At 68.7% G+C, this 56,064-nt stretch carries 52 protein-coding genes and 1 riboswitch (2 of these 53 running past the window's edge); of the genes, 39 read left to right on the top strand and 13 right to left on the bottom strand.

The window, feature by feature from the left end:
* Positions 1-903: the 5' portion of a sigma-54 interaction domain-containing protein gene (locus tag J5T34_RS01005; RefSeq protein WP_244258620.1), read on the bottom strand. The gene continues 807 nt to the left of window position 1, outside the view; the window shows 903 of its 1,710 coding nt (coding positions 1-903); the start codon lies at positions 901-903; the stop codon falls past the left edge of the window.
* 295 nt (positions 904-1,198) lie between these two features.
* Between J5T34_RS01005 and J5T34_RS01000 the strand changes: the two genes are divergently transcribed.
* From J5T34_RS01000 to J5T34_RS00975, 6 genes are all read left to right on the top strand, one after another.
* On the top strand, positions 1,199-2,746 hold the full coding sequence (locus tag J5T34_RS01000; RefSeq protein WP_174107662.1) for a carboxyl transferase domain-containing protein: 1,548 nt from the start codon (positions 1,199-1,201) through the stop codon (positions 2,744-2,746).
* 83 nt (positions 2,747-2,829) lie between these two features.
* The gene (locus tag J5T34_RS00995; RefSeq protein WP_208577649.1) at positions 2,830-3,843 is read left to right on the top strand and encodes a Bug family tripartite tricarboxylate transporter substrate binding protein; all 1,014 of its coding nucleotides are present in this window, start codon (positions 2,830-2,832) and stop codon (positions 3,841-3,843) included.
* 4 nt (positions 3,844-3,847) lie between these two features.
* Entirely contained in the window at positions 3,848-6,010 is a 2,163-nt protein-coding gene (locus J5T34_RS00990; protein WP_208577647.1) for an acetate--CoA ligase family protein, read from the top strand.
* The gene (locus J5T34_RS00985; protein ID WP_208577645.1) at positions 6,007-7,425 is read left to right on the top strand and encodes an acetyl-CoA carboxylase biotin carboxylase subunit; all 1,419 of its coding nucleotides are present in this window, start codon (positions 6,007-6,009) and stop codon (positions 7,423-7,425) included. Before J5T34_RS00990 ends, J5T34_RS00985 begins: the two co-directional genes overlap by 4 nt.
* A gap of 15 nt (positions 7,426-7,440) precedes the next feature.
* Positions 7,441-7,653 (top strand): acetyl-CoA carboxylase biotin carboxyl carrier protein subunit, encoded by a 213-nt coding sequence (locus tag J5T34_RS00980; protein WP_006580124.1) that lies wholly within the window; start codon positions 7,441-7,443, stop codon positions 7,651-7,653.
* A 28-nt stretch (positions 7,654-7,681) separates the two neighbouring features.
* The gene (locus J5T34_RS00975) at positions 7,682-8,122 is read left to right on the top strand and encodes a PaaI family thioesterase (protein WP_432207618.1); all 441 of its coding nucleotides are present in this window, start codon (positions 7,682-7,684) and stop codon (positions 8,120-8,122) included.
* 198 nt (positions 8,123-8,320) lie between these two features.
* Here the strand turns inward: J5T34_RS00975 and thiD are convergent, their stop codons facing one another.
* Positions 8,321-9,145: a bifunctional hydroxymethylpyrimidine kinase/phosphomethylpyrimidine kinase gene (gene thiD, locus J5T34_RS00970; protein ID WP_208577641.1), complete on the bottom strand. Its 825-nt coding sequence runs from the start codon at positions 9,143-9,145 to the stop codon at positions 8,321-8,323.
* 119 nt (positions 9,146-9,264) lie between these two features.
* A riboswitch (S-adenosyl-L-homocysteine riboswitch) is annotated at positions 9,265-9,359 on the top strand.
* A 123-nt stretch (positions 9,360-9,482) separates the two neighbouring features.
* Between thiD and ahcY the strand changes: the two genes are divergently transcribed.
* The 4 genes from ahcY (at position 9,483) to J5T34_RS00950 (ending at position 13,218) form a co-directional block, all read left to right on the top strand.
* Positions 9,483-10,901 (top strand): adenosylhomocysteinase, encoded by a 1,419-nt coding sequence (gene ahcY / locus J5T34_RS00965; protein ID WP_208577639.1) that lies wholly within the window; start codon positions 9,483-9,485, stop codon positions 10,899-10,901.
* A gap of 211 nt (positions 10,902-11,112) precedes the next feature.
* Complete coding sequence (locus tag J5T34_RS00960; RefSeq protein WP_174107668.1) at positions 11,113-11,466, top strand: phage holin family protein; 354 nt, start codon at positions 11,113-11,115, stop codon at positions 11,464-11,466.
* 50 nt (positions 11,467-11,516) lie between these two features.
* Positions 11,517-12,347 (top strand): methylenetetrahydrofolate reductase [NAD(P)H], encoded by an 831-nt coding sequence (metF, locus tag J5T34_RS00955; protein ID WP_208577637.1) that lies wholly within the window; start codon positions 11,517-11,519, stop codon positions 12,345-12,347.
* Positions 12,348-12,429: 82 nt separating this feature from the next.
* A complete protein-coding gene (locus J5T34_RS00950) occupies positions 12,430-13,218 on the top strand; it encodes a Mut7-C ubiquitin/RNAse domain-containing protein (RefSeq protein ID WP_208577635.1) in 789 nt (262 codons plus the stop codon).
* Here the strand turns inward: J5T34_RS00950 and J5T34_RS00945 are convergent.
* On the bottom strand, positions 13,215-13,835 hold the full coding sequence (locus tag J5T34_RS00945; RefSeq protein ID WP_208577633.1) for a 5-formyltetrahydrofolate cyclo-ligase: 621 nt from the start codon (positions 13,833-13,835) through the stop codon (positions 13,215-13,217). The genes J5T34_RS00950 and J5T34_RS00945 overlap by 4 nt on opposite strands.
* Positions 13,836-13,984: 149 nt before the next feature.
* On the opposite strand from J5T34_RS00945, the gene J5T34_RS00940 reads away from it, so the two are divergent.
* The 5 genes from J5T34_RS00940 (at position 13,985) to J5T34_RS00920 (ending at position 21,945) form a co-directional block, all read left to right on the top strand.
* Complete coding sequence (locus J5T34_RS00940) at positions 13,985-15,955, top strand: lytic transglycosylase domain-containing protein (protein WP_208577631.1); 1,971 nt, start codon at positions 13,985-13,987, stop codon at positions 15,953-15,955.
* A gap of 199 nt (positions 15,956-16,154) precedes the next feature.
* A complete protein-coding gene (locus J5T34_RS00935; RefSeq protein ID WP_208577629.1) occupies positions 16,155-17,174 on the top strand; it encodes a complex I NDUFA9 subunit family protein in 1,020 nt (339 codons plus the stop codon).
* A 354-nt stretch (positions 17,175-17,528) separates the two neighbouring features.
* Positions 17,529-18,218 carry a glutathione S-transferase family protein gene (locus J5T34_RS00930; RefSeq protein WP_208577627.1) on the top strand — a complete coding sequence of 230 codons (690 nt, stop codon included), beginning with the start codon at positions 17,529-17,531 and terminating at the stop codon, positions 18,216-18,218.
* A 10-nt stretch (positions 18,219-18,228) separates the two neighbouring features.
* A complete protein-coding gene (locus tag J5T34_RS00925) occupies positions 18,229-19,473 on the top strand; it encodes a multifunctional CCA addition/repair protein (protein WP_208577625.1) in 1,245 nt (414 codons plus the stop codon).
* A gap of 213 nt (positions 19,474-19,686) precedes the next feature.
* On the top strand, positions 19,687-21,945 hold the full coding sequence (locus J5T34_RS00920) for a hypothetical protein (RefSeq protein WP_208577617.1): 2,259 nt from the start codon (positions 19,687-19,689) through the stop codon (positions 21,943-21,945).
* 36 nt (positions 21,946-21,981) lie between these two features.
* Here the strand turns inward: J5T34_RS00920 and J5T34_RS00915 are convergent, their stop codons facing one another.
* A complete protein-coding gene (locus J5T34_RS00915; protein ID WP_006579486.1) occupies positions 21,982-22,176 on the bottom strand; it encodes a DUF2905 domain-containing protein in 195 nt (64 codons plus the stop codon).
* A 14-nt stretch (positions 22,177-22,190) separates the two neighbouring features.
* Entirely contained in the window at positions 22,191-23,387 is a 1,197-nt protein-coding gene (locus tag J5T34_RS00910; RefSeq protein ID WP_208577615.1) for a class I SAM-dependent methyltransferase, read from the bottom strand.
* Positions 23,388-23,402: 15 nt separating this feature from the next.
* Here J5T34_RS00910 and J5T34_RS00905 point away from each other — a divergent pair, with 15 nt between their 5' ends.
* The 5 genes from J5T34_RS00905 to ttcA all read left to right on the top strand — a co-directional run bounded on the left by J5T34_RS00905 (position 23,403) and on the right by ttcA (position 26,663).
* A complete protein-coding gene (locus J5T34_RS00905) occupies positions 23,403-24,281 on the top strand; it encodes an SDR family oxidoreductase (RefSeq protein WP_208577606.1) in 879 nt (292 codons plus the stop codon).
* A gap of 85 nt (positions 24,282-24,366) precedes the next feature.
* Positions 24,367-24,762, top strand: a complete 396-nt coding sequence (locus J5T34_RS00900) for a dihydroneopterin aldolase (RefSeq protein ID WP_208577604.1) — start codon at positions 24,367-24,369, stop codon at positions 24,760-24,762.
* A 120-nt stretch (positions 24,763-24,882) separates the two neighbouring features.
* The gene (locus tag J5T34_RS00895) at positions 24,883-25,173 is read left to right on the top strand and encodes a nucleotidyltransferase family protein (RefSeq protein ID WP_208577602.1); all 291 of its coding nucleotides are present in this window, start codon (positions 24,883-24,885) and stop codon (positions 25,171-25,173) included.
* The gene (locus J5T34_RS00890; RefSeq protein ID WP_208577600.1) at positions 25,170-25,556 is read left to right on the top strand and encodes a HepT-like ribonuclease domain-containing protein; all 387 of its coding nucleotides are present in this window, start codon (positions 25,170-25,172) and stop codon (positions 25,554-25,556) included. The genes J5T34_RS00895 and J5T34_RS00890 overlap by 4 nt, the downstream gene beginning before the upstream one ends.
* A 126-nt stretch (positions 25,557-25,682) precedes the next feature.
* Positions 25,683-26,663: a tRNA 2-thiocytidine(32) synthetase TtcA gene (ttcA, locus tag J5T34_RS00885; protein ID WP_208577598.1), complete on the top strand. Its 981-nt coding sequence runs from the start codon at positions 25,683-25,685 to the stop codon at positions 26,661-26,663.
* Between the two features lie 37 nt (positions 26,664-26,700).
* On the opposite strand, the gene J5T34_RS00880 is transcribed toward ttcA, so the two are convergent.
* The gene (locus tag J5T34_RS00880; protein WP_244258618.1) at positions 26,701-27,642 is read right to left on the bottom strand and encodes a DUF6279 family lipoprotein; all 942 of its coding nucleotides are present in this window, start codon (positions 27,640-27,642) and stop codon (positions 26,701-26,703) included.
* A 245-nt stretch (positions 27,643-27,887) separates the two neighbouring features.
* On the opposite strand from J5T34_RS00880, the gene glmU reads away from it, so the two are divergent.
* Entirely contained in the window at positions 27,888-29,261 is a 1,374-nt protein-coding gene (glmU, locus tag J5T34_RS00875; RefSeq protein ID WP_208577595.1) for a bifunctional UDP-N-acetylglucosamine diphosphorylase/glucosamine-1-phosphate N-acetyltransferase GlmU, read from the top strand.
* A 123-nt stretch (positions 29,262-29,384) separates the two neighbouring features.
* Positions 29,385-31,223 (top strand): glutamine--fructose-6-phosphate transaminase (isomerizing), encoded by a 1,839-nt coding sequence (gene glmS / locus J5T34_RS00870; RefSeq protein ID WP_208577593.1) that lies wholly within the window; start codon positions 29,385-29,387, stop codon positions 31,221-31,223.
* 90 nt (positions 31,224-31,313) lie between these two features.
* Here glmS and J5T34_RS00865 read toward each other — a convergent pair whose 3' ends face one another.
* Both J5T34_RS00865 and J5T34_RS00860 read right to left on the bottom strand, forming a co-directional pair.
* Positions 31,314-32,690, bottom strand: coding sequence for a heavy metal sensor histidine kinase (locus tag J5T34_RS00865; protein WP_208577591.1), 1,377 nt, complete (start codon positions 32,688-32,690; stop codon positions 31,314-31,316).
* Positions 32,690-33,376 (bottom strand): heavy metal response regulator transcription factor, encoded by a 687-nt coding sequence (locus J5T34_RS00860; protein ID WP_208577589.1) that lies wholly within the window; start codon positions 33,374-33,376, stop codon positions 32,690-32,692. Before J5T34_RS00860 ends, J5T34_RS00865 begins: the two co-directional genes overlap by 1 nt.
* A 207-nt stretch (positions 33,377-33,583) precedes the next feature.
* Between J5T34_RS00860 and J5T34_RS00855 the strand changes: the two genes are divergently transcribed.
* The 5 genes from J5T34_RS00855 (at position 33,584) to J5T34_RS24030 (ending at position 38,228) form a co-directional block, all read left to right on the top strand.
* Positions 33,584-35,458 carry a copper resistance system multicopper oxidase gene (locus tag J5T34_RS00855; RefSeq protein ID WP_208577577.1) on the top strand — a complete coding sequence of 625 codons (1,875 nt, stop codon included), beginning with the start codon at positions 33,584-33,586 and terminating at the stop codon, positions 35,456-35,458.
* 47 nt (positions 35,459-35,505) lie between these two features.
* Complete coding sequence (locus J5T34_RS00850; protein WP_208577564.1) at positions 35,506-36,525, top strand: copper resistance protein B; 1,020 nt, start codon at positions 35,506-35,508, stop codon at positions 36,523-36,525.
* Positions 36,526-36,565: 40 nt separating this feature from the next.
* The gene (copC, locus tag J5T34_RS00845; protein ID WP_208577561.1) at positions 36,566-36,952 is read left to right on the top strand and encodes a copper homeostasis periplasmic binding protein CopC; all 387 of its coding nucleotides are present in this window, start codon (positions 36,566-36,568) and stop codon (positions 36,950-36,952) included.
* A gap of 4 nt (positions 36,953-36,956) precedes the next feature.
* A complete protein-coding gene (gene copD / locus J5T34_RS00840) occupies positions 36,957-37,886 on the top strand; it encodes a copper homeostasis membrane protein CopD (RefSeq protein WP_208577553.1) in 930 nt (309 codons plus the stop codon).
* A gap of 210 nt (positions 37,887-38,096) precedes the next feature.
* Entirely contained in the window at positions 38,097-38,228 is a 132-nt protein-coding gene (locus tag J5T34_RS24030; RefSeq protein WP_279633720.1) for a hypothetical protein, read from the top strand.
* A 504-nt stretch (positions 38,229-38,732) separates the two neighbouring features.
* On the opposite strand, the gene J5T34_RS00835 is transcribed toward J5T34_RS24030, so the two are convergent.
* From J5T34_RS00835 to J5T34_RS00825, 3 genes are all read right to left on the bottom strand, one after another.
* Positions 38,733-39,479: a dienelactone hydrolase family protein gene (locus J5T34_RS00835; protein WP_208577551.1), complete on the bottom strand. Its 747-nt coding sequence runs from the start codon at positions 39,477-39,479 to the stop codon at positions 38,733-38,735.
* Between the two features lie 79 nt (positions 39,480-39,558).
* On the bottom strand, positions 39,559-40,371 hold the full coding sequence (locus J5T34_RS00830; RefSeq protein WP_208577549.1) for a helix-turn-helix domain-containing protein: 813 nt from the start codon (positions 40,369-40,371) through the stop codon (positions 39,559-39,561).
* A 132-nt stretch (positions 40,372-40,503) separates the two neighbouring features.
* Complete coding sequence (locus J5T34_RS00825) at positions 40,504-41,241, bottom strand: GDSL-type esterase/lipase family protein (RefSeq protein ID WP_208577547.1); 738 nt, start codon at positions 41,239-41,241, stop codon at positions 40,504-40,506.
* Positions 41,242-41,557: 316 nt separating this feature from the next.
* Here J5T34_RS00825 and J5T34_RS00820 point away from each other — a divergent pair, with 316 nt between their 5' ends.
* From J5T34_RS00820 to J5T34_RS00795, 6 genes are all read left to right on the top strand, one after another.
* Complete coding sequence (locus J5T34_RS00820; protein ID WP_006575911.1) at positions 41,558-41,839, top strand: UxaA family hydrolase; 282 nt, start codon at positions 41,558-41,560, stop codon at positions 41,837-41,839.
* Between the two features lie 128 nt (positions 41,840-41,967).
* Positions 41,968-43,143: a UxaA family hydrolase gene (locus tag J5T34_RS00815; protein ID WP_208577545.1), complete on the top strand. Its 1,176-nt coding sequence runs from the start codon at positions 41,968-41,970 to the stop codon at positions 43,141-43,143.
* Positions 43,143-44,081 carry a hydroxyacid dehydrogenase gene (locus tag J5T34_RS00810; RefSeq protein ID WP_208577543.1) on the top strand — a complete coding sequence of 313 codons (939 nt, stop codon included), beginning with the start codon at positions 43,143-43,145 and terminating at the stop codon, positions 44,079-44,081. The genes J5T34_RS00815 and J5T34_RS00810 overlap by 1 nt, the downstream gene beginning before the upstream one ends.
* Complete coding sequence (locus tag J5T34_RS00805; RefSeq protein WP_208577541.1) at positions 44,078-45,136, top strand: Ldh family oxidoreductase; 1,059 nt, start codon at positions 44,078-44,080, stop codon at positions 45,134-45,136. The genes J5T34_RS00810 and J5T34_RS00805 overlap by 4 nt, the downstream gene beginning before the upstream one ends.
* Before the next feature lie 101 nt (positions 45,137-45,237).
* Complete coding sequence (locus J5T34_RS00800; RefSeq protein ID WP_174107697.1) at positions 45,238-46,242, top strand: Bug family tripartite tricarboxylate transporter substrate binding protein; 1,005 nt, start codon at positions 45,238-45,240, stop codon at positions 46,240-46,242.
* 172 nt (positions 46,243-46,414) lie between these two features.
* The gene (locus tag J5T34_RS00795) at positions 46,415-47,155 is read left to right on the top strand and encodes a GntR family transcriptional regulator (RefSeq protein WP_208577533.1); all 741 of its coding nucleotides are present in this window, start codon (positions 46,415-46,417) and stop codon (positions 47,153-47,155) included.
* A 32-nt stretch (positions 47,156-47,187) separates the two neighbouring features.
* On the opposite strand, the gene J5T34_RS00790 is transcribed toward J5T34_RS00795, so the two are convergent.
* Positions 47,188-47,598 carry a Fur family transcriptional regulator gene (locus J5T34_RS00790; protein ID WP_208577531.1) on the bottom strand — a complete coding sequence of 137 codons (411 nt, stop codon included), beginning with the start codon at positions 47,596-47,598 and terminating at the stop codon, positions 47,188-47,190.
* A 248-nt stretch (positions 47,599-47,846) separates the two neighbouring features.
* On the opposite strand from J5T34_RS00790, the gene J5T34_RS00785 reads away from it, so the two are divergent.
* The 5 genes from J5T34_RS00785 to J5T34_RS00765 all read left to right on the top strand — a co-directional run bounded on the left by J5T34_RS00785 (position 47,847) and on the right by J5T34_RS00765 (position 54,894).
* Complete coding sequence (locus tag J5T34_RS00785) at positions 47,847-49,916, top strand: TonB-dependent siderophore receptor (RefSeq protein WP_244258616.1); 2,070 nt, start codon at positions 47,847-47,849, stop codon at positions 49,914-49,916.
* Between the two features lie 22 nt (positions 49,917-49,938).
* The gene (locus tag J5T34_RS00780; protein ID WP_244258615.1) at positions 49,939-51,525 is read left to right on the top strand and encodes an ABC transporter substrate-binding protein; all 1,587 of its coding nucleotides are present in this window, start codon (positions 49,939-49,941) and stop codon (positions 51,523-51,525) included.
* A gap of 197 nt (positions 51,526-51,722) precedes the next feature.
* A complete protein-coding gene (locus J5T34_RS00775; RefSeq protein ID WP_432207617.1) occupies positions 51,723-52,592 on the top strand; it encodes an ABC transporter permease in 870 nt (289 codons plus the stop codon).
* Positions 52,589-53,425, top strand: coding sequence for an ABC transporter permease (locus J5T34_RS00770; RefSeq protein WP_208577527.1), 837 nt, complete (start codon positions 52,589-52,591; stop codon positions 53,423-53,425). The genes J5T34_RS00775 and J5T34_RS00770 overlap by 4 nt, the downstream gene beginning before the upstream one ends.
* Positions 53,422-54,894: an ABC transporter ATP-binding protein gene (locus J5T34_RS00765; protein ID WP_208577525.1), complete on the top strand. Its 1,473-nt coding sequence runs from the start codon at positions 53,422-53,424 to the stop codon at positions 54,892-54,894. The genes J5T34_RS00770 and J5T34_RS00765 overlap by 4 nt, the downstream gene beginning before the upstream one ends.
* A gap of 96 nt (positions 54,895-54,990) precedes the next feature.
* On the opposite strand, the gene J5T34_RS00760 is transcribed toward J5T34_RS00765, so the two are convergent.
* Positions 54,991-55,293, bottom strand: a complete 303-nt coding sequence (locus J5T34_RS00760) for a zf-TFIIB domain-containing protein (RefSeq protein ID WP_208577523.1) — start codon at positions 55,291-55,293, stop codon at positions 54,991-54,993.
* Between the two features lie 268 nt (positions 55,294-55,561).
* Between J5T34_RS00760 and J5T34_RS00755 the strand changes: the two genes are divergently transcribed.
* On the top strand, positions 55,562-56,064 hold the start of the coding sequence (locus tag J5T34_RS00755) for a hypothetical protein (protein WP_208577521.1). The gene runs 2,506 nt beyond the window's last position; 503 of the gene's 3,009 nt are visible here — the first part of the coding sequence; its start codon is at positions 55,562-55,564; the stop codon falls past the right edge of the window.

Raw genomic sequence — 56,064 nt, 5'->3', positions numbered from 1 at the left:
GGCGTGGCCGAACAGTTCGGATTCGATCAGCGTGGCCGGCAACGCGGCCAGGTTCAGGCTGACCAGCGGCTTGCCGTCCCGCGTGTCGCCGCCGTCGCGCTGGCTGGCCTCATGGATCGCGCGTGCGACCAGCTCTTTGCCGGTGCCGCTCTCGCCCAGAATGAGCACCGGCACGTCGAGTCGCGCGACCGTTTCGATCTCGCGCCGCAGCCGCTGCATCGGCGCGCTGTCGCCGATCAGCCGGCCTGGACCGCCGCGCAGATCGTCCAGCGCCCGCCGGTAGTGCGCGACCTGCGAGCGCAGTTCGCTGACCTCCTTGTGCATGCGGGCAATCGCCTCGGGTTCCTTGAACAGGACCTGGCCGATCGCGCCGACCACCTCGCCGTGCTGCACGATGGGAATGCGGTTGACCACGCGGGTGACGCCATTCATCCGCTGCAACTGGCCGATCTCGGCCTTGCCGGTGGCCGCCACCTGCGGCAGCCGCGAGTTGGGAATCACGCGCTCGGCCGGCTGGCCGATGCCCTCGCCGGTGCGCAGCCCGAGAAAGCGCTCGTGCACCGGGCTGATATAGCGCATGCGGCCGTCGCGGTCGGCCACGGTGATTGCCTGGTACGGGTTGGTGATGAAGTGTTCGAGGATGGCCCCGGCGAAGGGCACGGCGCCGAGGAAGTCGAACAGGGCGGTGGCGGCGCCGGGACGGTGCAGCAGCACCAGCGTCGTCGTGCCGTCGTCCAGTGCCAGTGCGATGTGACGCGCTGCCTCGGCGCCGTCCATGGCGACCTCAAACAGGTGGGGGCGAATCCCGCCATCGTCGTCGGCGGAAGTGCTGGCCGCCGGGATATCGTCAGCCCGAACCTTCGCCAACGCGGCCACCGTTGCGCGGGCCAGTGCGTCCTCCATCCCGATCCCGGTCGCTGTGACTACCTGTCCGCCGCGGTCGATCACCAGCGCACCAAGGGCGTCCGCCGGCCTTGTCGATGTCTGCGTATGTGTCTTCACTGACGACAAAACGTGTCTCCGTCCCGGACACGATGGTGTCCTGATGTGTTTTTATCGCGGACACCCTAACAGCCGCGGACGCTCGGCGCAAGCCTTATCCCAGCAAAATCAACGGGTTGCGGCGGCGATCCTGCCTGGCACGGTTGCTGCGCTGATTGTCCTCACAGCAGCAGCAACGAGCAACAGGAGACAGCGCGTGTCGTGGCAACCCGAAATCGATGAATTGGCCTACCGCCGCCAACTGGCGGCCCAACTGGGCGGGCCGGACAAGGTCCAGCGGCACAAGGACGCCGGCAAGCTGACGGTGCGCGAGCGCATCGATGCGCTGGCCGACCCCGGCTCCTTCCATGAGGTCGGCAGCCTGACCGGCAGTGGTCAGTACGACAGCAACGGCCGGCTGGTCGGCTTCACGCCGGCCAATCTGGTGATGGGCCGCGCCCGCGTCGACGGCCGCCCGGTGGTGCTGGTCGGCGACGACTTCACCGTGCGCGGCGGCGCCAACGATGGCGCGGTCGGCGACAAGCTGGTCCACGCCGAGAAGATGGCGCGCGATCTGCGGCTGCCGATGGTGCGGCTGGTCGACGGCACCGGGGGCGGCGGCTCGGTGCGCAATATCGAGACCAAGGGCCATACGCTGATCCCGACCATGAAGGTGTGGCAGCACGTGGTCGAGAACATGTCGCTGGTGCCGGTGGTGTCGCTGGCGCTCGGCTCGGTGGCCGGCATGGGTGCGGCGCGGGTCGCCGCCAGCCACTACTCGCTGATGGTCAAGGAGACCTCGCAGCTGTTCAATGCCGGTCCGCCGGTGGTGGCGCGCATCGGCCAGCATCTGACCAAGAACGAGCTGGGCGGCAGCCATATCCACACGCGCAACGGCGTGGTCGATGACGAGGTGGCGAGCGAGGAAGAAGCCTTCGCCCGCGCGCGCCAGTTCCTGTCGTATCTGCCGACCTCGGTGTTCGAGCTGCCGCCGCGCGCCGAGCCGACCGACGATCCGGCGCGTCGCGACGAATGGCTGCTGTCGGCGATCCCGCGCGACGGGCGCGCGGTCTACAAGATCCGCCCGATCGTGCAGACGCTGGTGGATTCGGGCTCCTTCTTCGAGATCGGCCGGCATTGGGGCCGGGCCATCGTCACGGGCCTGGCGCGCGTCGACGGCTGGCCGGTCGCGGTGGTGGCCAGCGACCCGTACTACTACGGCGGCGGCTGGGACAGCGCCACCGCCGAGAAATTCACGCGCTTCGTCGACATGGCCGAGGCCTTCCATCTGCCGGTGATCAATCTGGTCGACATCGCCGGCTTCCAGATCGGCCTGGAAGCCGAGAAAGCCGGAACGATGCGCTACGGCGTGCGGGCACTGGCCGCTGTCTATCAGGCCACGGTGCCGTGGTGCTCGGTGATCCTGCGGCGCGCCTATGGCGTGGCCGCCGCGGCGCACCAGCATATGGGCCGCTTCAACTTCCGTTATGCGTGGCCTTCGGGCAACTGGGGCTCGCTGCCGATCGAGGGCGGGCTGGAGGTCGCCTACAAGGCCGAAATCGAGGGCGCCGACGATCCGGTGCAGAAGCGCGCCGAGATCGAGCAGCGCGTGCGCAGCCTGACCTCGCCGTTCCGCAGCGCCGAGGCCTTCGTCATCGAGGACATCATCGATCCGCGCGATACGCGCGCGCTGCTGTGCGAGTTCGCCAACCTGGCGGCGCCGCTGCGCGAAGCGGGCGTGCGCAAGTTCGGCATCCGGCCATGACGCCGGTCCCGCGCGTACCCGTGCCCGCCACCACCCCGACAACAACAACGACAACAACGACAGCCAACATCAAGGAGACCATCATGCATCGAACCCACCAACGCCATGGACCCCTGCGCCGCGCCACGCTGGCGCTGGCTGCCATCAGCGCCATGACTGCCGTATCGGCCATCATGCCGGGCACCGCCGCGGCGCAGGAGAGCTGGCCGACCAAGCCGGTCACGATCATCGTGCCGTTCCCGGCCGGCGGCATGACCGACGTGCTGGCGCGCCGCATCGCCAAGGACATGGCGGTCGATCTGAAGCAGCCCGTCGTGGTGGAGAACCGCGCCGGCGCCAGCGGGCAGATCGGCACCGAGATGGTGGCGCGCGCCAAGCCGGACGGCTACACGCTGCTGGTCTCGGCGACGCACCACGTGATCAACCCCGCCGTGCGCGGCACGCTGCCGTACGACGCGGCGAAGGATTTCACGCCGATCGCGCTGCTGGCGACGACGCCCAACGTGCTGGTCGTCAACAACAATATCCCGGCCTCGACGTTGCCCGAATTCCTCGCCTATGCGAAGAAGCAGAAGGAGGGGCTGTCGTTCGGCTCGTCGAGCATCGGCGGTGCGACCCATATGTCGGGCGAGCTGCTGAAACTGATGACCAAGGCGCCGATGGTCCATATCCCCTACAAGGGCGCCACGCCCGCGATGGCGGACCTGCTCGGCGGCCAGATTCCGGCGCTGTTCCACGACGCGATGACGATGGCGCCGTACGTCAAGGACGGCAAGGTCAAGGCGATCGGCATGACCTCGGCCAAGCGCAGCGACGCGCTGCCCAATGTGCCGACCATCGCCGAGCAGGGCGTCGCCGGCTACGAGGCGACCACCTGGATCGGCTTCTACGGTCCGGCCAATCTGCCCAAGCCGATCGTCGACCGGCTCAACCGCGAGGCGGTCAAGAGCATGAACGCACCGGACTCGAAGGCGAGCCTCGCGCAATCGGCGACCACGCCGGGCACGATGTCGGCCGAGCAGTTCGGCGGCTTCGTGCAGGCCGAACTCGCCAAGTGGAAGCGCGTGGCGAGCGAAGCCAAGGTCAAGGTGGAATGACGCGATGACCGATCTTCATGTCAATCCGGCGGCGTCGGCAGAAGGCAGCGCGCTGCTGTCGCTGCTGTCGCCGCGCTCGGTCGCGGTGCTCGGCGCCTCCGACAATGCGGTCAAGGCCGGCGGTCGGCCGATCGACTATATGCGGCGGCAGGGCTTTGCCGGCGCGATCTATCCGGTCAATCCGAATCGCGCGACGATCCAGGGGCTGACCGCCTATCCGTCGCTGGACGCTCTGCCGTCCGCGCCCGACCTGGTCGTGATCAGCGTGCCGGGTTCGGAGGTCGAGCAGGCGATCGACCAGTGCCTGGCGATCGGCGCGCGCGGCGCGGTGATCTATTCCTCGGGCTTCGCCGAACTGGGCGAGGCAGGCGCGGCGCAGCAGCGCCGGCTGGTCGAACGTGCCCGCGCCGGCGGGCTGCGGTTGTTCGGTCCGAACACGCAGGGGCTGGCGAACTTCTCCAGCGGCGCGATCGCGCATTTCTCGACGATGATCAACGAAGAACCGGGGCAGGACGGCCCGGTCGCCATCGTCAGCCAGAGCGGCGCGGGGTCGGCCATCGTCTACGGCGGGCTGCGTCGCAAGGGCATCGGCGTGCGCTATATGGTCGCAACGGGCAACGAGGCCGACGTCAGCGCCGCCGAGGTTGTGGATGCGGTGCTGCACGACGAGCGCGTGCGCGTGGTGCTGCTCTATATCGAGTCGCTGCGCGACCCCCAGATGCTGGCGCAGGCCGCGCGGCTGGCGCACCAGCGCGACGTGCCGATTCTCGCCGTCAAGGCGGGCCGCACGCAGGCCGGGCAACTGACTGCGAGTTCGCACACCGGCGCGCTGGCCGGCGAGGATGCGCTCGCCGACGCCTTCCTGCGGCGCCATGGCATCGTGCGCGTGGCGGACTTCCGCGAGCTGTCCGAGTACTGTCAGGTCTTCATCGGCGGCCAGCGGCCGCGCGGGGATGGCGTGGTGGCGATCAGCAATTCCGGCGCGACCTGCGTGCTGGCGGCCGATGCGGCCGAGGATGAAGGGCTGCGTCTGGTCGAATTCGACGCGGCCGGTACCGAGGCGCTGCGCGCCGTGCTGCCGAGCTATGTCAGCGCGCGCAATCCGATCGACATGACCACCGCGCTGCTCGGCCAGCCGCAGATCTTCGGCCGCACGCTCGACGCGGTGGCCGCGCGCGGGGCCGCCGACATGATTCACGTCGGCTTCCCGATCGGCGGAGAAGGCTACGACTTCGACGACTTCTCCGCGCAGACCGGGCGATTCGCTTCGGCGAGCGGCGTGCCGGTCGTAGTCAGCGCCAATCAGGAGTGGGTCGCGCAGGCCTTCCGCAAGCACGGTGTGCCGGTGTTCGACAGCGAGCGCGCGGCAATGCGTGCGCTGGGTCTGCTGTCGCGCTATGTGCAGGCGCGTGCCGCGGTGTTGGAGGCGCCGGCCCCGCAGACCCCGGCCAGCCTGGCGGCATCGTCGGCGACGATCACGCTCGACGAAGTGCAAAGCCTGGCGCAGCTGGCCGCGGCCGGATTGCCGGCGGTGGCCCATCGCCTGTGCCGCGACCGGGAGCAGGTGCGGCGTGCCGTTGCCGAGCTGGGTTTGCCGGTGGTGGCCAAGGGCGTGTCCGCGTCGATCACGCACAAGTCCGAATACGGGCTGGTGCGGCTGGGGCTGGACAGCGAGGAAAGCACGCTGGCCGCCTTCGACGCGCTCGATGCAAGGCTGCGCACGCTGGCCGCCGAGCAGGGCGTCGAACACGGCGGCGTGCTGATCGCGCGCCAGCACAAGGGGGCCTTCGAACTGGCGGTCGGCGCGCATCGCGATCCGGTGTACGGACCGGTCGTGATGATCGGGCAGGGCGGCGTGCTGGTCGAGGCGCTGGACGACGTGCAGTTCCTCCCCGCGCCGTTCTCGGCCGCGCAGGCGCGCGAGGCCATCGCTCGCCTGCATATCGCCCGCGCGTTCGGCGCCGTGCGCGGCATGCCGGCGGTCGATGTCGAACGGCTGGCGGCGATGCTGGTGGCGCTGGGCGACTGGTTCGCCGGCAGCGAGGCCGGACGTGCGGCGGAATCGGTCGATGCCAATCCGGTGATCGTGCCGCGCGGCGATGCCGCTCCGGTCATCGTGGATGCGGTGGTGGTCCGCAGCGCCGCCGGCGAGGGGGCGAAGCGATGACGCCCAAACTGCAGATCCGTCCGTTGCGCCGCGTGCTGGTCGCCAACCGCGGCGCGGTCGCGGCACGCATCCTGCGCGCGCTGAACGCGCAGGGCATCGAATCGATCGCCGTCTATTCCGACGCCGATGCCGAGGCGCCGTACCTGCAGCAGGCGACCGTGCGCGTGCGTCTGGGCGAGGCCCCGCCGCTGCAGAGCTATCTGAACCAGGACGCGCTGCTGCAGATCGCCCGCGAGCATGGCGCCGACGGCGTGCATCCGGGCTACGGCTTTCTGTCGGAGAACGCCGGCTTCGCCGAGCGTGTGGAGGCGGCGGGTCTGTGTTTCATCGGTCCGTCGTCGCGCTGGATCCGCCGGCTCGGCCACAAGACCGAGGCGCGCGCGCTGATGGCGACCCACGGCATGCCGATGACGCCGAGCAGCGCGGTGCTGCCCGACGATCCGGCGGTCGTCGCCCAGGCCGCCGCGCGCATCGGCTATCCCGTGCTGATCAAGCCCGCCGGTGGCGGCGGTGGCATCGGCATGCTGCCGGCGCGCGACGACAGCGAGCTGGCCGCGGCATGGCAGCGCGCCCGCTCGGTTGCGCAGCGCAGCTTCGGCCAGGCCGAGCTGTATCTGGAGAAGCTGATCGAGCGGCCGCGCCATATCGAGTTTCAGGTGCTGGCCGACCGCTATGGCGGCGTGCGGGTGCTGGGCGAGCGCGACTGCTCGGTGCAGCGGCGCCATCAGAAGGTCATCGAGGAAGCGCGCGCGCCCAACGTGCCGGCCGACGCGATCGACGCGATGGCAAAGCGCCTGGCCGCGCTGCTTGCCACGCTCGGCTACGACGTGATCGGCACCGTCGAGATGCTGTACACGCCGGCGACCGGCTTCGTCTTTCTCGAGCTCAACACGCGGCTGCAGGTCGAGCACGCCGTCACCGAGCAGGTCACCGGCATCGATATCGTCGCGGCGCAGCTGCGGCTGGCGCGCGGCGAGCCGATCGAGGCGGTGTTGCCCGCGCCGGTCCGGCTGCGCGGCCACGCGATCGAGGCGCGCGTCTATGCCGAGGACCCGGTGCGCTTTCTGCCGTCGCCCGGGCCGCTGACGGTGTATCGGCCGCCGGCGGGCGAAGGCGTGCGGGTCGAGACCGGCTATGCCGAGGGCGGCCGTGTCACCCCTTACTACGACCCGATGGTGGCCAAGGTGATCGCCACCGGTGGCGATCGGCCGCAGGCGATTGCGCGGCTGCGCGCGGCGCTGGACGCCTTCGCCATCGAGGGCGTCAAGACCAATATCCCGTTCATCCAGCGGGTGCTCGGCGATGACGATTTCATCGCCGGACGCATCGATACGGGCCTCGCGCAGCGCGTGCTGGCCGGCGCAACATTGACCACCGGCGCGACGCCGGAAGCCGCATCCACCCTGACATCCTGATCCCCGGAGCTCCCCATGAAGCAAATCGAAGCGGCCGTCGCCGGCCATGTCTGCGCCGTCGACGTGCAAGTTGGCGCTACCATTGCGGCCGGCGATGCCGTGATGACCATCGAGTCGATGAAGATGGAAATCCCGCTCGAGTCCGAGCAGGCCGGCGTCGTCAAGGCCATCCTGGTGCAACCCGGCGATGCGGTCGCCGAGGGCCAGGTCGTGATCGAACTCGAGTAAGGAAGTGGTTTTGGAAAGCAGTGCGCAAATCGTCCCGCAGATCGTTCCGGTCGCGCCGGGCACCGCCGAAAAGCCCTATTTCGGCATCGACGTCCCGCTGATGCGGCATCTGGGCCTGCAGCCCGTCCATATCGAGGAGGGGCTGTGCCGGACGCGGCTGCCCGCGAATCCCGCCCTCGTCAACAGCCGTGGCGACGTGCATGGCGGCACGCTGATGGCGGTGCTGGACTTCACGCTCAGCGGCGCGGCGCGCTCGCATGCGCCGCTGGAGACCGGCGTGATCACGATCGACATGTCGACCCACTTCCTGGCCGCCGCGCGCGGCGAGCTGACCTTCGAAGCCCGCTGCATGCGCCGCGGCGCGCGGATCGCGTTCTGCGACGGCGAGGTCAAGGACGCGGCCGGCAACGTGGTGTGCGTGGCGCGGGCGGCGTTCAAGCTGGTGCCGTTGTCGGCCGGGGGGAATTGAGTGGTGCGATGATTCGCCCCGTTGGCTGAGCGGGCGCTCTTTGCCCTCTCCCCCGGCCCCTCTCCCGCAAGCGGGCGAGGGGAGCAAACCGGCGATAACGGCAGCGTCGCCTACGTCGTACGCAGACCTCACTCCCCTCTCCCGCTTGCGGGAGAGGGGTGGGGGAGAGGGCAATCGAGCGCCTCTCCCCAACTGACTTCACCCCAACACCCGCGGCGCGAATCCATGGTTCAGCGGGCCATTGCCGGCCCCCAGCCGCAGGTCCGCGCCGGCGGCGATGGCCTGGGCGACAAAGTCCAGCGCGGTGCCGACCGCCTGTTCCAGCGTGTCGCCGCGCGCCAGTTGCGAGGCGATCGCGGCGGCCAGCGTGCAGCCGGTGCCGTGCAGATTGCGGGTCTCGATGCGCGGATGGCTGAACACGCGCACGCTGCCGTCGGCACTCATCAGCAGATCGTCCAGGCTGTCCTGACCGGCTTCGGCCAGGTGTCCGCCCTTGAGCAGCACCGCCTGGCAGCCCAGTTCGATCAATTCCTGCGCGGCGCGCTCCATGTCGGCGCGGCGGGTGACCGGCCGGCCCAGCAGGTACGAGGCCTCGGGCAGATTGGGCGTGACCAGCAGCGCGCGCGGGAACAGCAGCCGCACCATCGCCTGCGCGGTGGCGTCGTCCGACAGCGTCGCGCCGGAGGTGGCCACCATCACCGGATCGACCACCAGCTTGCGCAGGCCGTGGCGGTCGACCGCGGCGGCCACCGCCTCGACGATCGCCGCCGTGCCCAGCATGCCGGTCTTGGCGGCATCGATGCCGATATCGCTGGCCACCGCGTCGATCTGCGCCGCCACCATCTCGGCCGGGATCGCGTGCACGCCGGTCACGCCGAGCGTGTTCTGCGCGGTGATCGCGGTGATCGCGCTCATGCCGTAGCAGCCGAGCGCGGCGAAGGTCTTCAGGTCGGCCTGGATGCCGGCGCCGCCGCCGGAATCGGAGCCGGCGATGGTCAGGGTACGGGGGGGAAGGGCGGTCATAGCGAGTCGAAAGGCGAGGTCCGGGACGGCCGGCGGCGGCTTGCGGGCCGGGTCCGGACCTGCCGAAAAGAAATCGGAGAGCGGCACACCGTCGCCGCGCAGGGCAGGTACAATACCGCCACTCCGAGGAGCGTTGCAACGGACGGTGCGCGGGCCCAACCCCGCATTCTGCCATCCGCCAGGCTCGGAATGTCTTCAACGGCGCTCGCTGAACCGTGGTTCGCACGGTGGCGAGTCGACCTATCCGCACGCTGCGTCAGCTTCCCTGCCGACCGCAGCCGCTCCGCGGAACCCGTCCCCTCTGTTCACCGGCGTCCACTCTTCGACGGAGTGAAACATGAACGCTGTGACCGATCTCAGGAACGATTTCGTGGTGGCCGACATCGGCCTGGCCGGCTGGGGCCGCAAGGAAATCGCCATCGCGGAAACCGAAATGCCCGGCCTGATGGCGATCCGCGAGGAATTCGCCGCCAGCCAGCCGCTCAAGGGCGCCCGCATCGCCGGCTCCCTGCACATGACGATCCAGACCGCGGTGCTGATCGAGACGCTGAAGGCGCTCGGCGCCGACGTGCGCTGGGCCTCGTGCAACATCTTCTCGACCCAGGACCACGCCGCCGCCGCGATCGCCGCCTCCGGCACGCCGGTGTTCGCCTTCAAGGGCGAATCGCTGAAGGAATACTGGGACTTCACCCACCGCATCTTCGACTGGGCCGACGGCGGCACGCCGAACATGATCCTGGACGACGGCGGCGATGCCACGCTGCTGCTGCATCTGGGCGCGCGCGCCGAGCGCGATCCGTCGGTGATCGCCAACCCGGGCAGCGAGGAAGAGACCTATCTGTTCGCCGCGATCAAGGAAAAGCTGGCCAAGGATTCGGGCTGGTACAGCCGCAACCTGGAAGCGATCCGCGGCGTCACCGAGGAAACCACCACCGGCGTGCACCGCCTGTACCAGATGGCCCAGAAGGGCGAACTGCGCTTCCCGGCGATCAACGTCAACGACTCGGTCACCAAGAGCAAGTTCGACAACCTGTACGGCTGCCGCGAATCGCTGGTCGACGGCATCAAGCGCGCCACCGACGTGATGATCGCCGGCAAGGTCGCGGTGGTGTGCGGCTACGGCGATGTGGGCAAGGGCAGCGCGCAGGCGCTGCGTGCGTTGTCGGCGCAGGTGTGGGTCACCGAGGTCGACCCGATCTGCGCGCTGCAGGCCGCGATGGAAGGCTACCGCGTGGTGACGATGGAATATGCGGCCGACAAGGCCGACATCTTCGTGACCTGCACCGGCAACTACCATGTGATCACCCACGACCACATGGCCAAGATGAAGGACCAGGCGATCGTCTGCAACATCGGCCACTTCGACAACGAGATCGACATCGCCTCGCTGGAGAAGTACCAGTGGGACGAGATCAAGCCGCAGGTCGACCACGTGATCTTCCCCGACGGCAAGAAGCTGATCATCCTGGCCAAGGGCCGTCTGGTGAATCTGGGCTGCGCGACCGGCCACCCGTCGTACGTGATGAGCAGCTCGTTCGCCAACCAGACGCTGGCGCAGATCGAGCTGTGGCAGGAGCGCGATAGCGGCAAGTATCCGGTCGGCGTCTACACGCTGCCCAAGCACCTGGACGAGAAGGTCGCGCGCCTGCAGCTCAAGAAGCTCAACGCGCAGCTGACCGAGCTGACCGACCAGCAGGCCGCCTATATCGGCGTGTCGAAGGAAGGTCCGTACAAGGCGGATCACTACCGGTATTAATTGCGGGCCGATTGCCCGGATGGTGCTCCCCTCTCCCGCTTGCGGGAGAGGGGTTGGGGGAGAGGGAACGAGCGGTGGTCATGCCGCCGTCGCAAGACACTGCGAACGCCCTTGCCCTCTCCCCAACCCTCTCCCGCAAGCGGGAGAGGGAGTACACCAAGGGCAATCGGCGCGTTTTCGCTTTGTCCTTTTCCACCGACAAGGAGTAGCCATGAGATTGCTGGCGGTATGGATCATCAACGCCCTGACGCTGTTCGCGATCAGCGCGGTGGTCGACGGCATCGAAGTACGGGGCTTCGGCTCGGCGATGATCGCGGCGGCAGTGCTGGCCGTCATCAATACGCTGATCCGGCCGATCCTGGTGCTGCTGACCTTGCCGGTCACGCTGCTGACGCTGGGCCTGTTCATCTTCGTGATCAACGCGCTGCTGTTCCTGTTCGTCGGCAATCTGCTGTCGGGCTTCACCGTGTCGGGCTTCTGGACCGCGCTGCTCGGTTCGCTGCTGTACAGCGTGATCTCGACCCTGCTGGCCGGCCTGCTGCTGCGCGATCGCGAAGTGGCCTGACGCCGGGCGCTCCCTTTGCCCAGCGCCGCCCTGGGGCGGCGCCACCCATCATGCAAGACCGCTACTACAGCTTCGAGTTTTTCCCGCCCAAGACGCCCGAGGGCCGGGAAAAGCTGCGCAATACCCGTGCGCAGCTGGCCCCGCTGGGGCCCAAATACATCTCGGTGACCTTCGGCGCCGGCGGCACCACGCAACAGGGCACGCTCGACGCCGTGCTGGAGATCCAGCGCGACGGCATCGACGCCGCGCCGCATCTGTCCTGCGTGGGCTCGACTCGCGACGGCATCCGCGAGATCCTGCGCACGTACCGCGACAACGGCATCCGCCATATCGTCGCGCTGCGCGGCGACATGCCCTCCGGCATGGGCGAGATCGGCGAGTTCCGCTATGCCAACGAGCTGGTCGAGTTCATCCGCGCCGAGACCGGCGACTGGTTCCATATCGAAGTGGCCGCCTATCCGGAGTACCACCCGCAGGCGCGCTCGCCGCGGCACGACCTCGAGAACTTCGTGCGCAAGGTCAAGGCCGGCGCCGATTCGGCGATCACCCAGTACTTCTTCAACGCCGATGCGTACTTCCGCTTCGTCGATGACGTGCGCGCGCTCGGCGTCGATGTGCCGATCGTCCCGGGCATCATGCCGATCACCAACTACTCGCAGCTGATGCGCTTCTCGGAGATGTGCGGCGCCGAGGTGCCGCGCTGGGTCGCCAAGCGGCTGGAGAGCTTCGGCGACGACCGCGAAGCGATCCGCGCCTTCGGCCTCGACGTGGTCACCGCGCTGTGCGAGCGGCTGCTGGCCGGCGGCGTGCCGGGGCTGCATTTCTATACGCTGAACGCAGCGGGAGCGACCAAGGCGATCTGGCAGCGGCTGAAGCTGTAAGCGTGTAAGGCCGTAAGGCTGTAAGGCGCGCAGCCGCGATGGCGGCCATGCGGTGCGCACCGCCGGTGGCATACTGTGCCGCATGGTTACCGCCACGTTCCGCTTCTACGAGGAGCTGAACGATTTCCTCCCCCCGGCGATGCGCGGACGGGACTGGTCCTGTCCGTGTGCCCGCGCGGCCACGGTCAAGCACATGATCGAGGCGCTCGGCGTGCCGCACACCGAGGTCGAGCTGATCCTGGTCAACGGCGAGTCCTCCGGCTTCGACCGGCTGCTCGCCGACGGCGACCGGGTCTCGGTCTACCCGACCTTCGAGGCGCTCGACGTCACGCCGCTGCTGCGGGTACGCCCGGCCCCGCTGCGGGTCACCCGTTTCGTCGCCGACGCCCACCTGGGCGGGCTGGCCGCCCTGCTGCGGCTGACCGGCTACGACACCCTCTACGACAACCACTTCGACGATCGCGAGATCGAGGCCATCGCGGCGCGCGAGGGCCGCATCGTGCTGACCCGCGACCGCGAGCTGCTCAAGCGCAGCAGCATCACGCACGGCTGCTACGTGCGGGCGCTCAAGCCGCAGGCGCAACTGCGCGAGATCTTCACGCGGCTGGACCTGCGCCGGCAGGCACGGCCCTTTTCGCTGTGCCTGAGCTGCAATGTGCCGCTGCGCGCGGCCTCCAGCGAGGAAGTGGCCGGCCGCGTGCCGCCGGCCGTACTCGAGCGGCACGCGCGTTTTTCGACATGTGAAGCTTGCCGGCGGGTGTTCTGGGAGGGCTCGCACTGGCGCCGGATGCGGGCGCTGGTCGATTCGCTGATGTTGCCGGCGACGGAGGACGACCGCACGTCCGCCGGCCCGCCGAGCCTTAGCGCCTAGAAGCGCCCGTTCTCCGTCACCATCCAGTCCATCGGGATGTCGTGCGCCCCGGGTGCCAGATCGATCCGGCAGCTTTCGTAGCCGATGCCGATCGCCACCGGCTTGCCCGGCAGCGCGGCCAGCGTGCGGTCGTAGAAGCCGCCGCCGTAGCCCAGGCGGAACTTCTGCGCGCTGAAACCGACACAGGGAATCAGCAACGCGTCGGGCGCCACGGCCGGCGTGCCGTCGGGCACCGGGATGCCGTAGCGCCCTTCGCGCATCGGCGTGTCCGGCGTCCAGCGATGGAAGTCCAGCGGCACCGCCGGGCGGCTGACGGCCGGCAGCGCGGCGTCGCGCCCGGGCGCGGCCGCCAGCCAGCGCGCAACCAGGCCGCGCGCGTCGAACTCCTGCTGGATCGGCCAGTAGAACCCCAGGCAACGCACCGGCAGCCAGTCGAGCAGCGCGGCCAGCTCGGCCTCGATGCGCGCGTCCAGCTGCGCCCGCTGCGGCAGGCTGGCGCGACGCTCCAGCAGCGCAGCGCGCAGCGCCCGGCGCTCGGCGGCGGGATCGCCGGACGCCGAGGATGGCTGAGGAGGCGAGGGCAGGGGATCGATCGGACCGGTCGGTGCGTTGGCCATGAGCGGGAGAAATACGTGCCGAAGCGGGGTGTTAGTCCACGATCGGCTGGTGTGAAGTGCGTGTGATAATGTCCGCGGACTATTGGTTTTCAAGCGGTTCGGCAGCCACATGGAAGGCCGGCCGGGCCGCCACAACAAGGAAAGACAGGATGCGCAAGGGAGTATATCGGCAGCGTGCGGGACAGTTCGCATTGACCGCGATCGCCACCGCATTGAGCTGGACGCTGCTGGCAACGCCGGCCGCCGCGCAGAAGCGCACGGTATCGTCGAACGGGCAGGGCGCCGCGTCGACCATGATCCCGAGCAATCCGGACGACGCCTTCAGGGCGCTGCGCGACGCCGCGCGCAAGAACGACGTGGCCCGCGCCTATGCGATCTCGGCCACGCTGGTCGACTACCCGGTGCCGTCGTACGTCGAATACTTCCGCATCAAGCCGCAGCTGTTCGACGCCACCGGCCTCGCGCGCATCGACGCGCCGGACGACGAGGTGCGCGCGTTCCTGCAGCGCTACCAGGGCGAGGCGATCGCCGACCGCATGCGCAACGACTGGCTGCTGGTGCTGGGCAAGCGCCGCGACTGGGCCAACTTCGACGCGCAGTATCCGCAGTTCGTGCTGAAGGACGATACCCAGGTCGAGTGCTATGCGCTGCTGTCGCGCGCGCTGAAGGGGCAGAACGTCGCCGCCGAGGCGCGCGCGATGCTGACCGAGCCGAAGAACTATGGCGAGGGCTGCGTCGACCTGATCGGCTATCTGTACCAGAGCCGCCAGATCACCCGCGCGGACGTCGCCTTCCAGGCCCGCACGGCGCTGGAGCAGAACTACACCACGCTGGCCGGGCGCATCGCGGCGACCGTCCCCGATGGCGCCGTCGACGGCGACACGCTGGCCACGGTGGTCAAGATGGCCCGCAACGATCCCGGGCAGGCCGCCGCCTACCTGACGGCCAGTTCGGGCAGCCTGTCTCGCGACGAGCAGGGCGCGGGCTGGGGCGTGGTCGGCCAGTTCGCCGCCAAGAAGCTGCTGCCCGATGCGGCCGGTTACTTCCGGCGCCAGATCGAGCTGGGCGGCAATCAGTGGTTGTCGACCGAAACGCAGGAATGGCGCGTGCGCGCGGCGCTGCGTCAAGGCGACTGGAAGCTGGTGCGCCTGGCAGTCGAATCGATGCGCCCCGAATTGCGCACCAAGGACCCAGCCTGGACCTACTGGCTGGGCCGGGCGCTGGCCGACGCGGGCCGCACCGAGGAGGCCCGCCAGCAGTACCAGTCGATTGCCAGCGGCTTCAATTTCTACGGGCAGCTCGCCAGCGAGGAACTGGGCCAGCGCATCACGCTGCCGCCGCGTACCCAGGTCAGCGACACCGAGGCCATGGCGATGCGCACCCGCCCGGGCTTTCAGCGCGCCAAGGCGTTCTACGACATGGACCTGCGCTTCGAGGGCAACCGCGAGTGGAACTGGGAGCTGCGCGGCATGAGCGACCGCGAGCTGCTGGCCGCGGCCGAGTACGCGCGCCGCATCTCGTTGCTGGACCGCACCGTCAACACCGCCGACCGCACGCAGGCGCAGCACGACTTCTCGCTGCGCTTCCTGATGCCGTTCCGCGACATCATGCAGCGCGCCACCGACGAGGCCGGGCTCGACATGGCGTGGGCCTACGGCATCATCCGGCAGGAGTCGCGTTTCATCATGAACGCGCGCTCGTCCGCCGGCGCGCATGGCCTGATGCAGGTGATGCCGGCCACGGCCAAGTACGTCGCGCGCAAGATCGGCATGACGGACTTCACGCCGTCGATGATGAGCGATCCGAACGTCAACATCCTGCTCGGCACCAGCTACATGAGCATGGTGCTGACCGACCTGGAAAGCTCGCAGACGCTGGCCTCGGCCGCCTACAACGCCGGCCCGGGGCGGCCGAAGAGCTGGCGCACCAGCCTGTCGCGGCCGGTCGAGGGCGCGATCTTCGCCGAGACCATTCCGTTCACGGAGACGCGAACCTACGTCAAGAATGTGCTCTCCAACGCCACGTACTATGCTGCATTGATGCACGGACATCCGCAGTCGCTGAAGGCGCGGCTGGGCACCGTGGTGCCGTCGCAGGTCACCACCACCAGCCTGCCGTGACGATCCGCTGACGGTGCCCCGAGGGCGCTCCTGGTACGCGCCGTTCGGGTACCGCTGCCGGCCATGCCCTGGCCGGCGCGGCACGCCTGTGCAAGGCGGCGCCGCGCGATGTCCGCCGCTGGGTTGAACGCTGGGTCGAACGCTGGGTCGAAACCCGCCGCGGCAGCCGTGCCGCGGCCACCGTGCCACGGAGGACATCATGCTGACGAGCAATGTACTGGTCATCGGCGGTTCCGGCTTTATCGGCAGTCATCTGGTCGCGCGCCTGTCGGGCGTGGCGAACCACAGCAACGCGCCGCTCGAACACGCGACGGTGGTGATCCCGCCGATGGACCCCGAGCGCATCGTGGTGGCGACCCGCAACGAGGACAATGCGCGCGACCTGCTGGCGCTGCCGCGGGTCGAGGTCGTGGTGCTCGATGTCACCGACGAGGCGGCGCTCGACAGCGCGATCGGCTCGCTGGGCATCGAAGGTATCGTCGTCAATCTGGTCGGCGTGCTGCACGGCGGGCGGGGCGACCCCTATGGGCCCGAGTTTGCCGCCGCCCATGTCGAACTGCCGCGCCGGCTGATCGAATCGATGCGGCGTACCGGCGTTCGCCGGCTGCTGCATATGAGCGCGCTCGGTGCCGACAGCGCCGGCCCGTCGATGTATCTGCGCAGCAAGGGCGACGGCGAGCGGGTGGTGCGCGACAGCGGCCTGGACTGGACCGTGTTCCGCCCGTCGGTGGTGTTCGGCCCCGACGATCATTTCCTCAACCTGTTCGCCAGCATGCAGCGGCTTGCGCCGGTGGTGCCGCTGGCCTGCGCACAGGCACGCTTCCAGCCGGTCTACGTGCAGGACGTGGCGCAGGCGATGGTCAATGCGATGGCGACCCCGGCGACCATCGGCCGCTGCTACGAACTCGGCGGCCCGCAGGTCTATACGCTGGAGGAACTGGTGCGCTTCGCCGGCGAGGCCTCGGGCCATCCGCGGCCGGTGCTGCCGCTGCCGGACGCGCTGGCGCGGCTGCAGGCCGCAGTGCTCGAACATATGCCGGGCGCCTTGCTGTCGCGCGACAACCTCGATTCGATGCGGCTGGACAATGTGCTGACCGGGCCGATGGCGCCGGAGCTTGGGGTGCATCCGACCAGCCTGGAGGCGATCATGACAGAGGCGCTGTCGGGCGGCAGGGAGACGCGGCTCGAGGCGCTGCGGTCGAGCGTGCATCGGCGGTGAGGCATGCGTCGGAGCTGCCCTCTCCCCGGCCCTCTCCCGCAAGCGGGAGAGGGAGAACACCGGCAGACCGCTCCCCGCTCCCACTTGCCGGAGAGGGAGAACACCGGCGGACGGCTCCCCTCTCCCGCTTGCGGGAGAGGGGCTGGGGGAGAGGGCAGCAGCGGTCCAATGCTCACTGCTATGTGACCCATATTGACACCGCTTGCGAGTCCAATTCGTTTGGTCCGCCCCAGGGCCGCTCGCTACAATGTTCGGCCTGAAGCGCAGTGTGGCGCGCCATGGCGTGCAATGTCGCCATCTCCCGCCTGCCACCACCGTGCGCGCCTCGCGCTCTCCCTCTCCAAGGACCCGCAAATGAAGCTCGTCATCGGCAACAAGAACTATTCCTCCTGGTCGTTGCGTCCCTGGCTGGTGATGGCGCATACCGGCATTCCGTTCGAGGAAGTGCCGGTGCGCCTGTTCACGCCGAGCTTCGCCGAGGAGATCGGGCGCTATGCGCCGGCCAACAAGGTGCCGGCGCTGATCGACGGCGATATCGTGGTGTGGGACTCGCTGGCCGTCGTCGAATACCTGGCCGAGCGCTTTCCCGACAAGCCGCTGTGGCCGCGGGACCCCGCCGCGCGCGCGTTCGCCCGCTCGATCTGTGCCGAGATGCATGCCGGCTTCGGCAATCTGCGCAGCCAGCTGCCGATGAACCTGAGCGCGATGCTGCCCGGCATGGGCTGGAACGTCGCGGTGCAGCGCGACATCGACCGCATCGTGCAGCTGTGGAAGCAGGCGCGCGACCGCTTCGGCAAGGGCGGCCCCTTCCTGTTCGGCGAATTCTCGATTGCTGACGCCTACTACGCGCCGGTCGTTTGCCGCTTCGCTACCTATGGCATTCACCTGCCCGAACACGCCAAGGCCTATGCCGACCTCGTGCTCGAGCTGCCGGCGCTGCAGCGCTGGATCGCCGCGGCGCGCGAGGAGCGCGACTTCCTCGCGCCGGACGAGCCGTACCGCACCGCGCCCGACCGCGACGACGCGATCGTGATCCATCACTGAAGGACGCTCGATGCAGATCTACGCCGTCGGCGGCGCCATCCGCGACCAGTTGCTGGGCACGCCGAGCCAGGACCGCGACTACGTGGTCGTCGGCGCGACCCCTGCGGAGATGGAGGCGGCCGGCTTCAAGCCGGTCGGCAAGGACTTCCCGGTGTTCCTGCATCCGCGTACCCGCGAGGAATACGCGCTGGCGCGCACCGAGCGCAAGACCGCTGCCGGCTACAAGGGCTTCGCGTTCTATTGCTCGCCCGATGTCACGCTGGAGGACGACCTGATCCGGCGCGATCTGACCATCAACGCGATGGCGCAGGCCGTCGACGATGCGGGCCGGCTGGCCGGTCCCGTGATCGACCCGCATGGCGGGCAGCGCGACCTCGCCGCCCGCGTGTTCCGCCACGTATCGCCGGCCTTTGCCGAGGACCCGGTGCGCATCCTGCGGTTGGCCCGCTTTGCGGCGCGCTTGCCCGACTTTACTGTCGCGCCCGAGACGCTGGCGCTGATGCGGGTGATGGTGGACAGCGGCGAAGTCGATGCGCTGGTGGCCGAGCGGGTCTGGCAGGAACTGGCGCGCGGCCTGATGGAAGCGCGTCCGTCGCGGATGTTCGAGGTGCTGCGCGAGTGCGGCGCGCTGGCGCGGCTGATCCCCGAGCTCGATCGGCTGTGGGGCGTGCCGCAGCGCGCCGAGTATCACCCCGAGATCGACACCGGCGTGCACGTGATGATGGTGGTCGATACCGCCGCCGCGATGCGGGCGCCGTTGACGGTGCGCTTCGCCGCGCTGGTCCATGACCTGGGCAAGGGCACCACGCCGGCCGACGTGCTGCCGCGCCATATCGGCCACGAGCAGCGCAGCGTGGCGCTGCTCGAAGCGGTCTGCAAGCGGCTGCGCGTGCCGACCGATTGCCGCGACCTCGCCGTGCTGGTCGCGCGCGAGCACGGCAATATCCATCGCTCCAGCGAATTCAATGCGGCCGCGGTGACGCGGCTGCTCGAGCGCTGCGACGCGCTGCGCAAGCCCGAGCGCTTTGCCGAAGCGCTGCAGGCCTGCGAGGCAGACGCACGCGGGCGGCTGGGGTTCGAACAGCGCGACTATCCGCAACCGGCGCGCCTGCTCGCGGCGCGCGCGGCTGCCGCCAGCGTCGATGCCGGCGCCATCGCGCGCGAGTGCGCGGGGCAAGTCGATCAGATCCGCGAGCGCGTGCACAAGGCGCGGGTCGACGCAGTGGCGCGCGCGCTCGAGCAGGCGGGCGGCTAGGGCGGCAACAGCAAGCGGACGCCGCAATTCGATAGCCGCTGTCCGGCATGGCCAACAGAATGGCGCCTCGCTCGAATGCCGGCCGCTAGCCCATCTACGGTGCGTTCGCGCGGCACTCGCCGACCGCTGGCGCTGAAGCGCAACTTCCCGTGACAGTCGTGCCGCCTCGATACGGCGGCGAAGCGGCGGCGCTTCCTTCCAGGTCCGTACGCCATGCCCGATCCCATCGCCCCGCGTTTGCCCCTCCCCGTCATGGCCATTGCGCCATCCGATTCCGACGACCCCGCGCCCCTTCATGCTTGCGCCGATAGCGAACCGCAGGCCGGCGCCGATCCCGATTTCGACATCGATACCGACATCGATACCGTCGCCGGTTGGCATTGCCTGCCGGACGAACTGCGCCTTCATGTCGCCAGCTTTTTGCCATGGCAGGCCATCGATGCGCTCGGTCAAACCCATCGCCGCACCCGCGATGCGCTCGCGCCGGCGACAGTGGCGACCCGCGTCGCCTGGCGCATCGCCAGCGTATCGAGCCTCTCGACGCTGGCGCGCACGCTGGCCGAACTTGGCAGCCCGGTGTTGTCGGACGGGCAGCGGGCGCATGGGCTCGCTGCCCTGGCCGACCGGCTGCCGAGCCTGCATGGCGGTATGGTGTCGGCGGCGCGAGACCTGCTGTTGGGCGCCAGTGCGCAGCTTCCCGTGGCCCTGCGCGTGGGCGCTCTCGCCCGCCTGATGCAGGGCTTGGCGCGCTGCCGGGAGCCGATCGACCATGAGCGCGGTGCGCGCCCGCTGCTCGCCGCAGTAGACGCATTGCCGCCCCCGCAGCGCGCCACCGTGCTGATCGCCTGCCTGGGCATCGGTTCTCTGCCTTTGCACGCGATGCCGAGCGTCGAGCGGTGGATCGACGGCGCGCTCCGCCTGCCCATCCCGGGCCGCGGTGCCTTGCTTGCGCAGGTGCTACGGCGCTTTTCCTTCGTCAGCGCATCGCGCGACGATGCCCGGGTGCAGCGGTTCCTGCAGGTGTGCGGCGAATTGCGGATGCCGGATGGCACGCCCTCGTGGAGCGAGCAGGCCGATCTGCTGACGGCGCTGGCCATCGAACTCGACCAGCGCAGGACGCATGGCCTTGTCGAGAACCAGGCGGCGGCGCACGACCTGTGGACCGAGCTGGTGAACGCCGCGGACCGCTTGCCGGACGAATTGGCGCTCGACGTGATGGTCGGGCTGGCGGGACCTGGGGCGCTGCGTCCGGGCGAAGGCGCGGGGCCGCGCTGGTCGGTACTGTGGCAGGCCGGCCAGCGTTTCGGCGCCAATCCCGCGCGGTATGCGCGCTGGCTTGCGGCATTGGCCGCCAACCACGGATGGCAGGAACCGGCGGACGCATGGCAACGATTGAACGAGGCGGCCCGAACGTTGCCGGCGGAAGGGCAGGCCACGGTGCTCGCCATGCTGACGCGCGGCATCCATGCCGGGGCCGACCTGGCGGAGCGGCAGGACCGTTGGCGCGCCCTTTATGAACAGACCGTCGGGCAACTGCCGGTCGCGTTGCGGACCGGGCCGCTGACGCAACTGGCTGACGCGTTGCATACCGAGGAGGCCGGCGTGGATGATGGGCGCTGGGCGGACCTGGTGGCGGCGCTGCCTCCGCTGTCGACGACATCCCGGATCAAGGTACTGCTGGGCTGCATCGATATCGGAACGGCCGAGCGGTTCTGGGAGCCGTGTCGCGGCGGGATCATGCAATTGCCGGGCGCCGAGCGCGCGGCCGCACTGGCCGACCTTGCCGAACGCCTCGTCCACCTGCGCCCGTTGGCTGCGCGCGCCGCGGCATGGTCGGATATCGCCGAATCCGTGCTCGCCTTGCCGCCGGCACAGCGTAGCGCGCCGTGGCAGATGCTGCTGCGGCGAATCTACCCGACATTCCCGTCTGACCTCGAAGCGCAGCTCAATGCCTACCGCACGTTGGCGGCATTGCTGATCGGGCAGCCTCCTCTTGCCCGGCAGCAATGTCTGCTGGCGGCCGGATGGAACACCGCCCCGGAGCGATGCCTATGGGTCCTGACGCAGGTGGGACATTTGCCTGCGGCATTGCGGGCCGAGGTACTCGTCCGCGTGGCGCACTGCGCTCATGTCGGCGTCGCTCCGGGGTGGAACGCCGCCCGACGCGTGCAGGTGTGGATCGACTTGCTGCAGGCCGTGCGGGAATTGCCGACGCACTATCGCGGCGCGCCACTGCATCAGATGGCGCAGCTGCTCGCCAATCTGCCGCCGGCAAAGCGCCATCGGGCGCGACGGCATTTCGCGGCGCTGCTGCGTGGCGTATCGCCGAGCGACATTCCGCCCGGATTCGCGTCGGTCGATCCCTTCTCGGAATCGGCGATGGTCCGCCGGGCCCTGAAGCGGCCGCGGCATCCCGAAGATCAACCGATCGTCTCGCCGAAGCGCCGGCGCCTCAACGAGAACTGGCCTTGACACTATCGGGGTCCGCCTCCCGACCGACAACGCGCGTTACAGCAGCCGGCCGACCACCAGCGCGATCAGCGACAGCAACACCGTCGACGCGAACGGCAGCACCCACTCGCGGCCGAACAGCCGGAAACGCACGTCGCCGGGCAGCCGGCCCAGTCCGATCTTTTGCAGCCACGGCAGCGCGGACGACAGGATGATCACGGAAAGGAAGATGGTCAGGGTCCAGCGCAGCATCGTGGGTTCCGTGGCTACAAGGTGTGGCTGCGGTCGCCCGCGGCAAAGCCGATCGGCACGCTGTCGCCCAGACCGCGCGTCAGTGCGATGGCCTTGAACAGCTCGCCCATTTCCGCTTCGGACAGCAGTTTCTGCACCGCGTTGGCGGCCGGCAGGAAGCTGCGCGCATCGTTCGGGTCCAGCGACATCAGCAACTCGGTGATGCCGGCATTCATCAGCAGGCGGGCCTGCGAGGCGAAGCCGGCGACTTCGAGACCCGCGTCCACCGCGGCCTGCGCGATGCCGCTGAAGTTCACGTGGGCCGTGATGTCCTGCAGCCCCGGATAAAGAAACGGATCGGGGTGCGCGTGATGGCGGTAGTGGCACATCAGCGTGCCGCCGGTGCGCTGCGGGTGGTAGTACTCGCTGGCCGGGAAGCCGTAGTCGATCAGCAGCGCTGCGCCGCGCGACAGCATCGCGCCGAGCGAGCGGACGAAGCCCTCGGCCTCGGCATGGGTCTCGGTGACGACGTCGTGATCGCCGGGAATCGCCGCGACGGCTGCCGGAATGTCGGAGGGAGCGAGCTTTCTGTCGGCGAAGCGGAACCGGGCCTCGTGCCTGTCCTCGGCGCCCTCGGCGCGCGCCACCCCGCGCTCGTGCCAGACGCCGCCGACCCGCGCGTACAACCGCACCGGCATCGCATCGAGAACCTCGTTGCCGATCGCTACGCCTTCGAAACGGGTGGGCAGGGCGTCGAGCCACTGCACGCGTGCGGCCAGATGCGGGGCCCTCGCGGCCAGTGTGGCCTGCTGCCGGGCGCGCAGCTCGCCGGACAGTTCGACGATCCAGTAGCGGGAGGGCAGCCGGCCCTCGGTTTCCAACGCCAGCAGCAGATCCGCTGCCAGCCGGCCGGTGCCGGCGCCGAACTCCATCACTTCGTCCAGGTCCAGCCCGAGCCATTGCGCGACCTGGCGCGCCAGTGTGCGCGCGAAGAATGGGGTCAGCTCGGGGGCGGTGATGAAGTCGCTGCCGTCGCGCACGTCGCGGCCGAACTTGGCCGCGCCGCCGCTGTAGTACCCGAGCCCGGGCGTGTAGAGCGCCATCGCCATATAGCGGTCGAAGCCGAGCCAGCCTTGGGCGGCGTCGATCGCCTCGCCGATGCGCGTGGCCAATGCCGTGGAGGCATCGAGCGCGTCCGCGGAGGGAAGGGGTAAACTACCGGTTTTCTGCATCCCGCGATTGTAGCAATGCCAGATTTCACTTCTGCTGCCGCTTCTTCCGGCGCTGCCTCCGCAGTGGGCTCCGCAGTGGGCTCCTCAGCTGCAGCCGCCGCGACCGCCTCGTCGACGCAGGCCGCTGCGCCGGGCAACAGCCGCGGCATCGCGCTGGTGACGGGCGGCGCCCGCCGCATCGGCCGCGCCATCGCCCTGGAGCTGGCGGCGCGCGGCTGGGATATCGCGGTGCACTGCCATCGCTCGCGCGACGAGGCCGAGGAGGTGGCGGGACAGATCCGCGCCATGGGCCGCCGCGCCGCGGTGCTGCAGGCAGACCTGGCCGACGAGGCCGCCACCGGCGGGCTGATCGCCGCCTGTACCGCCGCGCTGGGCACGCCGACCTGCCTCGTCAACAACGCCTCGCTGTTCCAGTACGACGTTGCGACCAGCTTCTCCTACGGCTCGCTCGACACCCATATGCGCACCAATGTCGCCGCGCCGCTGCTGCTGTCGCGCGAGCTGCACCGCGCGCTGCCGGACGATGCGCGCGGCGTGGTGATCAACCTGCTGGATCAGAAGCTGGACAATCTGAACCCGGACTTCCTGTCCTACACGCTGTCGAAGGCCGCGCTGCAAACCGCCACCATGCAGCTGGCCCAGGCGCTGGCGCCGCGCCTGCGCGTGGTCGGCGTGGCGCCGGGCATCACGCTGGTGTCTGGCGACCAGTCCGGCGGCGGCTTCAAGCGCGCCCACCGGATGACGCCGCTGGGCCAGTCCTCGACGCCCGACGATATCGCCCAGGCCGTGGCCTATCTGGCCGAGGCCCGCGCGGTCACCGGCACCACGCTGTATGTCGACGGCGGCCAGCACCTGATGCCGCTGGCGCGCGACGTGATGTTCCTGACCGAATGACTTCCCTGGAGCCGGCGCCGCCTGTACCATCGGCGGCCTTTGCCGGTTCCCGGCTCCTTCCTCTCTGCCCCTCTCTCACGCCGCCATGTCCGCCGCTCTTTCCCATCCCAGCCTGCAAGACTGCCGCCGCATGTTCCTGCGCAACTACGAAGTGCAGATCAACATCGGCGTGCACGAATTCGAGAAGAAGGGCGAACAGCGCGTGCTGATCAATATCGACCTCTACGTGCCGCTGGCGGAAAGCACACCGCACGACGACAAGCTGCACGAGGTCGTCGACTACGACTTCATGCGCAATACCGTCGCCGAGCGGATGGCGCTGGGCCATGTCCACCTGCAGGAAACGCTGTGCGACGACGTCGCCCGCGCGATGCTGCGCCACCCCAAGGTGCGAGCGGTGCGGGTGTCGACGGAGAAGCCGGACGTGTATCCGGATTGCGATTCGGTTGGGGTCGAGGTGTTTCATATCAAGGCGGCGTAAGGCCCGACGACGCGGCGGATATACCGGCTCTCGAAAGACGAGCGAGGTTGTCCTATTGCTCTCCGGCGTCTTTCCCATATCATTTGCCGAGAAGTCCCACTCTTAGCAGATTGGTGAGCCATGCGACCCTCGAAGGCATTTCAAGCGCATCGCGCTGCGATCCGAAACATCATCGAGAGCCATCACGGCTCCAATCCTCGGGTGTTTGGCAGCGTGCTGCATGGATCGGATACGGCGGCAAGCGATCTCGATATCCTGATCGACCCTACGCCGGAGACCAGCTTGCTCGACATTGGGGCCATGCGGCTCGAGTTGCGTCGCCTGCTGGGCGTCCCCGTAGACGTCGTGACGCCCAACGCCTTGCCGGAGCAGTTCCGGGATGAGGTCGTCAATGAAGCGGTCCCGGTATGAGCCGAGACCGGCGCAGGCTGATTGAATATCTCGGCCATATGCTTGAGGCGGTGAAGCAGGTGGAGTTGTATGTGGCTGGCATGGAGGAATCGGAGTTTCTGCGCAATCGCCTAGTGCAGGACGGGGTAATCCGGAACATCGAAATCGTTGGCGAGGCGAGCCGCAACATTGAGCGGCATTACCCGGAATATGCCCGGGCGAATCCGGATGTTCCTTTCGCCGCGGCATACGAAATGCGAAACGCGCTTGCCCACGGCTATTTCAAGGTAGATCTTCAAGCGGTATGGCTGACGGTGAAACGCGATCTTCCTGCGATTGCCGCGCAGATCACCCCGTTGCTTGCCGCGCTTCGCCAGCAAGAAGGGGCTGAACCAACCGGCTAGGCCTGTCCGGCCGCCCAGACCAGAGGCGCGCCGCTCCTGTCTCCAGCCCCCTCCCCCGATACCCGCTAAAATGGCGTTCTTTGCCGTAAGGCCGGCGCGCGCAGTGCCGGCGATAGCCCTCCCGCCATGACCGAAACCACCCACTCCAAGAACTTCTACCGCCTCGAGACCTATCTGCAGTCGCAGACGGGCCGTGCGATCGGCGACTTCAAGATGATCGAGGACGGCGATACGGTGCTGGTCTGCCTGTCGGGCGGCAAGGACTCGTACACGATGCTGTCGGTGCTGATGGCGCTGCAGAAACGGGCGCCGATCGACTTCAAGCTGATCGCGATGAATCTCGATCAGAAGCAGCCGGGCTTCCCAGAGGACGTGCTGCCGCGCTATCTGGATGGCATCGGCGTGCAGTACGTGATCGTCGAGGCCGACACCTATTCGATCGTCAAGGAGAAGGTGCCCGAGGGCAAGACCACCTGCTCGCTGTGTTCGCGGCTGCGCCGGGGCGTGATCTACCGGACCGCCAAGGAACTGGGCGCCAACAAGATCGCGCTCGGCCATCATCGCGACGACATCGTCCAGACCTTCTTCCTGAACATGTTCTTCGGCGGCAAGATGAAGGCGATGCCGCCGAAGCTGGCCACCGACGACGGCCAGCACATCGTGATCCGGCCGCTGGCGTACTGCTCGGAGAAGGACATCGCCGCCTATGCGCGCGCGATGGCATTCCCGATCATCCCCTGCAATCTGTGCGGCTCGCAGGAGAACCTGCAGCGCAAGAAGGTCAAGGAGATGCTGCTCGAGTGGGAGCGCCAGAATCCGGGCCGCATCGACAATATCTTCTCGGCGCTGAAGAACGTGGTGCCGTCGCACCTGGCCGATACCGAGCTGTTCGACTTCAACGGCCTGGCCACCGGACTGGCCAAGGTCGACGAGGCCTCGCTGTTTGGCGATTCGACCTTTTCGCAGCAGCCGCTGGTGTTCGCCGGCGGCAGCGCCGAGAACCGGATGGAGTTCGTCCGTTTCGAGAAGCCGGCGGTGCGTGAAGCCCAGCCCGACGGCCCGGCCGTGGCCGCCGCCGGCGCTGCAACGGCGCCGGCCGCCGAATAAAGCGGGGCGTCCGAGCGCCCGCGTTTTTCCCTCTGCTTCAGCTCGCCGCGCGCGACGGCGCCAATGCCGGCTGCCGCGGCGCCTCGCGCATCAGCGACTGCGTATCCTCGATCCACTTCTGGAAGCGCTCGACCGCGTGGCGCTTCTGCTCCGGCGTGGTCATGTTGGCGATCTGCGCCGCCACCGACAGTCCGGCCTCGGTATTGGCCTCGTAGCTGACGCGGCGCTCGCGCGTCGGCGGCGCCTGCCACTGATTGCCGAAGCGCTGCAGCAGCGCGATCACGCGCGCCTTGGGCGGATGCTCCGCCTGGACCTGCCGGACCAGCGCCATCCAGGCCTGCTGGCGCTTGACCCGTTCGGCGAAGCGCGCCTCGGCGTTGTCGACGACCGGACCGAGCGCCGTGCGGATGGCGTCCTGCTGCTCGCGCGAGAAGCGTCCGTAGATCAGCGTGGCCCACTCCATCACCTTGTCGTAGCGGGCTTCCAGCCGATCTTCCGGGCTGCCGCGCAGGAATTTCTTGCGGTACTTCTCGTTGCCGTCGGCGAACTTGCGCTCCATCCGCTTGATCTGCTCGGGCGTCAACGTCAACAGCAGATCGGCGACATCCGGTATCGCATGGTCGAAGGCCACGCGCGCCATGCGCTGCGTGTCGTCGCGCACGCGTTCAAGCTGTGCCTCGGTCACCGGTCCCTGGACCTCGCTCTTGGCGCGTTGCAGCAAGGCGGCGATTTCGGGCAGCTGCTCGCGCCGATGCCAGGCGAAGAACCGCGCGATGGCGTCGCGCGTTTGCGGTTCCTGGTCGTCGGAGACGTCGACATAGTTGTCGATCCACCAGTAGGCGAGGTGGTCTCCCTGCTGATAGCCGAGCTTCATCGCATTGCAGGCGGTCAGCAACACCAGCATCCCCGCCGCGATCAGTTCGCGCCACCGCACATTGTGAATTTGCGCAACAGCCGTCAAGCGGCGGATACCCCCCATGCTAGAATCGCCGGACGCGCTGACGGCCGCTGGCCGCCGCCCGCCAAGCCAGGTCTGGCAACGGTTTGCGGACGATGGCAGGGTGCCGGCGACGGCTTCCGCATGAGCCTGTCCATGGCGGGATGAGGCCGATGACCGGCCCATCGCCAGCCAGTTGCGCCAGCGCCCGGCTGTCACGTCGGGGCTGGTCGCGCGTCTTTTCGATCCGGATGTCAATTCGGGCGCACTCACTTAGGAACCTCCTCGTGAACATCGTCATTCTCGCCGCCGGCATGGGCAAACGGATGCATTCCGATTTGCCGAAGGTGCTGCATCCGCTGGCCGGCCGGCCGCTGCTTGCTCATGTGATCGATACCGCGCGTACATTGTCGCCGACGCGGCTGGTGGTGGTCGTGGGCCATGGCGCCGAGCGGGTCCAGGCGGCGGTCGCCGCGCCCGATGTCGCCTTCGCGCTGCAGGCGCAGCAGCTCGGCACCGGCCATGCGGTGATGCAGGCGCTGCCGCTGCTCGATCCGGCGCAGCCCACGCTGGTGCTGTACGGCGACGTGCCGCTGACCCGAGCGGACACGCTGGCCCGTCTGGTGGAAGCCGCCGGGCAGGACCGTTTCGGCATCCTGACCGTCGAGATGGACGATCCGACCGGCTACGGCCGCATCGTGCGCGACGCCGCCGGCAGCATCGCCCGCATCGTCGAGCAGAAGGACGCGAGCGACGCCGAACGCGCGATCCGCGAGATCAATACCGGCATCGTGGTCTGCCCGACCGCGAAGCTGACCGAGTGGCTGTCCACGCTGCGCAACGACAACGCGCAAGGTGAGTACTACCTCACCGATACCGTCGAGCGCGCCGTCGCCGATGGCGTCGAGGTAGTGTCCGCCCAGCCGGGCGCGCTGTGGGAGACGCTGGGCGTCAACAGCAAGGTGCAACTGGCCGAACTCGAGCGGCTGCACCAGCGCAACCTGGCGATGCGCCTGCTCGAAGCCGGCGTCACCGTGCTCGATCCGGCCCGGATCGATATCCGGGGCGAACTGACATGTGGCCGAGACGTCACGATCGACGTGGGGTGCGTGTTCGAAGGACGGGTTCACCTGGAAGACGGCGTGCAGATCGGTCCTCACTGTGTGATCCGCGATAGTCGCATCGGTTCCGGCGCACGTGTGCTGGCCTTCTGCCATCTGGAGCAGGCACAGGTCGGCGCGGACGGCCGGATCGGGCCCTACGCCCGTCTGCGGCCCGGGACCGAGCTTGGCGAGGACGTCCATATCGGCAACTTCGTCGAGGTCAAGAACAGCCAGATCGCCGCGCACAGCAAGGCGAACCATCTGGCCTATGTCGGCGATGCCACGGTGGGCTCGCGCGTCAATATCGGCGCTGGCACCATCACCTGCAACTACGACGGCGTCAACAAGCACCGCACGGTGATCGAGGACGACGTCTTCATCGGCTCGGACTCGCAACTGGTCGCCCCGGTCACGGTGCGGCGGGGCGCCACGCTCGGCGCCGGCACCACGCTGACCAAGGAAGCCCCGGCCGACCAGCTGACGCTGTCGCGCGCCAAGCAGATGACCATCCCCGGCTGGCAGCGCCCGGTCAAGCAGCCCAGGCAGGGCACGAAGTAAGATAGGCGCACCGCGCTGGCCGGCGCGCAAGGCCCGGGACGGGCGGCATAAGCGCCCGGCATCCGGACATCGAACAAAGCATCAACGCAGGCGGTCACGAGCCGCTGCACCAGGGAGAGCAACATGTGTGGCATCGTCGGCGCGGTTTCGACGCGCAATATCGTTCCGGTACTGATCGAAGGCCTGCGCCGCCTGGAATACCGCGGCTATGACTCCTGCGGCGTGGCGGTGGTCCGCGAAGACACGCTCAAGCGCGCCCGCACCGTGTCGCGGGTGGCGGACCTGGACGAGCAGACGCGCGGCTCCGGCCTGTCCGGCACGATCGGCGTGGCCCACACGCGCTGGGCGACCCACGGCAAGCCCGACACCATCAACGCCCACCCGCACTTCTCCGGCGAGACCATCGCGCTGGTGCACAACGGCATCATCGAGAACTACGAGCCGCTGCGCGACGAACTGCGTGCCGCCGGCTACGGCTTCGATTCGCAGACCGACACCGAAGTCGTCGCGCACCTGGTGCACCAGGCCTACACCTATCCGAGCAGCGCGACGCGCGGCGACCTGTTCGCCTCGGTGCGCGCGATCACCAAGCGCCTGCACGGCGCCTACGCCATTGCCGTGGTGGCCAAGGACCAGCCGGACGTCGTGGTCGGCGCGCGCGCCGGCTCGCCGCTGGTGGCGGCGCTCGGCGAAGGCGAGGCGTTCCTCGCCTCGGACGCATTGGCCGTCGCCGGTACCGCCAACCGCGTGATCTATCTGGAAGAGGGCGACGTGGTCGAGGTGCGGCGCGACGCGATCACGGTCCACGACCTCAACGACGAGCCGGTCGAGCGTGAAGTGCGCGTGGTCGAAGCCCATGCCGCGGCCGTCGATCTCGGCCCGTACCGGCATTTCATGCAGAAGGAAATCTTCGAGCAGCCGCGCGCGCTGGCCGACACGCTCGAGGGCATCGAAAGCATCGAGCCGAGCCAGTTCGGCGAGCGCGCCGCCGAGGTGTTCGCCAATATCGACAGCGTGCTGATCCTGGCCTGCGGCACCAGCTACTACTCCGGCTGCACCGCCAAGTACTGGCTCGAAGCGATCGCCCGCATCCCGACCCAGGTCGAGGTCGCCAGCGAATACCGCTATCGCGTGACGGTGCCCAATCCGCGCCAGCTGGTGGTCGTGATCTCGCAATCGGGCGAGACCGCCGACACGCTGGCCGCGCTGCGCCATGCCAAGAGCCTCGGGCACGAGCACACGCTGTGCATCTGCAACGTCGCCAGCAGCGCAATGGTCCGCGAAACCGAGCTGCGTTTCATCACGCGCGCCGGCACCGAGATCGGCGTCGCCTCGACCAAGGCCTTCACCACGCAGCTGGCCGCGCTGTACATGCTGACGCTGGCGCTGGCCAAGCTGCGCGACACGCTGTCGGAGGAAAGCCAGGCCAAGGCGCTGGCGAATCTGCGCCATCTGCCTGCCGCGCTGCACGGCGTGCTGGCGCTCGAGCCGCAGATCATCGCCTGGTCGGAGGACTTCGCCCGCCGCGAGAACGCACTGTTCCTCGGCCGTGGCCTGCACTACCCGATCGCGCTGGAAGGCGCGCTGAAGCTGAAGGAAATCTCGTACATCCACGCCGAGGCCTATCCGGCCGGCGAGCTCAAGCACGGCCCGCTGGCGCTGGTGACCGAGGCGATGCCGGTGGTCACCGTCGCGCCGAACGACGCGCTGCTGGAAAAGCTCAAGTCAAACATCCAGGAAGTGCGGGCCCGCGGCGGCCGCCTCTATGTGTTCGCCGACGCGGACACCCACATCACCTCTACCGACGGCATCCAGGTGATCCGCCTGCCCGAGCACTACGGCGACCTGTCGCCGATCCTGCACGTGGTGCCGCTGCAATTGCTGGCGTATCACACGGCCTGCGCGCGGGGTACGGATGTCGACAAGCCGCGGAATCTGGCGAAGTCGGTGACGGTGGAATAAGCGGATCGGTCCCGGAAAGGGCGCTGCGGCGAGGCAAGCCGCAGCGCCCTTTTTCTTTGTCGGCAGCGAGAAGCCGCACGCCCTAAGCCGTCAGCTCGCCTGCTTCGGAAACCGCAAGGCAAACCGCGTCTTGCCCCGCTCCGACCGCACCGCGATATCCCCGCCATGCGCCAGCATGATGGCCTTGGTGATCGACAGCCCCAGGCCCACGCTGTCCGACTCCGGCCTCGTCCGCGATTTATCGCCTCGCGAGAAGCGATCGAAGATCGAAGGCAGCAGGGCCGGGTCGATCCCGGCGCCGTCGTTCTCCACCGCGACCTCGACGTGTTCGCCGGCATCGGCCACGTCGACGACAATGCTGCCGCCCGGCGGCGTGTAGCGCAGCGCGTTCGAAATCAGATTGCTCAACGCCCGCCGCAACATCAGCCGGTCGCCTCGGATCCGGCCGTCTCCCTGCAGCGCCAGCCGCACCGCCTTGTCCTCCGCCAACGCCTCGTAGAACTCGAACAGTGCGCGCACCTCGTCGGCGATGCGGATCGCCTCGGTGTTCGGCAGATCGAGCCCGTGTTCCATCTTGGCCAGATACAGCATGTCCGAGACCATGCGTGCGAGCCGCTGCAGTTCCTCGGCGTTCGAGGCGAGGATGTCGCGGTATTTGGCGGCGTCGCGCGGCTGCGATAGCGCGACCTGGGTTTGCGTCATCAGATTGGTGATCGGCGTGCGCAGCTCGTGCGCCAGGTCCGACGAAAACTCGGACAGCCGCCGGAAATCGTCCTGCAGTCGGGCCAGCATCGCGTTCAGGTTCGCTGCCAGGTCGGCCATTTCGACGGGCACGGCTTCGACCGGCATCCGCTCGGACAGCTTGCTGCCGGTCACGGTCTGCGCGCGCGAGGCCATGGTGCGCAACGGCGACAGTCCCCGTCGCGCCGCCCACCAGCCGAGCACGCCGCTGGCCAGCGCCGCGAGCGCGATATAGAACACCAGCGACTGGCGAAAGGCGTGAATGAAGTGGTCGTGGATCTCGGTGTCCATGCCGACCAGGATGCGCAGCGGCTCGCCCGTGGCCGGGTCGCGCACGGTACGCGCCATGCCCCGATACAGCTGGCCGTTCTGCCGCCATTCGAGCGCGTCGTTGTCCGCGCCGCCTCGCGTCGCCGCATCGAGAGCCGGGCGGAAATCGACGCCGGGGCTCGCAAACAGCGGCTCGGCTGTCCCGCCCCGAACATGGATCAGCAGGCCGCCGTGGTGCTTCTGCGCATCGGCCAGCCGCGCCGCCATGCCGTCGGCCGAACCGGCCATGGCGATCCGCTCGACCATCCGCAGATTGTCGCCAAGCAGCGCGTAGTCCTGATCGGCGAAGTGCCGGTCCATCGCCGAGAAGATCAGCCATCCCAGGCCGAGCAGCACGCACGCGGAAGTCAGCGAGAACAGCGCGGTCAGCCGGGCCGTCAGCGACAGGCGCGGCATCAGTCGGCGTCCTCCGGGTTTTCGAGCACGTAGCCCATGCCGCGCACCGTCTGGATCAGCTTGAGGTCGAAATCGTCGTCGATCTTCGCGCGCAGCCGGCGGATGGCGACGTCGATCACGTTGCTGTCGCTGTCGAAGTTCATGTCCCAGACCTGCGAGGCGATCAAGGAGCGCGGCAGCACCTCGCCGCGCCGGCGCGCCAGCAGTTCGAGCAGCGAGAACTCCTTGTTGGTCAGCACGATGCGCCGGCCGGCGCGCGTCGCGCGGCGACGGGCCAGATCGAGCACCAGGTCGGCGATCTGGATGCGGTCCAGGGCGACCTGCGTCGCACCGCGGCGCAGCAGCGTGCGCACGCGCGCCAGCAACTCGGCGAAGGCAAACGGTTTGACCAGATAGTCGTCGGCGCCGAGCTCCAGGCCCTTGACGCGATCGGCGACGCTGTCGCGCGCGGTCAGGAACAGCACCGGGACCCGGTTGTCCGCGGCGCGCAGCGTCTGCACAATGCGCCAGCCGTCCATGTCGGGCAGCATCACGTCGAGCACGATCAGGTCGTACGGCTCCGTCATGGCCAGATGCTGGCCGTCCAGGCCATTGGCGGCCAGGTCCACCACGAACCCCGCTTCGGTGAGGCCCTGCCGCAGGTATTCCCCGGTCTTGGCCTCGTCTTCGACTACCAGCAATTTCATCTGCGCTTCCGCTCCCGCTTCCCGTCTCGCGCGGCGCCACGATCGGCGCCCGGAGCCACTGTCGCGATAGTGTAGGGCGAGGCGGGCCAACATGACGCGAACATTACCGGAATGTAATGTCGAGGTAATTGGCCGGTTACTGCGCCGTCCTTATGCTGGCGACGCGATAAACGCAATTAACGCGATAGACCTCAAGGAACCGTCTCCATGCCTCGTTTTGCCTCACCCGCGTTGGCCCTGCCGCCCCATCTGTCCCGCCGGCGCTTCGTGCAAGGCCTGGTCGCCGGCGGCGTGCTCGGTGCGCTGTCGGGCTTGCCGGCCGCGGCATGGGCGCAGAACGCAGGGGCGCCGCGACGCGCGGGCAGTGGCAGCGCGCCGGTACTGAGCGGAACCGAGTTCGATCTGGTCATCGAGGAGGCCGCGGTCAACTTCACCGGCAAGCCGGCCATCGCCCACACCATCAACGGCATGCTGCCGGGGCCGACGCTGCGCTGGCGCAAGGGCGACACGGTGACCATCCGCGTCACCAACCGGCTGCGCGAGCCGACTTCGATCCACTGGCACGGCATCATCCTGCCGTTCGAGATGGACGGCGTGCCAGGCATCAGCTTCCCCGGCATCGCCCCGGGCGAGACCTTCACCTACCGCTTCAAGGTCGTGCAGAGCGGCAGCTACTGGTACCACTCGCACTCCGGCTTCCAGGAGATGACCGGCGTCTACGGCGGCCTGATCATCGACGGCGACGACGATCCCATCCGCGCGGACCGCGACCATACCGTGCTGCTGTCCGACTGGACCGACGAGGACGGCATGCGGGTGCTGTCCAAGCTCAAGACCCAGAGCGACTACTACAACTACAACCAGCCCACCGTCGTCGACTTCTTCCGCGATGTCGCCAACGACGGCGTCAAGGCCGCCGTCGACAAGCGCCGCATGTGGAACCAGATGCGGATGAGCCCGACCGACCTGGCCGATCTGTCCTCCTACACGCTGACGTATCTGACCAACGGCGTGACGCCGGCCGGCAACTGGACGGGCCTGTTCAAGCCGGGCGAGAAGGTGCGGTTGCGCTTCATCAATGGCAGCGGCAATACCTTCTATGACGTGCGCATTCCCGGGCTGAAGCTGAAGGTGGTGCAGATCGACGGCCAGAACATCGAGCCGGTGACGGTCGACGAATTCCGCTTTGGCCCCGGCGAGACCTGCGATGTCCTGGTGGAGCCGCGCGACGAGGCCTACACGATCTTCTCGCAGTCGATGGACCGCACCGGCTATGCGCGCGGCACGCTGTCGACGCGTGCGGGGCTGCAGGCGGCCGTGCCGGCGCTCGACAAGGCCGAATGGCTGACCATGGCGGACATGATGGGAGACATGGGCGCCATGGGCGGGATGGCCGGCATGGATCACGGCGGTGCTCATGGCCACGGTGCCATGCACGGCGCCCACGGCAACCACGGCGCCCACGGCAACCACGGTGCTCACCATGGCGGCATGGCGATGGACCACAGCCAGCACGCCATGGCCGCGATGCCGGCCGAACGCTCGCTGAAGGTCCCCAGCAAGACCGCCCGCCATGCGCGTACCGAGTACGGCCCGAGCACCGATATGCGGGTCGATATGGCGCGCACCAATCTCGACGATCCGGGCATTGGTCTGCGCAACAACGGGCGGCGCGTACTGACGCTGGCCGACATGCGGACCATCGGCGGTCCGATGGACCCGCGCGGGCCGGGCCGGGAGGTGGAGCTGCACCTGACCGGCAACATGGAGCGCTACACCTGGTCGTTCGACGGCCTGGAGTTCGGCAAGTCGACGCCGGTGTACTTCCGCCACGGCGAGCGGCTGCGGGTGATCCTGCACAACGACACGATGATGACCCACCCGATGCATCTGCACGGCATGTGGAGCGAGCTGGAAACCCCGGACGGCGACTTCCAGGCGCGCCGGCACACGATTCCGGTGCAGCCGGCGCAGCGCATCAGCTTCCTCGTCACCGCCGATGCGCTCGGACGCTGGGCCTGGCATTGCCATCTGATGATGCATATGGACGCAGGCATGTTCCGCGAAGTGCTGGTGGCCTGATGGGCCCGAGCTTCCCTCCGAATTCCAAGACGCACCGGGCCCGAGCCATGCCGACGAAAACACTCCTTGCCATCCTGCTGGCGTCCGCCGGCATCCATGCCGCGTGGGGGCAGCAAGCGCACCAGCACGATCATGCTGACCACCAGCAGCACGAGCAGCACGAGCAGCGCCAGCAGCGCCAGCAGCACCAGCAGCACCAGCAGCACGGGCAGCATCACGAGCACCAGCACCAGCACCAGCCGATGGACCACGGCACCAGGCCGGCCCCGTCCCACGGCGGCGCGCCGCCACCCGTGATGGACCACGGCGACATGAAGATGCAGGGCGGCAGCGCGCCGCCCGACGCGCGCGACCCGCACGCCTACTCCGGCGGCCATCGCCTTGGCGTCGGGCAGTACGCGCTCGGCCCACATCGCCAGCTGCATATGGCCGACGAGCATCTGTTCGGCTCGGTGCTGGTGGACCGCCTCGAGTGGGCGCGCGGCAGCGAAACCAACGCCGCCGCCTACGAGGCGCAAGCCTGGTTTGGCAGCACCTACAACCGGCTGGTGATCAAGGCCGAGGGCGAAGTCGAACGCGGCAAGGTGCACGAGGCCCGCACCGAGCTGCTGTGGGGCCATGCCATCGCCAGCTACTGGGACACCCAGCTCGGTATCCGCAACGACGCCGGCCACGGCCGTCCCGCGCGCAACTGGCTGGCGTTCGGCGTGCAGGGTCTGGCGCCCTACTGGTTCGAAGTCGACGCCACCGGCTACCTCGGCACCGAAGGGCGCACGGCGCTGCGGCTATCCGCCGAGTACGAACTGCTGATCACGCAGCGGCTGATCCTGCAGCCTCGCATCGAGGCGAACTTCTATGGCAAGAACGACCGCGAGGTCGGCGTCGGCAGCGGCCTGTCCAACGGCGCGGTCGGGGTGCGGCTACGCTACGAGTTCAACCGGCAGTTCGCGCCGTACATCGGTGTCGAGCGCTACCAGACCTTCGGCAACACGGCCGACATGGTGCGCGCATCCGGCGGCCGCAGCGGCGAGACCCGCTTCGTTGCCGGCGTGCGCGTCTGGTTCTGAGCCGTATCGTCTTTATCGCTGACTTCTCCGGGAGCGTCCCATGCGCGCGATCCGCACGACCATCCATACCTTGTTGCTGGGCGCCGCCCTGCTGAGCGGCCAGAGCGCCTTCGCGCATCCCAAACTGCTGTCGTCGACGCCGGCGGACAACGCCCAGGTGTCCGCACCGGAGCGGATCGAGCTGCGCTTCTCGGAAAGCCTGGTGAAGCAGTTCTCCGGCGCCAATCTGCTGATGACCGGCATGCCCGGCATGGCCAATCATGGGCCGATGAAGATTGCGGCCGCCGTGTCGCCGGGCGAAGACGGGAAGACGATGGTCGTCACGCCGGCCAAGCCGCTGGTGCCCGGCAGCTACCGTCTGGAATGGCGTGCGGTCGCGTCGGACACACATCCGGTCAGCGGCAAGATCTCGTTCCAGGTGAAGTGACCCGATGCCGCCGGACTGGCCGACCGTTCTGGTGCGGTTCGCGCTGTACCTGGACCTGATGCTGGTCTTTGGCGTGCCATTCTTTGCGCTGCATGCGTTGCGGCGCGACGAGCGCCATTCAAGCTTCGCTACGTCGATGCTGCACGCGGCAGCCGGCGGCGCGTTGATCGGCCTGCTCCTGTCTCTTTGCAGTCTGGCGATGATGGCCAAGGCGTTGTCCGGTGTCGCGCAATACGCGGACCTCGATGCGGAGACCCTCGGCATGGTGGTAACCGCAACCGATTTCGGCCTCGCCTGGTCCGCGCGGATGGTGGCCCTGCTGGCGGTGCTGCTGGCCGTCCCGCTCTGTGGCAGGCGGCGCACGGCTTGCCTTGGCATCGTCACCGTCGCGGCCGCCGTGGCGCTATCCACGCTGGCGTGGGCCGGCCACGGCGCGATGGACGAGGGCGCCCGACGCTACCTCCATCTCGGCGCCGACATCGCTCACCTGATTGCCGCCGGTACCTGGGTCGGCGCGCTGCTCGCCTTCCTCTGGATCGCTGTTCGTGCACGCCGGGCCGCGCCGGAAAACCTTGCCATGCTGAGCCGCACCGCCAGCGGTTTCGCCTTCGCCGGCACGCTGGTCGTCGCCACGCTGGTGCTGACCGGCGCCCTCAACTACTGGCTGATCGTCGGCCCTTCACTGGCCGGCATCGTCTCGACGGCCTACGGCGTGCTGCTGCTGGCGAAACTGGGTCTGTTCGGCGCGATGCTGGGCCTCGCGGCACTGAACCGCTACCGGTTCAGCCCCCGCCTTGCCGCACGCCTGACGTCGGGCGATTCCGAACCGGCCGCGAGCGCGCTGCGGCGCAGCCTGTGGCTGGAAACCGGCTGCGCCGCCGCCATTCTGGCGCTGGTCGCATGGCTCGGCACGCTGTCGCCGGAGCCGCTGTGAGCCTGTTCGCTGGCGCGGGCGAGGTCCCGTTTGCAGCATTGACAATACTTCGTGCAGATTCTGCGACATCGACTGGCTTAAGCCGGCCGACGGAGCCTACTGCGCGCACTTTACGTCTCCCCACGCCGGCATCACACCCGATCTCCGCGCTGGCACGCTCGATGCATCCATTCAGGTCCGGACGTCATGTCCGCACATCCGGAGACCATCATGACTCAGCCACAGCAAGGCCAAGGCCAAAAGAGCGGCAGCAAGCAGCAGCAACAACAGCAGCAGAGCAAGGGCGGCCAGCAGCAGCAAGGCGGCCAACAGCGCGAGCGCAAGCAGCAGCAACAGAAGTAAGCGGCGCGATGCGCAGATGTAGCGGCAGATGCCGGGATGCGTCTGCCGCTTGTTTTCTGTGTCCAGGAAAAGCCCGAAGAACCGCCTCCGCGATCGATGTCAGATCATCCGCCGGGGGACCGAAAGCGCTTCGTCCCCGGCCTCGTGGGCGTAGGCAGCGGTAAATCGGAGATAAAGCGGTGACTCCCGTCGACGCTTGTCTCTATCAGCTTGCCATCGATCGCTTCCAGGACCGCGCCGCCAAGAGCCAACGCGCGAACGTAGGCTCGTCTTAATGCATATTCGGCCAACTCGGGTATTAGCGCTTCAGCGAGCTGCATGGCCCGCTCGTCCAGTACTTTCCGCTGTTCCATCGGTAGCTCCCGCGCTGCCGTGTAGATATCGACCAAAGGCAAGTCTGGCCGGGCGCGCTGGGAAGATTGGTAACGGCGACTGGATAGCGCTTTTTTCTCGCTCAGCGGCGCCTCTATTTGAAAGTCGTCTCGGCGATCTGTGGCCCCGCCGCTAGGCTTTTACCCCCAATGCCTCGGCCAGAAACCCCTTCATCGCCGCCCACGATCGCCTGTCGGCCCGCGCGTCATAAATGATGCCCCGCTCCGGGAAATTCGCGCCCGCGAACGTGAACGCATGGCGTGCGTGGCCATAGGCGTGCAACTGCCAGTCGGCCCCCGCGTCGGTCAATTCCTGGGCGATGGCGAGCACATCGGCGGGGGGCGCGACCGGGTCTTCCCAGCCGTGCAACAGCAGCACACTCGCGTTGATCTGACCCTGCTCGGTGACCTGCGGTGGCTGTAGTACCCCGTGAATACTGACGGCGGCGACGAGGTTGGGCGGGGCGGCGCGGGCCAGGTCGAGCGCGCACAGGCCGCCGAAGCAGTAGCCGACCGCGGCGATGCGGCTTGGCTCGACGCCAGGGACCGCCGCGGCGGCGTCGAGTCCTGCCAACAGCCGTCGCCGCAGCAGGGCTCGGTCGGCCAGCATCGGCTCCATCAGATGCGAGTTGTCGCCCATCGGGTCGCCGCGCACGCCCTTGCCGTAGACGTCGGCCGCGAAGCAGACGTAGCCCAATGCCGCCAGCCGGTCGGCGCTGCGCTTGATGGGCTCGCTCAGACCGCTCCACTCGTGGGCCAGCAGCACGCACGGCGCGGACGGCCCCAGGCCGGCAGGCCGGGCCACGTAACCCTCGAAAGTGGTAGTGCCGTCGGTGTAGTCGACGAGCGTTCGTTCCAGCGCAATGTGTTCAGCGTCCATACGCACCTCCTGTCGAGTGCAGAGGATGCCGCAGCGCCGACGCGTCGTATTGAACGTTTGGGACGTTCGGTGAGCTCCGTCAGAGATAGAAGGCCGGGCCGTCGCCCGGCTGCCGGCCGAAGTATTCGGCCAGTGGCGAGGGCCCGCCGTGGGCGTAGCCGCCCGGCGTCTGGGCAAGGCGCCGCCGCCAGTTGCGGATCTGGTGCGCCTGGTCGCTATAGCCGGACAGCGCGTCCCCGTCGCCGCGTTGCACGGCCTGGATGCTCGACTGCAGCCGTTCCAGATCCATCAGTTGCTTGGGGCCGAGGCCAAGGTGCCGCTCGAACCATCGGTGCAGTTGGCGCCGATTGACGGCGGTCAGCCGGGCGATGTCCTGCACCTGCCGACCTTCGCGCAACAGCGCGTGTGCCGCCGCCAGCGTCGGCAACTCGATCGGCGCTCGAGTGGCGTCGAGGCGCCGCAGCAGCCAGGCGTCCAGCTGGCCGGCGATCCGGCGCGGCGACCAGGCGGCGCTCAGGTCGGCCTCGAGCGCGCAGGTTGCCCCATCCCCCAGATACGCCGCAAGATCCATCAGGCGGTCCCTGCAGTCCGGCCCCACGCCGGGAAACAACCGCGCCAGCCCCATGCCGCTCAGCATCGCCATGACGAAATACGTGTCCGACCACGAGCGCCAACGGCGGCTGGTGGACTGGAACCCCAGCAGCGAGACCTTCGGTACCGTGGGGCCGCCCTCCATCGCGTTCGGGCGGCCGAAGTTCACCGACAGGACCGCGCCCGGGTAAGGGCAGGTCACGATCGGCTGTCCTTCATACACGCCCTCCAGATCCTGGACGAACCAGTAGCCGTTGACGTAGGGCGCCAACGCGGGGCAAGGGGCGATCACCTGAAACATGAGGGTCATCCGGGAGGCGGCGGGGATGCGACGAACGCATGTCTCGCGCCGTCCATCGCGCCGAACATACCAGAAGCCGGTTCCGGGGCGCCCCTCACGCCCGCGCGAATCGATGCGCGCCAGGGCGCGAGCCTATCGCGCGGCCACGCTCGTGCCGTGCAGATACGGCAGGATCACGGCCTTCCAGCGCGCGTACCCCTCGGCATTCAGATGGACCCCGTCATAGGTCAGCGAGCGGTCCAGATTGCCATGCCGGTCGGCCAGCGCCCGGCCGACGTCGATCCACTCGACCCGATCGTCCTTGGCCGCCAGGTCGGCCAGCAGCGCATTGAATTGAGCCACGCGGCCATTGTCGCGGCCGGTGTCGCGGATCTCGCGGTTGACCGGCAGGGTGCTCTGCACATAGATGCGCGTGCCCGGAGACACGCGCTTGACCGTGTCGATGATCTGCCGATAGCGATCGAACACATCGCGCTCGTCGAACGCGCCGAGGTCGTTGATGCCGGCCATCAGGAACAGCTTCGAAGGCAGCGTCTTCGCCACCGATTCGATGCGGTCCAGGATGCGTGCCGTCGAATCGCCGCCGATGCCGCGGTTGACCACGTCGTCGTGGTCCAGAAACTCGCCCCATTCCCCCGCTTCGGTGATCGAATCGCCGACGAAGACGATCTTGCCGGCGGGCAGCGCGGCGTCGAGCGAGCGCAGATGCTGCAGGCGTCCGGCGCTGTAGCCGGAGCCGTCGTCGCGATGCTTGAGCTTGAAGGCGAGATAGCTGATGCCGCCGAGGCGGTGGATCGCCATCACGGTGGCGCTGACGAACGCCAGGTTCAGCAACAGCGACGCCACCAATAGCAGTCTGATCGGACGCATGACCGATTCTCCCGATGAGCGGAGGTTGGGCGGCCGATCTCCCTTTGGCTCCGGGCGGCCGCGGCCAGGGAAAGCTCCGCGACACCGATCTTCCGCCACCCCACAGTCCCGCGTCCGTGCGACAGCAAACGCTTCTCATTACCGCGGCAAGTTACTTTCTCTGGCGGCAGCGCCCGCCCGGCCGAGACGGGGCCAGTCCGCTCGCCGTGCGACGCACAAGCCTATACATCTAATTCATATAGATGAGTTGGTTGACCTTTATGAGTTACCGGCCTATGATCCGATGCACGCACCAACCCACAGAGGAGACACAACGATGATTCACGTCGTACTGCACGACGCCAAGGACACGGTGGCCGTGGCCGTGGTGGAAGGGATCGAGGCGGGCACCGAGCTCAACGCCTGGATCATGGACGAGGACCGCACCATCACGGTGACCGCGCGCCAGCCGATTCCGATCGGCCACAAGGTGGCGCTGCGCGACATGGCGCCGAACGACACGGTCTACAAGTACGGCGTCGACATCGGCAAGGTGGTCGCGCCGATCAAGGCCGGCGAGCACGCTCACGTGCACAACATCAAGACCAAGCGCTGGTAAGCGGCGCCGCCCGCTGCGCGGGCAGGTCCTTCGAGCCCCGCCATCGCAGCCTTCCAGCCCTTCCAGCCCTTTCAGGCGATCACAGCCACTCAGGCGAATTCAGCAATCCGAGAACCGAATACCACGCCATGTCCATCATCGATCAAAACACCACCTTCTGGGGCTACCGCCGCGACAACGGCCGGGTCGGCGTCCGCAACCACGTCATCATCCTGCCGCTGGACGACTTGTCCAACGCCGCCGCCGAGGCGGTCGCGTATGCGATCAAGGGCACGATGGCGATTCCCCATCCCTATGGCCGCCTGCAGTTCGGACCCGATCTGGACCTGCACTTCCGCACGCTGATCGGCGCCGGCAGCAATCCCAACGTCGCCGCGGTGGTGGTGATCGGCATCGAGGACGGCTGGACCAAGCGCGTGGTCGACGGTATCGCCAGGACCGGCAAGCCGGTGGTCGGCTTCGGCATCGAGGGCCACGGCGATCACGAGACCATCAAGCGCGCGTCGAAGGCCGCCAAGGAGTTCGTGCAGTACGCCACCGCGCTGCATCGCGTCGAATGCCCGATCGCCGATCTGTGGGTGTCGACCAAGTGCGGCGAGTCGGATACCACCTCCGGCTGCGGCGCGAACCCGACCGTCGGCAATGCCTTCGACAAGCTGCATCCGCTCGGCACCACGCTGGTGTTCGGCGAGACCTCCGAGCTGACCGGCGGCGAGCATATCGTCGCGGCGCGCTGCGCCAACGACGAGGTGCGCCACCAGTTCATGGCGATGTTCGAGCGCTACCAGGGCATGATCGACCGCTGGAAGACCACCGATCTGTCGGAGTCGCAGCCGACCAAGGGCAATATCGCGGGCGGCCTGACCACGATCGAAGAGAAGGCGCTGGGCAACATCCAGAAGATCGGCAAGACATGCACCGTCGACGGCGTGCTGGACAAGGCCGAGGAGCCGACCCATCCGGGCCTGTGGTTCATGGATTCGTCGTCGGCCGCGGCCGAGATGGTGACGCTGTGCGCGGCCGCCGGCTTCGTCGTGCATTTCTTCCCGACCGGCCAGGGCAACGTGATCGGCAACCCGATCGTGCCGGTGATCAAGCTGTGCGCGAATCCGCGTACCGTGCGCCTGATGAGCGAGCACATGGACGTCGATTGCTCCGGCCTGCTGCAGCGCGAGCTGAATCTGGACCAGACCGGCGACAAGCTGCTCGAATGCATGCTGGCCACCGCCAACGGCCGCTGGACCGCGGCCGAGGCGCTGGGCCACCGCGAGTTCGTGCTGACCCGCATCCACGAGTCGGCCTGATGAAGCGGATCTGCATCAGCGAGTTCATGGACCCGGACGCGGTGGCCGCGCTGGCGCCCGGGTTCGAACTGCGCTACGAGCCTGACTGGGTCGACCGGCGCGCCGAGCTGCTGGCGGCGCTGCCTTCCGCCGACGCGCTGATCGTGCGCAACCGCACGCAGGTCGATGCCGCGCTGCTCGACAGCGCGCCGCGGCTGCGGGTGGTCGGGCGGCTCGGCGTCGGCCTGGACAACATCGATGTCGAATCGTGCAAGGCCCGCGGCATCCGCGTGATCCCGGCCACCGGCGCGAATGCGCGCTCGGTCGCCGAGTACGTCGTCACCACGGTGGCGATGCTGCTGCGCGGCGCCTATCAAGGCAGCGGCGAGGTGATGCAGGGCAAGTGGCCGCGCGCGCGTCTTTCCGAGGGCCGCGAGGCGCTGGGCAAGACGCTGGGCCTGATCGGCTTCGGCGACATCGGCCGGCAGACCGCGGCCTTGGCGCAGGCCTTCGGCATGCGCGTGGTCGCCCATGATCCGATGCTGCGCGACGACGATCCGGTCTGGCAACGCAGCGAGGTCGCACCGCGCGGCCTCGACGCCTTGCTGGCGGAAGCCGATGCGGTCAGCCTGCACGTGCCGCTGGTGCCGGCGACCCGGCATCTGCTCGATGCGCGTCGGCTGGCTCAGATGCGGCCGGGCGCGGTGCTGGTCAACACGGCGCGTGGCGGCGTGGTCGACGAGGCCGCGCTGGCCTCCGCGTTGCGCGAGGGCCATCTGGCCGGCGCCGCGCTCGACGTGTTCGAGCGCGAGCCGCTGCCCGCCGGCTCGCCGCTGGAGGGCGTGCCCAATCTGGTGCTGACGCCGCATATCGGCGGGGTCACGCGCGAAGCCAATGCGCGCGTGTCGATGCTGATCGCGCAGCAGGTGCGCCAGGCCCTGCAGGAGGCATCGACATGAGCGCCGCCAGCACGATCGCGGTCGATGCCGGCCGCCTGACGCAATTGGCCGAGGCTGCGCTGCGCCGCGCCGGCGCCAGCGCGCTGCAGGCGCAAGCCACCGCCGCGGCGCTGGTGCGCGCCGATGCGGCCGGCCTGGCCTCGCACGGCGTGTCGCGCGTGCCGATGTATGTCGCGCATCTGCGGCGCGACCGCGTCGACGGCGCGGCGGTGCCGGTGCTGCGCACGGCCAACGGACCGAACGAACCGGGCCCGCAGCAACGCGCCGCGCTGCTGGTCGACGCGCAATCCGGCTTCGCCTTCCCGGCCTGTGCGATGGCGATCGAGCAGGCCATCGTCCGCGCGCGCGAGCTTGGCGTCAGCGTGGCCGCGGTCACCAACAGCCACCACTTCGGCGCGGCCGCTTCGCATCTGGAGCCGGTGGCCGAGGCCGGCATGATCGGCATCGCGCTGGGCAACTCGCCGGCGGCGATGCCGGCCTGGGGCGGGCGCAAGCCGCTGTTCGGCACCAATCCGATCGCCGCGGTGTTTCCGCGCCGCGGCGCGGCGCCGGTGGTGATCGACCTGTCGCTGTCCGAGGTCGCGCGCGGCAAGATCATGGTCGCCGCCAAGGCCGGGCAACCGATCCCGCTGGGCTGGGCGCTCGACGAAGCGGGCGAGCCGACCACCGACGCGGCGGCCGCGCTGCGCGGCTCGATGCTGCCCGCCGGCGGCGTCAAGGGCGCGATGCTGGCGCTGCTGGTCGAGCTGCTGGTGGTGTCGCTGGCCGGCGCGCAATTCGGTGCCGAGGCCGATTCCTTCTTCGAGGACGCCGGCGGCCGTCCGCGCATCGGGCAGGTCTTCCTGGTGCTGGACCCCGGCGCGTTCAGCGGCGCGCAGGTCTATCACGATCGCGTCGAGGCGCTGCTGGCGGCGATGTTGGCCGACCCGGGCACGCGCCTGCCGGGCGCGCGCCGCGAGGCATCGCAACGACGCGCCAGCCGCGAGGGCATCGCCGTGCCCGCCGCGTTGCTGGCCGAACTGGAGGCGCTGGCCGGGGAGGGTAGTCCGGCATAGCAAGCGTCAGCTCACGCCGGCCTCCGGGCCGACCCATTGGCTGGCCCCACATACGCCGAGGTCCGCAAAGTACGGATGGCGGCAAACAAAGGAGACAAACCATGCATCGCCTGTTGATTCGCTCCATGCTGCGGCATGTGGCCGCGTTGTCCGTTGCCTTGTCCGCCATCACCGCCGTCACCGCGGCCGCGCCCGCGGCGGCCCAGGGTCCCGCCGACTATCCGGGCAAGCCGATCCGCTATGTGGTGCCGTTCGCGCCCGGGGGGCTGACCGACATCATGGCGCGCATGGTCGGCCATCAGCTGTCCGAGGAGTGGGGCAAGCCGATCGTCATCGACAACAAGCCGGGCGGCAACGCCAATATCGGCGCCGACCAGGTCGCCAAGGCCCCGGCGGACGGCTACACGTGGCTGGCCGTCACGCTGACGCACGCGTCCAACGTCACGCTGTTTCCGAAGCTGCCGTTCAACATGCAGAAGGACCTGGTGCCGGTCGCGCGCATCGCCTCGTCGCCGATGACCGTGGTGGTGCCGGCCAATTCGCCGATCCAGTCGATGAAGGACCTGGTCGAGGCGGCACGCAAGGGCAAGCTCAATGCGGGCTCGAGCGGCAACGGCACGCCGCCGCATCTGACGCTTGCACTGTTCGAGAGCCTGACCGGCACCAAATTGACGCACGTGCCCTACAAGGGTGGTGCACCGTCGATGACGGACCTGATCGGCGGGCAGATCGACGTGGTGTTCTCCAACTTCCCCGAGTCGCTGGCCTACGTCAAGGGCGGCAAGCTGCGCGCGCTGGCCGTGACCACGCGCGAGCGCCATCCGCTGCTGCCCGATGTACCGACGGTCGGCGAAGTAGGCTTTCCCGATCTGCTGGTCGAAAACTGGACGGGTTTGATGATGCCGGCGGGCACGCCCAAGCCGATCGTCGACAAGGTCGGCGCGGCGGTGGCGAAGATGGTCGAGGTCAAATCGGTGCGCGACCGCATCGTGGCCGCGGGCTTCTCGCCCGCCCCGCAGGCCAGCGCGCCGTTTGCCGACTACTTCCAGGGCGAGGTCGCGCGCTGGGCCAGGCTGATCGACCAGAAGGGCATCCGCGCCGAGTAAGTCGAGCGAAAGCATCGAACCGAAGGAACAAGGCGATCTTCACGGCAGGGCGGGGCGGAGCCGGTGACGGCAGTCATCCATGTTATATAGACGGGTCGTGCGGCGCCGCTGGACAGCAGCGGCGTCGGCACCGGCATCGTGCCAATCCATCCGTCCAGGGAGATCGTTGAAGGTGGGCGCAGAATTCGAAGCAGGCGCGGCAATCGGCGGCGTGCTGTACAAGGACGTCAAGCGGGCCATCCTGGCCGCGCTGGCCGCCGGCGAGTGGAAGCCGGGCGAGGCGATTCCGGCCGAACGCAAGCTGGTGGAGCGCTTCGGCGTGTCGATCGGCACGCTGCGCAAGGCGATCGACGAACTGGTGGCGGAGAACATCATGATCCGCCATCAGGGGCGCGGCACCTTCGTCGCGACCCATCGGCAGGAGGATCATTTCTTCCGCTTCTTCCGCGTCGTGCACGAGGACGGCCATCGCGCCTTTCCGAGCGTGCGGCTGGCCAGGTTCCGGCGCGGCAAGGCCAGCAAGGAAGAGGCGCTGGCGCTCGGCATTGCGCCCGGCGATCGCGTCTTCCATTTCGTCAACGTGCTGTCGCTCGACGGCAGGCCGGTGATGACCGACGCGATCACGGTGCCCGAGGCCCTGTTCGACGGGCTGACCGAGACCCTGCTGCGCGAGCGGCCCAACACGCTCTACAACTTCTATCAGGACGCCTTCGGCATCAACGTGATCCGCACCGAAGAGCGGCTGCGCGCGGTGCTGGCCGACGAGGACGACCATCGGCTGCTGGAGGTGCCGGTGGGCGGCCCGCTGCTGCAGATCACGCGGATCGCCTCGTCCTATCACGAACGGCGCGTCGAGCGCCGCGTCTCGCGGCTCGACACCACCGCGCACGAGTTCGCGATCTCGCAGCCTTGAGTCGGCTTTCTTTCTTCCTTTCTTGATCGGGCTCAGCCCGCGCGCCGCTTGCCGACCTTTTTGGTCGCGCATTCGCGGCAGCGGCCGCGCAGCGTCAGTTCATGCTGCTCGACCAGGAAGCCGGGCGGCGTGATTTCCTCCAGATGCCCGGGGCATCCTTCCAGCGGAAAGACACGGTCGCACGTCAGGCACTGGAAGTAGTGCTTGTGCACGACCGCGTCGGGCGGCGCCGCGACTTCGTAGCGGTCGGCCTGCCCTGGCAGCGGCACCGCCACCAGTCCTCCTTCCTGCAGCATGGCGCGGATATTGCGGTAGACCGTCGCGAGTCCGAGCGTCGGCACCGTGCGTTGCGCGGCGGCCAGAATCTCGGCTGGGCTCAGCGGCCGGGCGGCCTCGCGCAGCGCGCCCAGCACGGCCTCGCGTTGACGGGTCATGCGTTCCATAGCTAGAATGATAATGAAAAACCGTTCTCAATAAGGCGCGCCGTCGCTCGGCAGCGTCGCCGCAGACCGTATTGTCGCCGCTTATTGTCTTGCTTGCGGCGTCCGTTGCTGCTCCGCTCGCGCGGGCAGCATGGCGGTCGCGGTGGTCGCCCGCCTTCGTTCACCCTTCATCGACCATGTCCACGCCGATTTCTTCGCCCGCGCGGCCACTGCGCGCGGTTCATCCGCTGTCGCCTCTTGCCGCCGCCATGTTGGCTGTTGCCGCGTTCGCCGAACCCGCCGAGGCCGCGGAGCGCGAGGAAGCGGTGCTGCCCGAGGTGGCGGTGGTCACCTCCGGCGCCGCATCGTACAACGCCGACGAGGCCAGCGGCGCGACGCGCACCGACACGCCGCTGCGCGAGGTCCCGCAGGCGGTGCGCGTGGTGCCGCGCGCGATGATCGACGATATCGGCGCGACCCGGCTCGAGCAGACCTTCGACTATGTCAGCGGCATCGCGCGCCAGGACAGCTTCGGCGGACTGTGGGACAACTTCGCGGTGCGCGGCTTCGCCGGCAACGAGAACACTGGCACCGGCTATCTGGTCAACGGCTTCGTCGCCAATCGCGGCTTCACGGCGCCGCGCGACGTCGCCACCATCGAGCGGGTCGAGGTGCTGAAGGGCCCGACCTCGTCGCTGTATGGCAGCGGCGAGCCGGGCGGCACGCTGAACCTCGTCACCAGGCAGCCGCAATTCAAGCCGGCGCAGACGTACGAGCTGGAAGTGGGCAATCGCGACCGCTATCGTGTCGCTGCCGATGTCACCGGTCCGCTGGGCGAGAACGTCGCCGGCCGCCTGATTGCGGTGGGCGACCATCAGGGCAGCCAGCGCGCCTTCGTCGACAGCCAGCGCTATCTGCTGGCGCCGTCGCTGACATGGACGCTCGGTGCGGATACCGTGATCCAGTACGCGGGCGAATGGCAGCGCTTCTCGACGCCGCTGGACCGCGGCATCGTCGCGGTCGACGGTCGTCTCGATGCGGTCGGCCGCAAGACCTTCCTGGGCGAACCGTCCGATGGCGACATCCGTCTCGACAGCCAGTCGCATCAGCTCGGCGTCGAGCATCAGTTCTCGCCTGGCTGGAAGGGCCGGCTGTCGCTGGCCTATCGCGGCGGTTCGCTGGAAGGGTATTCGACCGAGCCTTCCGTGCTGGCGGCAGATGACCGCACGCTGCGGCGCCAGCGCCGATATCGCGACTATCAGTCGGACGACACCGCGCTGCAGGCGGACCTGACCGGCCGCTTCGATACCGGGCCGCTGTCCCATACGCTGCTGGTCGGCCTCGACGCCTATCGTTTCAGCAGCAGCCAGGTGCAGCTGCGTGGCAACCCCACCGCCGCGACGCCGTATCCGATCGACATCTACGAGCCCGTCTACGGATCGACGCCGCCGCCGCTGTTGCCGAACACCGATACGCACGAGCGGCAGACCAATGTCGGCCTGTACGCGCAGGACCAGATTGCCTTCGGCGAACGCTGGCGCGTGTTGGGCGGCCTGCGGGTCGACTCGTATCGGCAGACGCTGGACAACCGCCTGCGCGGCACGCGCGTCGAGCAGGACCAGACCGCGGTGTCGCCGCGGCTTGGCATCGCCTATCTGGCCAGCAACAACGTGACGCTGTTCGCCAATGCCAGCCGCTCGTTCCGCCCCAATCCCGGCAGCAATGCCGCCGGCGAACCGTTTACGCCGGAGCGCGGCCGCGCGGTCGAAGCGGGCGTCAAGTTCGAAACCGACGATCGCCGCCTCGGCGCGACGCTGAGCGCCTTCACGATCCACAAGCGCAATGTGCTGACCGCCGATCCGGCCGATCCGTCGTTCTCGACCACCGCCGGCCAGGCGCGCAGCCGCGGCCTGGAGCTCGATGTGGCCGGCCGCGTCGGCCAGCACTGGCGCGTGTCGGGCAGCGTCGCGCTGACCGATGCCGAGATCACCGCCGATACCCGGCTGCCGGCCGGCACGCCGCTGCGCAATATCCCGCGCACCAGCGCCAGCGCGCTCGCGGTCTACGAGGACGCGGCGCCGTGGGGCCAACGCTACGGCGTCGGCGCCGGCGTGCGCTACATCGGCAAACGCTCGGGCGATACCGCCGACAGCTTCACGCTGCCGTCGTACACGTTGGTCGATCTGCTCGCCTACTGGCAACTGAGCAAGCAGGCCAGGCTGACGCTGAACGTCCATAACCTGTTCGACCGCGACTACTACGCCAGCTCCTACAGCCCACTGTGGATCGCGCCCGGGGCAGGGCGCACGATCCGGCTCGGGCTGCGGCTGAGCTATTGAAGCGATGCAAAGCACTGCTGCGATGCCCGCGATCGAATCGATGCCGCTGCGTTCGACAAGCCGCCGACGGCTGCTGCTGGGTGCCGGCGCAGCGGCAGTGCTGTCGCCCGTGTTGGCACGGGCCAGCCGAGCCGGGGCCGCGGCCGATCGGATCGTCCGCGTGATCGGCCCATGGGAGCTGTCGAGCCTGGACCCGTTGCGCGGCGGTTATCTGTTCGCGCGCATGCAGGTCGCCGAGACGCTGGTCGACTATGACGCGCAGGCGCGGCCGGTCGCAGGGCTCGCGTCGCGCTGGCAGGTATCGAACGACGGGCTCGCATGGCGCTTCGTGTTGCGCGAGGGCGCGCGCTTTCATGACGGCTCGCCGGTGCGCGCCGGGGTTGTCGTGCAGGCACTGCGGCGTGCCTTGCATCCGGCCGGCGTGCTGGGCCAGGCGCCGATCGCCGCGATCGATGCCGAGTCGGACGCGATCGTCCGGATTCGCTTGCACCAACCGTTTCCCGCGCTGCCGGCGCTGCTGTCGCACAGCAGCACGCAGATCCTCGCACCCGCCTCCTTCGGCGCCGATGGCGCGGTGCGCGCGATCGTCGGCTCGGGTCCGTACCGCATCGTCACGCTGGAGCCGCCGCAGCGCTTCTCGGTCGTGGCCTTCGACGGCTGGCAAGGACCGGTGCCCGCGGTGCGCCGCGCCAGCTATCTGGCGGTCGGCCGCGCGGAGATGCGTGCGCTGATGGCCGAGGGCGGCCAGGCCGAACTCGCCTATGGTCTCGACCCGGGCAGCGTGGTGCGGCTGCAGCGGGGCGACGCGGTGCGCGTCCACCAGCAGCCGATTCCGCGCACCACCGCGCTCAAGCTCAATGCGGGCCACCCGCTGCTCGCCGATCCGCGTGCCAGGCAGGCGCTGTCGCTGGCGCTGGATCGGCGCGGCATTGCGCAGGCGGTGTTGCGCGAGCCGTCGCTCGCCGCTACCCAATTGTTCCCGCCGGCGTTGGCCGGCTGGCATCGCCCCGATCTGCCGGCGCTTGGCCACGACCCCGTCCGGGCCCGCACCTTGCTGGCCGAACTCGGCTGGCGGCCCGGCACCGACGGCTTGCTCGCGCGCGACGGCAAGCGCTTCGCGCTGACGCTGCAGACCTTCCCCGATCGCCCCGAACTGCCGGTGATCGCCGCGGCGATCCAGGAGCAGCTGCGCCGGATCGGCGTGCAGGTTCGCGTGGCGGTGGGCAACTCCAGCGAAATTCCGCTGGGCCACCGCGATGGCACGCTGCAGATGGCACTGATCGCGCGCAACTATGGCGCGGTGCCGGATGCGTTCGGCGCCGTTGCGCAGGACTTTGGCGCGCCCGAGGGCAAGGGCGGTGATTGGGGCGCGATGGGCTGGTCGTCGCCGGCGCTGACGCGCGCGCTGGCGGCGATGTCGTCGACCGCCGATGCTGCGCGTGCGCAGACGCTGCGCGAGCAGATCGCCGCGGCGCTGCACGACGGCCTGCCGCTCGTGCCGGTGCTGTGGTACCAGCAGACGCTGGCGGCCAGCCCCCAGCTGGCCGGCGTGTCGATCGACCCCTTCGAACGCAGCTACCGGCTCACCGAATTGCAATGGACCCGATGACGCCACCGAACTCTCAGACCACGCAGGTCGCCACCGCCAGCTTCGGCGACGCCGTATCGGCATCGCCCGATGCCACGCCCGATGCCTTGCGCCAGCGGAACGCTCACGCTGCCGCCGGGCTGATCGCCCGCGTGCTGCTCCAACGCGGCGTGCAGGCCGGGGTCGTTGCCGCGCTGGTCGGCAGCCTCAGCTTTCTGATGATGCGCCTGCTGCCGGGCGATATGGCATTCCGCATCGCCGCCGGACGCTATGGCTACGACATGGTGACCGCGCAGGCCGCCGACGCGGTGCGCGCCGAACTGGCGCTCGATGGTCCATGGCTGGACGGCCTGCTGGCCTGGTGGTCGCGGCTGCTGCATCTGGACCTCGGCACCTCGACGGTGACCGGCGCGCCGGTCGCCGCCGAGATCGCGCATCAGCTGGGCCATACGTTGTGGCTGGCGCTGGCCGCGCTGATGGTGTCGACGCTGATCGCGCTGCCGCTGGGCTTTGCCGCCGGCCGGCACGCCGGCGGCAACACCGATCGTGCGACGCTGGCGCTGTCGGTGCTGCTGCGGGCATTGCCGCCGTTCGTGCTGGGCATCCTGCTGGTGCTCGCCTTCGCGGTCGAGCTCGACTGGCTGCCGGCGGGAGGCCACGGCGAGCACGGCAGCTGGATCGCGCCGGCGCTGACACTGGGGCTTGGCTTGGCCGCCACCGCGATGCGGGTGGCGCGCGATGCGATGGCCGGCGTGGTCGCCGCGCCGTACTGGCTGTTTGCGCGCACCAAGGGTTTGTCGGACCGGGTCGCGATGGCACGGCACGGCGTGCGCAACGCCGCGGTGCCGGTGGTCGCCTATCTCGGCGTGCAGCTGGTCTATCTGCTGGAGGGGGTGGTGGTCGTCGAGACGCTGTTCGCCTGGCCCGGCATCGGCCATGCGCTGGTGCACGCTATCTTCGGCCGCGATGTGCCGATGATCCAGGGCACCGCGCTGACGATGGGCCTGCTGTTCGTGGCGTTGAACGCCGCGGTCGACCTGGCCTGCATGGCGATCGATCCGCGGCTGCGGGCGAAGGTGGCGCGATGAACGGAACGGCGACCCTGACCGGCAAGCGCGGTTTGGCGAGGGGCACACCGCGCCGTCTTGTCGCGCTGCTGCTGATCGTGCTGCTGGCCCTGTTCGCCATCGTCGGCCCGTGGGCCGCGCCGCGCGAGCCGTTCCAGCAGGATCTGTACGCCGTGCTGCGAGCGCCGACGATGGCCGAGCCGCTAGGGACAGACCATCTGGGCCGCAGCGTGCTGGCCCGCACCGCGCATGCCACGCGGCTGTCGCTTGGCCTTGCGTTGTTGTGCGTGCTGTCGGCCGCGCTGCCGGGCACGCTGCTGGGCCTGTTTGCCGCATGGCGCGGCGGCTGGGCGGATCGCATCGCCGGCGCGCTGGCCGACGCGGTGCTCGCGCTGCCCGGGCTGCTGCTGGTGCTGCTGCTGTCGGCGCTGGCGCCGGGCGCGATGTGGCCGCTGTATCTCGGGCTGTCGCTGGTGCTGTGGGTCGAATACTTCCGCGTCGCGCGCGCCAGCGCGCAGATCGTGCTGCAGAGCCACCATGTCGAGGCCGCACGTCTGCTCGGCTTCGGTCCGGCCTATATCGTGCGCCGGCATCTGCTGCCGGAGCTTGCGCCGGTGCTCGGCACGCTGAGCAGCTTCGGCCTCGGCGCAGCGGTGCTGGCGCTCGCCGCGATGGGCTTCGTCGGCATGGGCGTGCAGCCCCCGATGGCCGAGCTCGGCCTGATGATGACCGAACTGCTGCCGTATGCGGCCGAGGCGCCGTGGGCCATTGCCAGTCCGATTGCCGTGCTGGCGCTGGCGATCCTCGCGTTGGCGTTGCTCAACGCTCGTACGCGTGCCGAGGTGTCGCCATGAACGCGCGGAATGACCTCGTAATCGGCGACCTGCACGACGACCTGCACAACGACCGGCACGGCCGCCTGCACGGCGACCGCAGCGGCCGCCTGCTTGGTGTCAGCGACCTGTCGGTCGCCAGCGCCGACGGCGTGCTGCTGCAGCCGGTGTCGTTCGAACTGCAGGCCGGCCGCGCGCTGACGCTGCTGGGCGAGACCGGTTCCGGCAAGAGCCTGCTCGCCCATGCCGTGATGGGTTCGCTGCCCGCGGGACTGCGCGCCAGCGGCCGTCTCGCGGGCCATGGCTGGCACTGCGATGCCGGCGACCTGCGGGCCCGGCGGCCGCTGTGGGGACGAGAGCTGGCGCTGCTGCCGCAGGAACCCTGGTTCGCGCTGGACCCGCTGATGCGCGTCGATGCGCAGCTGGCCGAGACCTATCGCCATGTCGCCGGCGAATCGCGCCAGCGCGCCGCGCACCACGCCGCGCAGGCACTGCGCGCGGTGGGACTGGGGCATGCCGCGCGCGCATGGCCGAGCACCTTGTCCGGCGGCATGGCGCAGCGCGCGGCGTTCACCATCACGCGCGCCGGCGATGCGCCGATCCTGATCGTCGACGAACCGACCAAGGGCCTGGACCGGGTGTGGCGCGACGATCTGGTGGCGCGGCTGCGCGCGGCGCTCGAGCAGGGTTGCGCGGTGCTGACCATCACGCACGACATCGGCGTGGCGCGGGCGCTGGGCGGCGACACCATGGTGATGCTCGATGGCCGCGTCGTCGAGCGGGGCCAGACCCACGCGGTGCTGGGCGACCCGTCGCACGACTACACGCGCGCGCTGATCGCCGCCGAGCCGGCGGCATGGCCGCGTCGGGCGATGCCGGGCACCGGCGGGGAGGTGCTGCGCGCCAGCGGCCTGAGCAAGCGTTTCGGCGATCGCGTGTTGTTCGACGGGCTCGACCTGACGCTGCACGCCGGCGAACGCGTGACCGTCACCGGTCCCAGCGGCAGCGGCAAATCGACGCTGGGCAACGTCCTGCTCGGCCTGGCCCGCGCCGATCGCGGCAGCGTGCGCCGCGCCGCCGGCATCGCGCGGGTTCGCTACCAGAAGCTCTATCAGGATCCGGCCGGCGCCTTCGCGCCGCATGTTTCGCTGGGCCGCGCGCTGCACGACCTGATCGCGCTGCACCGGATCGAACGCGCGCCGCTGGGGCCGTGGATGGAACGGCTCGGGCTATCCGCCGAGCTGCTGGAGCGCCTGCCGAGCGCGGTATCGGGTGGCGAACTGCAGCGCTTCGCATTGTTGCGCGCGCTGCTGCTGCGGCCCGCCTTCCTGTTCGCCGACGAGCCGACCTCGCGGCTCGATCCGGTCACGCAGCGCAATACCATCGACCTGATCGTCGAGGCGGCGGAAGAATCGGATTGCGCGCTGATGCTGGTCACGCACGACCCCGATCTCGCCGCCAACGTGGCGGCGCGCACGCTGGCGTTCTGAGGCTGGAGCTTTCACGAAGACGGCGCCCCGAGGGGCGCCGTGCCGGTTAACCTCCGCATCGCCGATCGTCGGTCGAAGCCGGCCGATCAAAGCGCGTCAGTCGAAGATCTCGTGCCAGATGCTCTTCTTGCGATAGTGCTTCTGCTCGCGGTAGCGGTCGTCGTCGCGGTAGCCGCGGTCATGGCCGCGATCATAGCCGCGCGGATCGACCGGCCGCTGGGGCGCGGCCGCCTGGGGCGCCTGGGCAACCGGGGCCTGCTCGGCCGAGGCGCGCTCCAGGATCTTGTCGAGCTCGCCGCGATCGAGCCACACGCCGCGGCATTTCGGGCAGTAGTCGATCTCGACGCCCTGGCGTTCGGCCATCACCAGTGTGGTTTCGGGGCAAACGGGACAGTGCATGGCTGCTCTCCTTGAATGGCTGTCAACCGCTGTCAGACCGTCGCGTGCGGGCTTGGTTCGGAAGAAAAGTGCTTTGCACGGCTGCTTATAGGCGTCCTGCCCGCGACAAGCGGCGAATGCGGCCTCGCGACCTTGATCGCGCACTGCACAAATCGCGGCCGCCCATTTTCCGATAGTTCCTATTGCTTTAGTTGGCTACCCCATTCCTGAAGCGGCGGGGCATGTGCGTCGATAGATTTCCCCCATCGTCCACGTCCTATGCCTTCCCATGCCGAAGCCCTCCGTTCTGCCCGCTCCCCATACCGCCATCGGCATTGCCACCCTCGATTACAACAATCACGTCAACAAGAAGGCGTTCCAGCGCGCGCTCGATACCAACTTCGACGCCGAGATTCGTGCCATCCTTGCGCGCCCCCGCGGCGAGGTGCGGCTGGCCGACGGCAGTACCTTCCGAATCGCCTATGTGAACGCGAAAGGGGCTAGCCGGCTCGTCATGACGCGTCAGCTGCCCGAATCGGCGAGCCGGCTGGACCGTGTCTTTCACGCTGTCCTGGACAACCTGGGGGAGATAGGCAAGATCCGACGCAAGATTGAGGACGTCGCCCACAAGAGCCAGGCCCTTGCACGCCAACTCGAGGCCCACGTTCCGGCCATCGTCGACGGCCTGTGGAACCAGGAGCTGTCGCTTCAACTTCAGGCGGAGAACGACCGCTTCGACAGCCATCAGGTGGACGCATGGCTCTGCAGTCCGCGGCGCAGCGGCATGTTCCA

The organism is Cupriavidus gilardii, assembly GCF_017598945.1.
Classification (GTDB): Bacteria; Pseudomonadota; Gammaproteobacteria; order Burkholderiales; family Burkholderiaceae; genus Cupriavidus; species Cupriavidus gilardii_E.
Note: the sequence above shows the minus strand (reverse complement) of the source record. Positions and strands in the feature narration are given on the sequence as shown.

Excerpts from the sequence above, each read along its gene's own strand:
- J5T34_RS00995 (WP_208577649.1), top strand. The coding sequence starts at position 2,830 with ATGCATCGAACCCACCAACGCCATGGACCCCTGCGCCGCGCCACGCTG.
- J5T34_RS00990 (WP_208577647.1), top strand. The coding sequence starts at position 3,848 with ATGACCGATCTTCATGTCAATCCGGCGGCGTCGGCAGAAGGCAGCGCG.
- J5T34_RS00985 (WP_208577645.1), top strand. The coding sequence starts at position 6,007 with ATGACGCCCAAACTGCAGATCCGTCCGTTGCGCCGCGTGCTGGTCGCC.
- J5T34_RS00980 (WP_006580124.1), top strand. The coding sequence starts at position 7,441 with ATGAAGCAAATCGAAGCGGCCGTCGCCGGCCATGTCTGCGCCGTCGAC.
- thiD (WP_208577641.1), bottom strand. The coding sequence starts at position 9,145 with ATGACCGCCCTTCCCCCCCGTACCCTGACCATCGCCGGCTCCGATTCC.
- ahcY (WP_208577639.1), top strand. The coding sequence starts at position 9,483 with ATGAACGCTGTGACCGATCTCAGGAACGATTTCGTGGTGGCCGACATC.
- J5T34_RS00960 (WP_174107668.1), top strand. The coding sequence starts at position 11,113 with ATGAGATTGCTGGCGGTATGGATCATCAACGCCCTGACGCTGTTCGCG.
- metF (WP_208577637.1), top strand. The coding sequence starts at position 11,517 with ATGCAAGACCGCTACTACAGCTTCGAGTTTTTCCCGCCCAAGACGCCC.
- J5T34_RS00950 (WP_208577635.1), top strand. The coding sequence starts at position 12,430 with ATGGTTACCGCCACGTTCCGCTTCTACGAGGAGCTGAACGATTTCCTC.
- J5T34_RS00945 (WP_208577633.1), bottom strand. The coding sequence starts at position 13,835 with ATGGCCAACGCACCGACCGGTCCGATCGATCCCCTGCCCTCGCCTCCT.
- J5T34_RS00940 (WP_208577631.1), top strand. The coding sequence starts at position 13,985 with ATGCGCAAGGGAGTATATCGGCAGCGTGCGGGACAGTTCGCATTGACC.
- J5T34_RS00935 (WP_208577629.1), top strand. The coding sequence starts at position 16,155 with ATGCTGACGAGCAATGTACTGGTCATCGGCGGTTCCGGCTTTATCGGC.
- J5T34_RS00930 (WP_208577627.1), top strand. The coding sequence starts at position 17,529 with ATGAAGCTCGTCATCGGCAACAAGAACTATTCCTCCTGGTCGTTGCGT.
- J5T34_RS00925 (WP_208577625.1), top strand. The coding sequence starts at position 18,229 with ATGCAGATCTACGCCGTCGGCGGCGCCATCCGCGACCAGTTGCTGGGC.
- J5T34_RS00920 (WP_208577617.1), top strand. The coding sequence starts at position 19,687 with ATGCCCGATCCCATCGCCCCGCGTTTGCCCCTCCCCGTCATGGCCATT.
- J5T34_RS00915 (WP_006579486.1), bottom strand. The coding sequence starts at position 22,176 with ATGCTGCGCTGGACCCTGACCATCTTCCTTTCCGTGATCATCCTGTCG.
- J5T34_RS00910 (WP_208577615.1), bottom strand. The coding sequence starts at position 23,387 with ATGCAGAAAACCGGTAGTTTACCCCTTCCCTCCGCGGACGCGCTCGAT.
- J5T34_RS00905 (WP_208577606.1), top strand. The coding sequence starts at position 23,403 with ATGCCAGATTTCACTTCTGCTGCCGCTTCTTCCGGCGCTGCCTCCGCA.
- J5T34_RS00900 (WP_208577604.1), top strand. The coding sequence starts at position 24,367 with ATGTCCGCCGCTCTTTCCCATCCCAGCCTGCAAGACTGCCGCCGCATG.
- J5T34_RS00895 (WP_208577602.1), top strand. The coding sequence starts at position 24,883 with ATGCGACCCTCGAAGGCATTTCAAGCGCATCGCGCTGCGATCCGAAAC.
- J5T34_RS00890 (WP_208577600.1), top strand. The coding sequence starts at position 25,170 with ATGAGCCGAGACCGGCGCAGGCTGATTGAATATCTCGGCCATATGCTT.
- ttcA (WP_208577598.1), top strand. The coding sequence starts at position 25,683 with ATGACCGAAACCACCCACTCCAAGAACTTCTACCGCCTCGAGACCTAT.
- J5T34_RS00880 (WP_244258618.1), bottom strand. The coding sequence starts at position 27,642 with ATGGGGGGTATCCGCCGCTTGACGGCTGTTGCGCAAATTCACAATGTG.
- glmS (WP_208577593.1), top strand. The coding sequence starts at position 29,385 with ATGTGTGGCATCGTCGGCGCGGTTTCGACGCGCAATATCGTTCCGGTA.
- J5T34_RS00865 (WP_208577591.1), bottom strand. The coding sequence starts at position 32,690 with ATGCCGCGCCTGTCGCTGACGGCCCGGCTGACCGCGCTGTTCTCGCTG.
- J5T34_RS00860 (WP_208577589.1), bottom strand. The coding sequence starts at position 33,376 with ATGAAATTGCTGGTAGTCGAAGACGAGGCCAAGACCGGGGAATACCTG.
- J5T34_RS00855 (WP_208577577.1), top strand. The coding sequence starts at position 33,584 with ATGCCTCGTTTTGCCTCACCCGCGTTGGCCCTGCCGCCCCATCTGTCC.
- J5T34_RS00850 (WP_208577564.1), top strand. The coding sequence starts at position 35,506 with ATGCCGACGAAAACACTCCTTGCCATCCTGCTGGCGTCCGCCGGCATC.
- copC (WP_208577561.1), top strand. The coding sequence starts at position 36,566 with ATGCGCGCGATCCGCACGACCATCCATACCTTGTTGCTGGGCGCCGCC.
- copD (WP_208577553.1), top strand. The coding sequence starts at position 36,957 with ATGCCGCCGGACTGGCCGACCGTTCTGGTGCGGTTCGCGCTGTACCTG.
- J5T34_RS24030 (WP_279633720.1), top strand. The coding sequence starts at position 38,097 with ATGACTCAGCCACAGCAAGGCCAAGGCCAAAAGAGCGGCAGCAAGCAG.
- J5T34_RS00835 (WP_208577551.1), bottom strand. The coding sequence starts at position 39,479 with ATGGACGCTGAACACATTGCGCTGGAACGAACGCTCGTCGACTACACC.
- J5T34_RS00830 (WP_208577549.1), bottom strand. The coding sequence starts at position 40,371 with ATGTTTCAGGTGATCGCCCCTTGCCCCGCGTTGGCGCCCTACGTCAAC.
- J5T34_RS00825 (WP_208577547.1), bottom strand. The coding sequence starts at position 41,241 with ATGCGTCCGATCAGACTGCTATTGGTGGCGTCGCTGTTGCTGAACCTG.
- J5T34_RS00820 (WP_006575911.1), top strand. The coding sequence starts at position 41,558 with ATGATTCACGTCGTACTGCACGACGCCAAGGACACGGTGGCCGTGGCC.
- J5T34_RS00815 (WP_208577545.1), top strand. The coding sequence starts at position 41,968 with ATGTCCATCATCGATCAAAACACCACCTTCTGGGGCTACCGCCGCGAC.
- J5T34_RS00810 (WP_208577543.1), top strand. The coding sequence starts at position 43,143 with ATGAAGCGGATCTGCATCAGCGAGTTCATGGACCCGGACGCGGTGGCC.
- J5T34_RS00805 (WP_208577541.1), top strand. The coding sequence starts at position 44,078 with ATGAGCGCCGCCAGCACGATCGCGGTCGATGCCGGCCGCCTGACGCAA.
- J5T34_RS00800 (WP_174107697.1), top strand. The coding sequence starts at position 45,238 with ATGCATCGCCTGTTGATTCGCTCCATGCTGCGGCATGTGGCCGCGTTG.
- J5T34_RS00790 (WP_208577531.1), bottom strand. The coding sequence starts at position 47,598 with ATGGAACGCATGACCCGTCAACGCGAGGCCGTGCTGGGCGCGCTGCGC.
- J5T34_RS00785 (WP_244258616.1), top strand. The coding sequence starts at position 47,847 with ATGTTGGCTGTTGCCGCGTTCGCCGAACCCGCCGAGGCCGCGGAGCGC.
- J5T34_RS00780 (WP_244258615.1), top strand. The coding sequence starts at position 49,939 with ATGCCCGCGATCGAATCGATGCCGCTGCGTTCGACAAGCCGCCGACGG.
- J5T34_RS00775 (WP_432207617.1), top strand. The coding sequence starts at position 51,723 with ATGATGCGCCTGCTGCCGGGCGATATGGCATTCCGCATCGCCGCCGGA.
- J5T34_RS00770 (WP_208577527.1), top strand. The coding sequence starts at position 52,589 with ATGAACGGAACGGCGACCCTGACCGGCAAGCGCGGTTTGGCGAGGGGC.
- J5T34_RS00765 (WP_208577525.1), top strand. The coding sequence starts at position 53,422 with ATGAACGCGCGGAATGACCTCGTAATCGGCGACCTGCACGACGACCTG.
- J5T34_RS00760 (WP_208577523.1), bottom strand. The coding sequence starts at position 55,293 with ATGCACTGTCCCGTTTGCCCCGAAACCACACTGGTGATGGCCGAACGC.